Source organism: Brachybacterium fresconis (genome assembly GCF_017876515.1).
GTDB lineage: Bacteria > Actinomycetota > Actinomycetes > Actinomycetales > Dermabacteraceae > Brachybacterium > Brachybacterium fresconis.
Window position 1 is genome coordinate 3,248,164 of the sequence record NZ_JAGIOC010000001.1, and the last position, 56,554, is coordinate 3,304,717.

The 56,554-nt window shown below is 70.2% G+C and carries 50 protein-coding genes, 1 tRNA gene, 3 rRNA genes and 1 riboswitch (2 of these 55 running past the window's edge); of the genes, 32 read left to right on the forward strand and 22 right to left on the reverse strand.

Annotation, left to right across the window (positions count from 1 at the left end):
* The 6 genes from JOF44_RS14455 to JOF44_RS14480 form a co-directional block, all read left to right on the forward strand.
* Window positions 1–532, forward strand: the 3' portion of a protein-coding gene (locus JOF44_RS14455) for a helix-turn-helix domain-containing protein (protein ID WP_209892830.1). The gene continues 407 nt to the left of window position 1, outside the view; 532 of the gene's 939 nt are visible here — the last part of the coding sequence; its start codon lies beyond the left edge, outside the window; it ends in the stop codon at window positions 530–532.
* Window positions 529–1,071, forward strand: coding sequence for a dihydrofolate reductase family protein (locus tag JOF44_RS14460; protein ID WP_209892834.1), 543 nt, complete (start codon window positions 529–531; stop codon window positions 1,069–1,071). The genes JOF44_RS14455 and JOF44_RS14460 overlap by 4 nt, the downstream gene beginning before the upstream one ends.
* Before the next feature lie 33 nt (window positions 1,072–1,104).
* Window positions 1,105–1,596: a nucleoside deaminase gene (locus JOF44_RS14465; protein WP_209892836.1), complete on the forward strand. Its 492-nt coding sequence runs from the start codon at window positions 1,105–1,107 to the stop codon at window positions 1,594–1,596.
* A gap of 116 nt (window positions 1,597–1,712) precedes the next feature.
* Window positions 1,713–1,997, forward strand: a complete 285-nt coding sequence (locus tag JOF44_RS14470) for a type II toxin-antitoxin system Phd/YefM family antitoxin (protein ID WP_209892839.1) — start codon at window positions 1,713–1,715, stop codon at window positions 1,995–1,997.
* Window positions 1,994–2,386, forward strand: coding sequence for a type II toxin-antitoxin system VapC family toxin (locus tag JOF44_RS14475; RefSeq protein ID WP_209892842.1), 393 nt, complete (start codon window positions 1,994–1,996; stop codon window positions 2,384–2,386). Before JOF44_RS14470 ends, JOF44_RS14475 begins: the two co-directional genes overlap by 4 nt.
* Window positions 2,387–2,469: 83 nt before the next feature.
* A complete protein-coding gene (locus JOF44_RS14480; RefSeq protein WP_209892845.1) occupies window positions 2,470–2,820 on the forward strand; it encodes a hypothetical protein in 351 nt (116 codons plus the stop codon).
* Window positions 2,821–2,857: 37 nt separating this feature from the next.
* On the opposite strand, the gene JOF44_RS14485 is transcribed toward JOF44_RS14480, so the two are convergent.
* The 3 genes from JOF44_RS14485 to JOF44_RS14495 are packed head-to-tail and all read right to left on the reverse strand — an operon-like array spanning window position 2,858 to window position 5,260.
* Window positions 2,858–3,493, reverse strand: coding sequence for a response regulator transcription factor (locus JOF44_RS14485; RefSeq protein WP_209892848.1), 636 nt, complete (start codon window positions 3,491–3,493; stop codon window positions 2,858–2,860).
* Window positions 3,490–4,674, reverse strand: coding sequence for a sensor histidine kinase (locus JOF44_RS14490; protein ID WP_342591795.1), 1,185 nt, complete (start codon window positions 4,672–4,674; stop codon window positions 3,490–3,492). The genes JOF44_RS14485 and JOF44_RS14490 overlap by 4 nt, the downstream gene beginning before the upstream one ends.
* A 58-nt stretch (window positions 4,675–4,732) precedes the next feature.
* Complete coding sequence (locus JOF44_RS14495; RefSeq protein ID WP_209892851.1) at window positions 4,733–5,260, reverse strand: hypothetical protein; 528 nt, start codon at window positions 5,258–5,260, stop codon at window positions 4,733–4,735.
* Window positions 5,261–5,485: 225 nt separating this feature from the next.
* Here JOF44_RS14495 and JOF44_RS14500 point away from each other — a divergent pair, with 225 nt between their 5' ends.
* The 5 genes from JOF44_RS14500 (at window position 5,486) to JOF44_RS14520 (ending at window position 10,665) form a co-directional block, all read left to right on the forward strand.
* Complete coding sequence (locus JOF44_RS14500; protein ID WP_209892854.1) at window positions 5,486–7,159, forward strand: ABC-F family ATP-binding cassette domain-containing protein; 1,674 nt, start codon at window positions 5,486–5,488, stop codon at window positions 7,157–7,159.
* Window positions 7,160–7,254: 95 nt separating this feature from the next.
* Window positions 7,255–8,271 carry a methionine ABC transporter ATP-binding protein gene (locus JOF44_RS14505; protein WP_209892855.1) on the forward strand — a complete coding sequence of 339 codons (1,017 nt, stop codon included), beginning with the start codon at window positions 7,255–7,257 and terminating at the stop codon, window positions 8,269–8,271.
* Window positions 8,271–8,963, forward strand: a complete 693-nt coding sequence (locus JOF44_RS14510) for a methionine ABC transporter permease (RefSeq protein ID WP_209892858.1) — start codon at window positions 8,271–8,273, stop codon at window positions 8,961–8,963. The genes JOF44_RS14505 and JOF44_RS14510 overlap by 1 nt, the downstream gene beginning before the upstream one ends.
* A gap of 54 nt (window positions 8,964–9,017) precedes the next feature.
* On the forward strand, window positions 9,018–9,863 hold the full coding sequence (locus JOF44_RS14515; protein WP_209892861.1) for a MetQ/NlpA family ABC transporter substrate-binding protein: 846 nt from the start codon (window positions 9,018–9,020) through the stop codon (window positions 9,861–9,863).
* 13 nt (window positions 9,864–9,876) lie between these two features.
* Window positions 9,877–10,665 carry an SDR family NAD(P)-dependent oxidoreductase gene (locus JOF44_RS14520; RefSeq protein WP_209892864.1) on the forward strand — a complete coding sequence of 263 codons (789 nt, stop codon included), beginning with the start codon at window positions 9,877–9,879 and terminating at the stop codon, window positions 10,663–10,665.
* 21 nt (window positions 10,666–10,686) lie between these two features.
* Here the strand turns inward: JOF44_RS14520 and JOF44_RS14525 are convergent, their stop codons facing one another.
* The 3 genes from JOF44_RS14525 to JOF44_RS14535 all read right to left on the reverse strand — a co-directional run bounded on the left by JOF44_RS14525 (window position 10,687) and on the right by JOF44_RS14535 (window position 16,351).
* Entirely contained in the window at window positions 10,687–11,880 is a 1,194-nt protein-coding gene (locus JOF44_RS14525; RefSeq protein WP_209892867.1) for an endo-1,4-beta-xylanase, read from the reverse strand.
* 153 nt (window positions 11,881–12,033) lie between these two features.
* On the reverse strand, window positions 12,034–14,145 hold the full coding sequence (locus JOF44_RS14530; protein WP_209892870.1) for a S9 family peptidase: 2,112 nt from the start codon (window positions 14,143–14,145) through the stop codon (window positions 12,034–12,036).
* 85 nt (window positions 14,146–14,230) lie between these two features.
* The gene (locus tag JOF44_RS14535; protein WP_209892873.1) at window positions 14,231–16,351 is read right to left on the reverse strand and encodes a prolyl oligopeptidase family serine peptidase; all 2,121 of its coding nucleotides are present in this window, start codon (window positions 16,349–16,351) and stop codon (window positions 14,231–14,233) included.
* A gap of 760 nt (window positions 16,352–17,111) precedes the next feature.
* Between JOF44_RS14535 and JOF44_RS14540 the strand changes: the two genes are divergently transcribed.
* A complete protein-coding gene (locus JOF44_RS14540; protein WP_209896061.1) occupies window positions 17,112–18,074 on the forward strand; it encodes a helix-turn-helix domain-containing protein in 963 nt (320 codons plus the stop codon).
* Here the strand turns inward: JOF44_RS14540 and JOF44_RS14545 are convergent.
* A complete protein-coding gene (locus JOF44_RS14545; RefSeq protein ID WP_209892876.1) occupies window positions 18,067–18,960 on the reverse strand; it encodes a dihydrodipicolinate synthase family protein in 894 nt (297 codons plus the stop codon). The genes JOF44_RS14540 and JOF44_RS14545 overlap by 8 nt on opposite strands.
* 142 nt (window positions 18,961–19,102) lie before the next feature.
* Window positions 19,103–20,164, reverse strand: a complete 1,062-nt coding sequence (locus JOF44_RS14550; protein ID WP_209892879.1) for an ROK family transcriptional regulator — start codon at window positions 20,162–20,164, stop codon at window positions 19,103–19,105.
* 193 nt (window positions 20,165–20,357) lie between these two features.
* Here JOF44_RS14550 and JOF44_RS14555 point away from each other — a divergent pair, with 193 nt between their 5' ends.
* The 13 genes from JOF44_RS14555 (at window position 20,358) to JOF44_RS14615 (ending at window position 37,789) form a co-directional block, all read left to right on the forward strand.
* On the forward strand, window positions 20,358–22,055 hold the full coding sequence (locus JOF44_RS14555; RefSeq protein ID WP_209892883.1) for an ABC transporter substrate-binding protein: 1,698 nt from the start codon (window positions 20,358–20,360) through the stop codon (window positions 22,053–22,055).
* A gap of 34 nt (window positions 22,056–22,089) precedes the next feature.
* Window positions 22,090–23,076, forward strand: coding sequence for an ABC transporter permease (locus JOF44_RS14560; RefSeq protein ID WP_209892886.1), 987 nt, complete (start codon window positions 22,090–22,092; stop codon window positions 23,074–23,076).
* 9 nt (window positions 23,077–23,085) lie between these two features.
* Window positions 23,086–23,991, forward strand: a complete 906-nt coding sequence (locus JOF44_RS14565) for an ABC transporter permease (protein WP_209892889.1) — start codon at window positions 23,086–23,088, stop codon at window positions 23,989–23,991.
* A 152-nt stretch (window positions 23,992–24,143) separates the two neighbouring features.
* Window positions 24,144–24,998 carry an ABC transporter ATP-binding protein gene (locus tag JOF44_RS14570; protein WP_342591889.1) on the forward strand — a complete coding sequence of 285 codons (855 nt, stop codon included), beginning with the start codon at window positions 24,144–24,146 and terminating at the stop codon, window positions 24,996–24,998.
* Window positions 24,995–25,855 (forward strand): ABC transporter ATP-binding protein, encoded by an 861-nt coding sequence (locus JOF44_RS14575; RefSeq protein WP_209892895.1) that lies wholly within the window; start codon window positions 24,995–24,997, stop codon window positions 25,853–25,855. Before JOF44_RS14570 ends, JOF44_RS14575 begins: the two co-directional genes overlap by 4 nt.
* On the forward strand, window positions 25,852–28,431 hold the full coding sequence (locus tag JOF44_RS14580) for a glycoside hydrolase family 2 protein (protein WP_209892898.1): 2,580 nt from the start codon (window positions 25,852–25,854) through the stop codon (window positions 28,429–28,431). Before JOF44_RS14575 ends, JOF44_RS14580 begins: the two co-directional genes overlap by 4 nt.
* A 24-nt stretch (window positions 28,432–28,455) precedes the next feature.
* Window positions 28,456–29,298 (forward strand): LacI family DNA-binding transcriptional regulator, encoded by an 843-nt coding sequence (locus JOF44_RS14585; RefSeq protein ID WP_209892901.1) that lies wholly within the window; start codon window positions 28,456–28,458, stop codon window positions 29,296–29,298.
* A 148-nt stretch (window positions 29,299–29,446) separates the two neighbouring features.
* Window positions 29,447–30,304: a universal stress protein gene (locus JOF44_RS14590; protein ID WP_209892905.1), complete on the forward strand. Its 858-nt coding sequence runs from the start codon at window positions 29,447–29,449 to the stop codon at window positions 30,302–30,304.
* A 64-nt stretch (window positions 30,305–30,368) separates the two neighbouring features.
* Window positions 30,369–30,456: transfer RNA gene (locus JOF44_RS14595), tRNA-Ser, on the forward strand.
* 583 nt (window positions 30,457–31,039) lie between these two features.
* A 16S ribosomal RNA gene (locus JOF44_RS14600) occupies window positions 31,040–32,558 on the forward strand.
* Between the two features lie 356 nt (window positions 32,559–32,914).
* Window positions 32,915–35,983 (forward strand): 23S ribosomal RNA (locus JOF44_RS14605).
* 113 nt (window positions 35,984–36,096) lie between these two features.
* Window positions 36,097–36,213 (forward strand): 5S ribosomal RNA (rrf, locus tag JOF44_RS14610).
* Together the 16S, 23S and 5S rRNA genes form the textbook arrangement of a ribosomal RNA operon.
* Window positions 36,214–36,586: 373 nt before the next feature.
* Complete coding sequence (locus JOF44_RS14615; RefSeq protein WP_209892908.1) at window positions 36,587–37,789, forward strand: MFS transporter; 1,203 nt, start codon at window positions 36,587–36,589, stop codon at window positions 37,787–37,789.
* 7 nt (window positions 37,790–37,796) lie between these two features.
* On the opposite strand, the gene JOF44_RS14620 is transcribed toward JOF44_RS14615, so the two are convergent.
* Both JOF44_RS14620 and JOF44_RS14625 read right to left on the reverse strand, forming a co-directional pair.
* A complete protein-coding gene (locus JOF44_RS14620; RefSeq protein ID WP_209892911.1) occupies window positions 37,797–38,069 on the reverse strand; it encodes an HPr family phosphocarrier protein in 273 nt (90 codons plus the stop codon).
* A 230-nt stretch (window positions 38,070–38,299) separates the two neighbouring features.
* A complete protein-coding gene (locus JOF44_RS14625) occupies window positions 38,300–38,509 on the reverse strand; it encodes a hypothetical protein (RefSeq protein ID WP_209896286.1) in 210 nt (69 codons plus the stop codon).
* A 49-nt stretch (window positions 38,510–38,558) separates the two neighbouring features.
* On the opposite strand from JOF44_RS14625, the gene JOF44_RS14630 reads away from it, so the two are divergent.
* On the forward strand, window positions 38,559–39,242 hold the full coding sequence (locus JOF44_RS14630) for a TetR/AcrR family transcriptional regulator (RefSeq protein ID WP_209892915.1): 684 nt from the start codon (window positions 38,559–38,561) through the stop codon (window positions 39,240–39,242).
* 19 nt (window positions 39,243–39,261) lie between these two features.
* Here JOF44_RS14630 and JOF44_RS14635 read toward each other — a convergent pair whose 3' ends face one another.
* Complete coding sequence (locus JOF44_RS14635) at window positions 39,262–40,623, reverse strand: M20/M25/M40 family metallo-hydrolase (RefSeq protein WP_209892918.1); 1,362 nt, start codon at window positions 40,621–40,623, stop codon at window positions 39,262–39,264.
* A 65-nt stretch (window positions 40,624–40,688) separates the two neighbouring features.
* A complete protein-coding gene (dps, locus tag JOF44_RS14640) occupies window positions 40,689–41,180 on the reverse strand; it encodes a DNA starvation/stationary phase protection protein Dps (RefSeq protein ID WP_209892921.1) in 492 nt (163 codons plus the stop codon).
* Between the two features lie 166 nt (window positions 41,181–41,346).
* Here dps and JOF44_RS14645 point away from each other — a divergent pair, with 166 nt between their 5' ends.
* Entirely contained in the window at window positions 41,347–42,222 is an 876-nt protein-coding gene (locus JOF44_RS14645) for a hypothetical protein (RefSeq protein WP_209892923.1), read from the forward strand.
* Between the two features lie 63 nt (window positions 42,223–42,285).
* Here the strand turns inward: JOF44_RS14645 and JOF44_RS14650 are convergent, their stop codons facing one another.
* Both JOF44_RS14650 and JOF44_RS14655 read right to left on the reverse strand, forming a co-directional pair.
* A complete protein-coding gene (locus tag JOF44_RS14650) occupies window positions 42,286–42,738 on the reverse strand; it encodes a SufE family protein (RefSeq protein ID WP_209892934.1) in 453 nt (150 codons plus the stop codon).
* A complete protein-coding gene (locus JOF44_RS14655; protein ID WP_209892937.1) occupies window positions 42,735–43,640 on the reverse strand; it encodes a sulfurtransferase in 906 nt (301 codons plus the stop codon). The genes JOF44_RS14650 and JOF44_RS14655 overlap by 4 nt, the downstream gene beginning before the upstream one ends.
* 212 nt (window positions 43,641–43,852) lie before the next feature.
* Here JOF44_RS14655 and JOF44_RS14660 point away from each other — a divergent pair, with 212 nt between their 5' ends.
* Window positions 43,853–44,275, forward strand: coding sequence for a VOC family protein (locus JOF44_RS14660; protein WP_209896063.1), 423 nt, complete (start codon window positions 43,853–43,855; stop codon window positions 44,273–44,275).
* A gap of 166 nt (window positions 44,276–44,441) precedes the next feature.
* Here JOF44_RS14660 and JOF44_RS14665 read toward each other — a convergent pair whose 3' ends face one another.
* The 3 genes from JOF44_RS14665 to JOF44_RS14675 form a co-directional block, all read right to left on the reverse strand.
* Window positions 44,442–45,449 (reverse strand): asparaginase, encoded by a 1,008-nt coding sequence (locus tag JOF44_RS14665; protein WP_342591796.1) that lies wholly within the window; start codon window positions 45,447–45,449, stop codon window positions 44,442–44,444.
* The gene (locus JOF44_RS14670) at window positions 45,446–46,108 is read right to left on the reverse strand and encodes an SRPBCC domain-containing protein (protein WP_209892939.1); all 663 of its coding nucleotides are present in this window, start codon (window positions 46,106–46,108) and stop codon (window positions 45,446–45,448) included. Before JOF44_RS14670 ends, JOF44_RS14665 begins: the two co-directional genes overlap by 4 nt.
* An 83-nt stretch (window positions 46,109–46,191) precedes the next feature.
* Window positions 46,192–47,439 (reverse strand): methyltransferase domain-containing protein, encoded by a 1,248-nt coding sequence (locus tag JOF44_RS14675; protein WP_209892943.1) that lies wholly within the window; start codon window positions 47,437–47,439, stop codon window positions 46,192–46,194.
* 146 nt (window positions 47,440–47,585) lie between these two features.
* Window positions 47,586–47,703: riboswitch (SAM riboswitch) on the forward strand.
* A gap of 28 nt (window positions 47,704–47,731) precedes the next feature.
* On the opposite strand from JOF44_RS14675, the gene JOF44_RS14680 reads away from it, so the two are divergent.
* Window positions 47,732–48,859 (forward strand): hypothetical protein, encoded by a 1,128-nt coding sequence (locus JOF44_RS14680; protein ID WP_209892946.1) that lies wholly within the window; start codon window positions 47,732–47,734, stop codon window positions 48,857–48,859.
* Between the two features lie 318 nt (window positions 48,860–49,177).
* On the opposite strand, the gene JOF44_RS14685 is transcribed toward JOF44_RS14680, so the two are convergent.
* Complete coding sequence (locus tag JOF44_RS14685; RefSeq protein ID WP_209892949.1) at window positions 49,178–49,645, reverse strand: DUF3817 domain-containing protein; 468 nt, start codon at window positions 49,643–49,645, stop codon at window positions 49,178–49,180.
* Between the two features lie 102 nt (window positions 49,646–49,747).
* Here JOF44_RS14685 and JOF44_RS14690 point away from each other — a divergent pair, with 102 nt between their 5' ends.
* Complete coding sequence (locus JOF44_RS14690) at window positions 49,748–50,404, forward strand: GOLPH3/VPS74 family protein (protein ID WP_209892952.1); 657 nt, start codon at window positions 49,748–49,750, stop codon at window positions 50,402–50,404.
* An 84-nt stretch (window positions 50,405–50,488) separates the two neighbouring features.
* On the opposite strand, the gene hrpB is transcribed toward JOF44_RS14690, so the two are convergent.
* The gene (hrpB, locus tag JOF44_RS14695) at window positions 50,489–53,065 is read right to left on the reverse strand and encodes an ATP-dependent helicase HrpB (RefSeq protein WP_209892954.1); all 2,577 of its coding nucleotides are present in this window, start codon (window positions 53,063–53,065) and stop codon (window positions 50,489–50,491) included.
* A 10-nt stretch (window positions 53,066–53,075) separates the two neighbouring features.
* Entirely contained in the window at window positions 53,076–53,615 is a 540-nt protein-coding gene (locus JOF44_RS14700) for a hypothetical protein (protein ID WP_209892957.1), read from the reverse strand.
* Between the two features lie 107 nt (window positions 53,616–53,722).
* On the opposite strand from JOF44_RS14700, the gene JOF44_RS14705 reads away from it, so the two are divergent.
* Window positions 53,723–54,565, forward strand: coding sequence for a hypothetical protein (locus JOF44_RS14705; RefSeq protein WP_209892960.1), 843 nt, complete (start codon window positions 53,723–53,725; stop codon window positions 54,563–54,565).
* A 247-nt stretch (window positions 54,566–54,812) separates the two neighbouring features.
* Here JOF44_RS14705 and JOF44_RS14710 read toward each other — a convergent pair whose 3' ends face one another.
* The gene (locus JOF44_RS14710) at window positions 54,813–55,466 is read right to left on the reverse strand and encodes a MerR family transcriptional regulator (protein WP_209892963.1); all 654 of its coding nucleotides are present in this window, start codon (window positions 55,464–55,466) and stop codon (window positions 54,813–54,815) included.
* A 101-nt stretch (window positions 55,467–55,567) separates the two neighbouring features.
* Between JOF44_RS14710 and JOF44_RS14715 the strand changes: the two genes are divergently transcribed.
* Entirely contained in the window at window positions 55,568–56,056 is a 489-nt protein-coding gene (locus JOF44_RS14715) for a DUF2306 domain-containing protein (protein WP_209892965.1), read from the forward strand.
* Here the strand turns inward: JOF44_RS14715 and JOF44_RS14720 are convergent.
* A protein-coding gene (locus JOF44_RS14720; protein WP_209892969.1) for a DUF4352 domain-containing protein crosses the window boundary here: on the reverse strand, window positions 56,037–56,554 show its 3' portion. It continues 139 nt past the right edge of the window; the window shows 518 of its 657 coding nt (coding positions 140–657); its start codon lies off the right edge, out of view; its stop codon occupies window positions 56,037–56,039. The two genes, JOF44_RS14715 and JOF44_RS14720, sit on opposite strands and share 20 nt — an antisense overlap.

The following is a 56,554-nucleotide window of genomic DNA, read 5'->3' on the forward strand; positions in this document are numbered from 1 at the left end:
CGGGGACGTGACGCTGCTGATGGTCGAGCACGATCTCGAGGACATCGAGGCCCTGCTGGCCGTGACGCAGGAGCTGTCCGCCGAGGAGCTCGACCGGGTGCGGCTGCCCGGTCACCGCCCCCGGTTCTTCGACGGGTCCGAGGAGACCATCGCCCAGACCCTCCGCCACCTCGTGCTCAGCAGAGAGCCGTGGCTGGCGGCCGTCGCGGGGGAGGAGGAGCCGGACCTCGGCGGGCCCTCCGATCCTGCTGCCCTGCGCGAGCGCCACGCCCGCACCGGCGCCCGCTGGCTCGCCCTGATGCGAGAGATCCGGAGCCGCGGCGCCTGGCAGGACCGGGTCATCGATGCGCTGTGCGATCCGCCCGAGAGCTTCCTGATCGGCCAGATCGTGGCCCACGAGCTCACCTTCTCCGCCCACCGCCGCCAGAGCCTGCGGTGGATGCTGGCCGATGCCGGCGCGGACCTCGCCCACCCGGCCCTCGACCCCGACCCGATCCTCTGGCACCGACGACGTACAGGAGACCAGCCATGACCGCCTACCGCTACTTCACCGCGACCACCCTCGACGGGTTCCTCGCCGACGAGCACGACAGCCTGGACTGGCTGCTGTCCCAGCCCACCGGGACCGACGGCATCCTTCCCTACGACGACTTCATCTCCGACATCGGTGCCGTCGTCGTGGGGCGCACCACCTACCAGTGGGTCCTCGACCACTCCGAGACCGTCGACGGCGCCTGGGTCTTCACCCAGCCCTCGTTCGTGTTCACCCACCGCTCCCTCGCGTCCACGGCCGAGGACATCACCTCGCTCTCGGGATCTCCTGCGCAGCACCGCGCCTCCCTCGAGGCCGCGGCCGACGGGATGGACATCTGGATCGTCGGCGGCGGCGACCTGGCTGCGGAGTTCGCCCGGGCGGGCATGCTCGATGAGATCTTCGTGTCGATCGCACCGGTGACGCTCGGGGCCGGCAAGCCCCTGCTCGGCGGGCGCTTTGACCTCGAGCTGCAGGATCACGGGACCAACGGGGCGCTGCTCGAGGCGCGCTACCGCGTGGTGGGGGAGCGGGACTGAACGCCTCCGCCGTGGACACGCCACAATGACCCCATGACCGATGACGAGCTGATGGGCCTGGCGATCGACGAGGCCCGCGCGGCCGCCGCCCGCGAACCGGCCGATGTGCCGATCGGCGCGGTCGTCGTCGGTCCTGACGGGACTGTGCTCGCCGCCGCCGGGAACCGACGCGAGGCCGACGAGGACCCCACCGCCCACGCCGAGATCCTCGCCCTGCGTGAGGCCGCGAGGGCAACGGGACGCTGGAACCTCACCGGGTGCACGCTCGTGGTCACCCTCGAGCCGTGCACCATGTGCGCCGGCGCGATCGTCCTGGCCCGCACCCGGCGCGTGGTCGTCGGCGCCCCCGATCCGAAGGCCGGGGCCGCCGGTTCCCTCTACGACCTGGTGCGCGAACCTCGGCTGAACCACCGCGCGGAACTGATCACCGGGGTGCGCGAGCAGGAGTGCGGCGATCTGCTGCGGGACTTCTTCCGGTCCCGGCGGAACAGGGGCGGGGGTGTGGACGGGGCGCGGACCTCGTGAATCCTCGAAGAAGAGCGAGTGGTGCCCACGAATGGCCGGGCACAGGTTGACCAGATGTCGAGATCTGGTCGACCAGCACTCTTCCGTGGTGGTCATCTGGGGCGTACCATCGAGCCATGAGCGCATCCGTCGAGGCAGGAAGCGGAGCTGAGCGCCCGCAGCAGGTGGTGAAGGTCCAGGAGGCCAAGACCCGCCTGTCTTCCCTGTTGCGCGAGGTCGAAGCGGGGGGCGAGATCACCATTGCGCGGGGCGGCACCGCAGTCGCCCGTCTTGTCCCGGTCGGACCGGTCACGAGGGCGGACCGCCGTCGTCCGATGGGGTTCTTGCAGTACAGCCTTCCCGACACGTTCTTCGACGATCTGCCGGACGAGGAGCTGCAGGCGTGGGAGGGCGGCGCGTGACTGAGCTGCTCGTCGACACGCATGTGCTCATCTGGGCGATGGCCGATCCGCAGAAGCTCACGTCTGCTGCGGACGCCGCGCTCGCCGATCCGGACACGGTGGTCTGGGTGTCGGCGGCGTCCGCGTGGGAGATCGCCACCAAGGTGCGGATCGGCAAGCTGGCGGGGGCGGAGTCGCTCGTTCTCGACTACGCGCAGCATCTCGAGCGGTGGTACGCCACGCCGTTGCCCCTGGACTCCGCCGACTCGCTCCTGGCCGGTTCCATCGCGTGGGACCACCGGGATCCCTTCGACAGGATGATCGTCGCGCAGGCGATCCGTCGTGGTCTCCCGCTGGTCAGCGCGGACAAGGTCTTCGACGGGCTGCGGGGGGTCGAGCGCATCTGGTGATCGTGACATCGGCTGCCACCGTGGTCGATACGAGCTTCGCCGAGGGCGCCGCGGGCTGATCCCGACCAGGGCACACTGGGGGCATGGCGACTCCTGCCCGACGACGATCCGCGGTCATCACCGCCCTGGTGGTGGTGCTCGTCGGGATGCTCCTGTATGCCGGGGCGATCTGGGTGGCGCCGACGGAGCGCTCCGACGGCGTGTGCGAGGGCATCGGATTCGGCTGCTCGCCCGCGCCCCAGGACGCCCTCATTCTCCTCGCGGTGATCGCCGTGCTCCCGATGATGGTGTGCATGGTCGCCACCTGCACCGTGGGCATCCTGGCGCTGCTGCGCTGGACCCGCCTTCCGGGGGTCGTCGTCGGTCTGATCGGCACGATCGGCGGCGCGCTCGTCTCCGCGGTGGTGACCCTGGGGTTCGTGATACTGATCTGAAGCCGGAGGCAGTGCTGGGCGCAGGGTCGTGCGGCGGTCAGATCCAGCCCTGCCGGCGAGCGATCGCCACCGCCTCGTGCCGGTTCGCGGCCTGCAGCTTCGCCTGTGCGCTGGAGAGATAGTTGCGCACGGTGCCCTCGGCCAGGTGCGCACGTCGGGCGATCTGTTCGATGGCGGCGCCGTCGGCCGCGTACTCGAGCACATCGGCCTCCCGCGGCGTGAGCGGCGAGTCCCCCGAGGAGATCGTCTCCGCAGCCAGCTCCGGATCGATCACCCGGCGCCCGGCGGCCACCGAGCGCACTGCGCGGGCCAGCTGATCGGCCGAGGTGGTCTTGGGGAGAAACCCCAGCACGCCCTGGGCGAGGGCCCTCTTGAGGTAGCCGGGCCGGGCGTGCGAGGTGAGGATCAGGCAGCGGGTGTCGGGGGAGAGCTCGGCGATCCGGGTGGCGAGCTCGAGCCCGTCGCCGTCGGGCAGCTGCAGGTCGAGCACCGCGACGTCCGGCTGCTCGGCCCGGGCCAGGCGCTCGCCGTCGGCGACCGTGGCGGCCTCCCCGCGCACGTCGAGGTCGGCCTCGAGGGACAGCATCGTGGCCAGTGCAGAGCGGATCAGGTTCTCGTCGTCGACGAGGATCACGCGCAGCGGGACGGGGCCAGCAGGGGATTCAGCGGTCATCGTGTGCCTCCCGGGGCATCGAAGCGGACATCGAGGGTGAAGGTGCCGTCCTCGCGATGGGTGCTCAGGGTGGCGCGCGGGCCCAGGCGCTCGCGCATCCCGGTCAGCCCGCTGCCCTCGTGCACCTCGCGGGGGCCAGGGGCGCCGTCGTTGACCAGGGTGACTCCGGACGGGTGCAGGCTGATCATCACGGTCGACGGATCCCCGTGGCGCAGGATGTTGGTGCCTCCCTCGCGCAGCACCCACGCGGCGGTGCCCGCGTGCCGGGCCGGGACGTCCTCGGCGTCGCCCTCGATCGTGACCGTCGCGTGCGCCGAGCGCAGCAGGGATGCGGTGCCGCGCAGCTCGGTGGCCAGGTCCGCCTCCCGGTAGCCGCGCACCAGAGCCCGGATCTCCGCCAGGGAGGTGCGGGCGATCTGCGCCGCTTCGCGGCCGTGCTCGACGGCGCGGGGATCCTGCCGCTCGGCCAGCTGCGCCACCAGTTCGGCCTTCACCGCGATCACCGAGAGGTCGCGCCCGGTCACGTCGTGCAGGTCCCGGGCGAAGCGCAGCCGCTCCTCCGCGACGGCGAGCTGGGCCTGCGCCTGGCGGGCGGTGTCGAGCTCGCGCACCATCGCGGCCAGCCACAGCGACAGCCGGGTCATGATCACCGCGGCGACCACGAGCGTGGCGGGAGAGATCGCCTCGGTGAGAGATCCCGACAGCGCGGCCGCCACCGCCCCGAAGATCAGCGTGCACGCCATCCCGATCTCCCAGCGCCACCGGATGGCTGCGGTGGTGACCAGCAGGGACAGCGAGATGAGCAGCAGGCGGGGATCTGCGCCGCCGAGCAGGACCGTCCCCGTGATCAGCACCGAGGGCGCGCCCGTGGCCGCGAGGGTGAGATCGGTGGGGAGGCGACCCACCTGGGGCAGGTCCCACCGGTCCCGGGCGGTGGAGGGCTCGGCCGCGGCCCAGACGGCGAGGGCGCGCCACCCCGACCAGGCGCCCAGGCCGATCTGAAGGGTCACGGCCGCTGAGGAGATCGGGTCGGCGGCGAAGGCCTGCGGGACGCTGAGGCCGGCGAACAGCGCGACGCCCAGCGGGAGCATCACCAGCACCCCGACGACGGACCATGCCGTATAGGCGAAGAAGACGCTCCACTGGCGGCCCAGGGTGCTGTCGCCGAGGGTGGTGTCCACGTCTGTCCTCCTGGGGTGGTCGCAGGGAGCCTATCGGAGCCGGGGCGAGCAGGAGACCTCAGACGATGGCGCCGAGGAACAGGCTGCCGAAGACGCCGAAGACGGCACCCCAGAGGATGATCGAGATGCCCATCCACAGGTAGACCTTCCCGCGAGCGGCGCCGAGGGCGACCAGGGCGGGGCCGGAGAGCTGCGAGGCGACGACGATCGGGCCCAGCAGGCACACGCCGGGCACGCCGTACTTGTCCAGTGCTGCAGCGACCTTCGCGCGGAACCGGGACGGCCGGCGCTCCGCCGGCGCCTTCTCCGCTGCTGCGAGCTCGCCCCGGCGCCGGCCCAGGCCCGAGGCGACGGCGTCCCGCGCCCGAGAGCTCAGGGCGATCGCGGCGAAGGTGGCGATCAGATTCCCGATCACGGCCGCGGGGATCGCCAGCGCCGGGTGGATGCCGAGGCTGGTGCCCAGGAAGCTGCCGAGGTAGGACTCGATGAAGGGGATCGCGCCGACGGGCACGAGGACGAGGGTCTGCAGCCACGGGTCGAGGCCGGAGACGAGGGTGTGGAGCTGGGCGAGGAGGTCCTGGAACATGGCGGGAATCCTTTCGGTGGATGATGTCTCCAGTGTTCCGAGGACCGGGGCCGGCCAGTAGGGCGAGGGGTCACCGGCGCCGATGGGTCGTGCATGCATCACCCATGAGAAATGTCAGGGCGCGTGTCGTCCCGGAGCCGCGGGCGGGCCGCACCGGATCTGCCGCGGGTCCCGGAATCAGAAATTGAGCTGACGTGCTGGCCAGGACGCGATACACCTGGGGTCATGGCATACCTCGACATCGCGGGCATCGACTACACGCTGGCCGACGGCAGACCCTTGCTGCGCGACGTCTCCTTCCGGGTGGGAGAAGCCGCACGAGTCGCCCTCATCGGTGCCAACGGCGCCGGCAAGACCACCCTGCTGCGCCTCATCACCGGCGATCTGGCCCCGGATTCCGGGGCCATCACCCAGGACGGGACCCTGGGAGTCATGCGCCAGTTCCTCGCCGGCGGCACGGTGCGCGAGCTGCTGCTGTCGGTGGCTCCGCCGGCCCTGCGGCGGGCGGGAGAGGCCGTGGACCGGGCGGAGCGGGCGATGGAGCGGACGGCCTCGACGACGTCGCAGATGGAGTACGCGAATGCCCTCACCGCCTGGGGCGAGGTCGGCGGATACGAGGCCGAGGTCCTCTGGGACGTCTGCACGGTCGCAGCCCTCGGCGCGACGTTCGAGGGCTGTCGGGACCGTCCCGTCCCGTCGCTGTCCGGCGGGGAGCAGAAGCGGCTCGCCCTGGAGGCCCTGCTGCGCGGGCCCGACGAGATGCTGCTGCTGGACGAGCCGGACAACTTCCTGGACGTGCCCGGCAAGCGCTGGCTCGAGGAGCGCCTGGTCGAGTCCGGCAAGAGCGTGCTGTACGTCAGCCACGACCGCGAACTGCTCGCCCGGACCGCGACCGCGATCGTCACGCTCGAGCTGGGCGGGGCCGGGAACACCGCCTGGACGCATGCGGGCGGCTTCGCGACCTACCAGGAGGCGCGCGAGAAGCGATTCGAGCGGCTCGAGGAGCTGCGTCGACGCTGGGACGAGGAGCAGACGAAGCTGCGCGACCTGGTGCAGATGTACAAGCAGAAGGCCGCCTACAACTCCGACATGACCTCCCGGTATCGCGCGGCGCAGACCCGGCTGGCCCGTTTCGAGGAGGCCGGGCCGCCGCAGGCCGTCCCGCGCGAGCAGAAGCTCGGCATGCGCCTGCGCGGTGGTCGCACGGGCAAGCGCGCGATCGTGTGCGAGGACCTCGAGCTGACGGATCTCATGCTCCCCTTCGACCTCGAGGTCCGCTTCGGCGACCGGGTCGCCGTGCTGGGCTCCAACGGATCGGGCAAGTCCCACTTCCTGCGGCTGCTCGCCGCCGGGGGCAGCGATCCCGAGCCCGAGCACCTCCCGGTCTCCGACGTGCCGATCGACCCCGTGGAGCACACGGGCACGGCCCGGCTCGGGGCCCGGGTGCGCCCCGGCTGGTTCGCGCAGACCCACGGTCGGGCCGACCTCGCCGGACGGACCCTGCTGTCGATCCTGCACCGCGGGGACGAGCACCGCGCGGGCAGGCCCCGGGAGGAGGCCGCCCGGGTGCTGGCGCGCTACGAGCTCGCACGCGCCGCCGAGCAGACCTTCGACTCGCTCTCCGGCGGCCAGCAGGCGCGCTTCCAGATCCTCCTGCTCGAACTGGGCGGCGCGACCCTGCTGCTGCTCGATGAGCCCACCGACAACCTCGATCTCGAATCCGCCGAGGCGCTCCAGCAGGCCCTCGCCACCTTCGAGGGGACCGTCGTCTCGGTCACCCACGATCGCTGGTTCGTCCGGGACGTCGACCGGTTCCTGATCTTCGGCGGGGACGGGGAGGTCTACGAGTCCGACGTGCCCGTCTGGGACGAGGGCCGGGTGGCACGCCCTCGTGCGTGATCCCGTCCACACCCTCGGCCGCAGGTCTGTGAGGTTTGTTGCGGCAGATGAACCCATGCTTCGGCTCGAGCGGCCCGCGATGCTTGAATCCTGAGGTGATCACTCTCGATGGCCTCACGAAGGTCTTTCCCGCACCCGGCGGGGGAGACCCCGTCGTCGCGCTCGACGGGATCGACCTCCAGCTCGACGCCGGCCGCGTCCACGGCATCGTCGGCCGCTCCGGCGCCGGCAAGTCCACCCTCATCCGCTGCCTGACCGGACTGGAGAAGCCCACCTCCGGTCGGGTCGAGGTCGACGGCACCGATGTGGCCGCGCTCGAGGGCGGCGCCCTGCGCGCCGCCCGCCGCAACATCGGCATGGTCTTCCAGCACGCGAACCTGCTGGACTCCCGCACCGCCGCCCAGAACATCTCCCACCCGCTCGAGATCGCCGGGGTGCCCCGTGCCGAGCGGCAGCGCCGCGTCGCCGAGCTGGTCGAGATCGTCGGTCTCAGCGGACGCGAGCACAACTACCCCGCTCAGCTCTCCGGCGGCCAGATCCAGCGCGTCGGCATCGCCCGCGGCCTGGCCGCAGAACCGAAGGTGCTGCTGTGCGACGAGCCCACCAGCGCGCTCGACGGCTCCACCACCCACCAGATCCTGACGCTGATCAGCGACCTGCGCGAGCGGCTCGGGATCACCGTCGTGGTCATCACCCATGAGATGGCCGTGGTGCGCGAGGTCTGCGACACCGTGACGCTGCTGCAGGACGGCCGGGTCACCCAGACCGGGGACCTGCTGGACGTGGCCGCGGATCCGCACGGCGCGCTCTCGGCCGAGCTGATCCCGCTGCCGCCCGCCCCCACCGGCATCGAAGCCCTCGTCGTCAACTGCGACTACGGCGATTCCCCGACCATCCGCACCAGCGACGACCTCGTGCGTCGGGCCGAGACCTACGAGGCCGCCGCGACCATCGTCGCCGGGACCATCGAGACCATCAGCGGCCGCCAGGTCGGCCGCGTCCAGCTGGCGCTGCGCAACTATTCCGGCGCGCCCATCAGCCGGGAGGGCCTGGACGCCTTCCTGCGCGAGCTCGAGGGCGAAGGCGTCGTGACCAAGGAGGTGACGGCCTGATGGAGTGGCTCCAGAACCCGGTGTTCACCACCTGGGACTCCAACACGAGCTTGTGGTCGAACGCCCTGATCACGCTCTACATGACCGCCGGCACGATGGTCTTCGCGACCCTGGTGGGCCTGCCGCTGGGGATCCTTCTGTTCGAGACCGAGAAGGCCCGAGGTTCCCTGGCCCTCTGGGCGAATCGCATCGTGGGATTCGTGGTGAACGTCGGGCGCTCCTTCCCGTTCATCATCCTGATCATCGCGCTGATCCCCGTGACGCGCTTCGTGGTCGGTCGCGTGACCGGACCGAACGCGGCGATGTTCGCCCTGACGATCTCGGCGATCCCGTTCCTGGCCCGGTTGATCGAGATCAACCTCCGCGAGATCTCCGCCGGGAAGATCGAGGCGACCCAGATGATGGGTGCCTCGCGCTGGCAGGTGATCCGTCAGGTCCTGCTGCCCGAGGCGCTCCCGGGCATCATCGGCACCCTCACCACCACCACGATCACCGTGATCGGCTACACCGCCATGGCGGGGGTGATCGGCGGCAAGGGGCTCGGGGACCTCGCCACCCGGATGGGGTACCAGAGCTACGACAACGTCGTGATGGTCGCGACCGTGCTGCTGCTGATCGTCATGGTCATCGCCGTCCAATCGCTCGGCTCGTCGCTGGCGAAGGCGGTCGACCACCGCGCCCGACAGTCCTGACCGCCGGCCCTCGGTGCCCCGCCCCTCGATCCCTCTGCATCCCAGGAGATACCCATGAACGCATTCCCCCGCCGCACCCTGTTCGCCGCCGGCGCCGGCCTCGGCACCCTCGCCCTGGCCGCCTGCGGCGCCGGTGAACCCGAGGCCCCCGAGGAAGTGGACGGCGTCACGAAGCTCGACGTCGGGGCCACGCCCGCGCCCCATGGGGAGATCCTCCAGTTCATCCAGGACAACCTCGCCGCGGACGCCGGCCTCGAGCTGACGATCACCACCTACACGGATTACCAGATCCCCAACCAGGCGCTGAACGACGGCGACCTCGACGCCAACTACTACCAGACGCCCAACTTCCTGCAGTCCCAGGAGGAGGAGAAGGGCTACGACTTCCACGGCTTCGACGGCGTGCACATCGAGCCGATGGGCCTGTACTCCGCGACCATCACCAGCCTGGACGAGCTGGCCGACGGCGATGAGATCGCCATCGCGAGCGACCCCGCCAATCGCGGCCGCGGCCTCAGCCTGCTGGCCGACAACGGCGTGATCACCCTCGCCGAGGGCGTCGAGTCGGTCGAAGCGACCACGGCCGACATCGAGGACAACCCCAAGAACCTGGAGTTCACGGAGATCGAGGCCGCGCAGATCCCCCGCACGCTCTCCGACTTCGCCGCGGGCGTCGTCAACGGCAACTACGCCCTCGACGCGGGGCTGAAGCCCTCCGAGGAGGCCATCGTGCTCGAGAGCAGTGGTGAGGAGAGCCCGTACTCGAACATGCTGGTATGCCGCGAGGCCGACAAGGACAACGCCGGCATCGTGGCCCTCGACGAGCTGCTGCACAGCGACGAGGTCAAGGCGTTCATCGAGGAGACCTACACCGACGGATCCGTCCTGCCCGCCTTCTGAGTAACCTGGGGCCATGTCGCGCCTGAAGGATCCCGCCCGCCTGCTCGCCGGACGCCGTGCCCTGATCACCGGAGCCAGCCGCGGGATCGGGGCCGACATCGCCCGGGCCTGCGCCGCAGCCGGCGCCGATCTGGTGCTGACCGCTCGCGATGCCACCGCGCTCGAGGAGACCGCCGGCCGGCTCGGCGCGGAGCACGACGTGCGCACCGCGGTGCTGGCGGCGGACCTCGCCGACCCCGCGGTGCCCGAGACCCTCTGGCAGGAGGCCTCGGCGGCTCTCGACGGCCCCGAGGGGCTGGACGTGCTGGTCAACAACGCCGGCCTCTCCCATCCGGAGACGGTCGACCAGCTCGAGGCCGCGCACTTCGACGAGACCCTCCAGGTGAACCTGAGGGCCCCGGCGCTGCTCGCCGCCCGCGCCGGCACGGCCATGGCGCGTGCCGGCGGCGGCGCCGTCGTCACCATCGCCTCCGCCGCGGCGCTGCGTCCCCTCGCGGAGCACTACTCCTACTCGGTCGCCAAGGCCGGCCTGGTGATGGCCACCCGCACCCTCGCCCTCGAGCTCGGGGACCGCGGGGTGCGGGCCAACTCGATCTGCCCCACCATCGTGCTCACGGACATGGGCCAGCAGGTCTGGGGCGATCACCCCGACAAGGCCGCGCCGATGCTCGCCCGGATCCCGCAGGACCGCTTCGCCCAGCCGCACGAGGTCTCCGACGTCGCCGTCTGGCTCGCCTCCGACGCCGCCTCCATGGTCAACGGCGCGGAGATCCCGGTCGACGGCGGGTACCTGGTCAGCTGAGAATCTGCTGGGTCGCGGAGGTCAGCGGCGCAGCGCCGGATGCCCGGCCCGGCCACTGGCCTGCGCGAGCGCGTCCTGGACCGCGTAGTAGGCACTCTTGCGGGTGTAGTCCTCCCACATCACGGTCGCCGCGCCCTGGCCCTCGAAGGTCACCGGCACCCACGAGTAGGTGTCCACGAAACCCCAGAGCGTCAGGGAGGTGCAGCCGACGGCCGCCAGCGCCCCCTCGGTCATGCGCCAGTAGTAGTCGGCCTGCTTCGCCAGCTGCTCCTCGGTGGGCTCGGCGCCGTCGGGCAGGTCCATGCGCACGTCGAGCTCGGTGATGGCGGTCTCCAGCCCCAGGTCGGCGAAGCGCTCCAGGTTCTCGACGAGCCCTCCGGGGAAGCCGTAGCGGATCGACAGGTGCCCCTGGGTGGAGAAGCCGTGCACGGGGACGCCGTCGGCCAGCAGGTCCTGGACCAGGGCGTAGTAGGCGTCGGACTTCGCATTGACGCCCTCGACGTTGTAGTCGTTGACGTACAGCCTCGCCTGCGGATCGGCCGCATGGGCCCAGCGGAAGGCGTCGGCGATGATGCCGGGCCCCAGCTCGCGGATCCAGATGTTCTCGCTCTCGCGCAGGGCGCCGTCCTCGGTGAAGATCTCGTTGGCCACGTCCCACTGCTGGATGTGGCCTGCATAGCGGCCGACGACGGTGTCGATGTGGTCCTTGAGGATCGTGCGCAGCTCCTCCGGGCCGAACTCGCCCTCCTCGAGCCAGGCGGGGTTCTGGCTGTGCCACAGCAGCGTGTGGCCGCGCACCACCTGCCCGTGGCGGCGGGCGAAGTCCATGATCGCGTCCGCGGCGGCGAAGGCGTAGGTGTCGCGCTCCGGGCGCAGGAAGCTCCACTTCATCTGGTTCTCCGCCGACAGCGAGGTGAACTCCTGGCCCAGCAGCTCGCGATAGGTCTCGTCGTCCGTGAACGGCGGGGGATAGGGCTGGCTGGCGTGGTGCCCGCCGCCCGCCACGGCGGAGCCGATCTCGATCTCGCCCCCGGCCGCCCACGCCAGGTCGTCCTTCTTCGCGAGGCCCGGAGGGGTCCGCTCCCCGTTCCCGGGTGGGCCTGCGTTCCCGGGCGGGCCCGCGTTCCCGGGCGGGGCCGCGGACGCGGCGCCCCCGGCGGCGAGGGAGGTGGCGGCGGTGACTGCTCCGACGGTGAGGATCTGGCGGCGCTTCATGACGTCTCCTTCGACTTCGAAACATTTCGTTTCGTTTCGACGTGCGGTGAGCGTATGGTACGCATCACAGCACCGTCAAGGATGACGTCGCCGCCAGATCCTCACGGCAGGGACAGAAAACTTTCGGTCGAGCGCTGCCGTCGCCCCCGGATCTCAGACCAGCTCGCGCGCCCCGATCTGGTCCAGCAGCCAGGCGAGCTCGTCGGCCCGCTGCTCCCACGCGTGATAGCGGCCGGAGCGCCCGCCGTGGCCGGCGACCATCTCGCAGCGGAACAGGATCGGCCGCTGCTCCTGGTCGCTGGTCACGGTCCCGCGCAGGCGGGCGATCCACTTGGTCGGCTCGACGAAGAACACGCGGGTGTCGTTCAGGGAGGTGGCGGCGAAGATCGCCGGGTAGTCCGCCGCCCGCACGTTCTCGTAGGGGGTGTACTCCTTCATGTACTCGTACACCTCGGGGTCGTGCAGCGGGTCGCCCCACTCCTCCCACTCGCCGACGGTCAGCGGCAGGGAGGGGTTGAGGATCGTGGTCAGCGTGTCGACGAAGGGGACCCCGGCGATGATCGCCCGGAAGCGCTCCGGCGCCAGGTTCGCGACGGCGCCCATCAGCAGCCCGCCCGCGCTGCGACCCTCCGCGGCCAGCCGGTCCGGGTCCACCAGGTGCGAGTCCGTCAGGTGCTTCGCGGCGGCCACGAAGTCGGTGAAGGAGTTCTTCTTCTCGAGCAGCTTCCCGTGCTCGTACCAGCCGCGGCCCATCTCGCCCCCGCCGCGCACGTGCGCGATCGCGATCACCACGCCGCGGTCCAGCAGCGACAGCCGCGTGGGCCCGAACGCGGGGTCGATCGACATCTCGTAGGAGCCGTAGCCGTACAGGTAGCCCGGGGCGGTGCCGTCGGCCGCGACCTCTCTCCGTGCCACCACGGACAGCGGGATCGCGGTGCCGTCCTCTGCCGTGGCCCAGTCGCGCCGCTCGACGTACAGCTCGGGGTCGTAGCCCGGCACCGGGGTGACGCGCAGGATCGCGGTCCCGCCGCTCTCCACGTCCCGCTCGGCGATGGTGGGCGGGGTGAGCAGGCTGGTCAGCTGGTAGCGCACGGTGGTGCGGTCCCAGCCGGGATTCGCATCCAGCTCCACGGTGTCCAGCTCCCCGCCGTGGTCGAGGTCGGCGGCCCGTTCGACCAGCAGGGACCCGTCGGCCGCGCGGGGGATGATCCGCACGCTCGCCAGTCCGGCGCTGCGCAGCTCGAGCGCCACGAAGGAGGCGAAGGCCTCGACGGCCAGTAGACGCTCTCCCTCGCCGGCGACCACCAGGTCCGTCCAGGCCGACGGGTCCTCGATGCTCGCCTGGGCCAGGGCGAAGCCCTGCGCGGACTCGTTGTGGACGATCAGCAGGCGGTCCCCGGCGTGCTCGAGCGTGTAGTCCACGCCGTCGCGCCGGCCGCCGGCCGGCACCGGGGCCGACGTCGGCTCCGCCAGATCCAGCATCCAGGCCTCGGTGGTCGAGGTGGAGCCGGCCTGGATCACCAGCGTGGAGCCGTCCCGGGAGCGGTCGAAGCCGATCATGAAGCGTTCGTCGGGCTCCTCGAGAACCAGTTCGTCGCGCTCGGTGGGCGTGCCGAGGCGATGGCGCCAGATCTGGTGCTGGCGCCAGGCGTCGTCGACCCGCGCGTAGAACAGCCACTGCTGATCGGTGGAGAAGGCGAGTCCGTAGCCGGCGCCGGTCACGGACTCGTCGAGGATCTGCCCGGAGGCGAGGTCCTTGATCTGGATCCGGAAGCGCTCGTCGCCCGTGGTGTCGACCGCAAAGGCCAGCAGGTCGTGGTCGGGGGAGGGCGCCAGAGCGCCCAGGGAGTAGAACTCCGATCCAGCGGCTTCCGCCTGCGCGTCCAACAGCACCTGCTCGCCCTCGAGCAGCTCGCCGGGGACGACCTCGGGCAGGGCTCCGCCATCGCGCACCCGGGTGAAGGCGGGGTAGTCGTTCCCGGCGGTGGTGCGGGTGATGTACCACCAGTCGTCCCGGCGCACCGGGACGCTGAGGTCGGTCTCCTGGGTATGGCCGATGAACTCCGCGACCAGCCGGGCGCGGAGATCCGCGAGGTGGGCGGTGCGGGCGTCGGCGTAGGCGTTCTCCGCCTCCAGGTGCGCGATGACCTCGGGGTCCGTTCCGTCCCGCATCCACTCGTAGGGGTCGACGACGGTGTCGCCGTGGAAGGTCCGCTCGCGGGGGCGGCGGGGCGGGGCGGGGGCGGCGGTGATCTGCTCGGTCATGCTCCGAGCGTAGCGGCGCGCGAGAGGCCGTGCGGGGGCCCGACGGGTGGCGACGGCGTCGTCGACGTCGCCACCCGTGGGCCGGTCAGGCCCGGATCCCGGGCACGTCGAGCTGGTCGAGCAGCCACGCCATCGATTCGGCGTGGGCCTCGACGGCCGCGTCGTGCACGGCCGGCAGGCACCGCAGCAGGACGGGGCGCTGCGTGGGATCCGAGGTGATCCGGGCGCGCAGCTGGGCGACCCAGACGGCCGCCTCGGTGGGCGGGATGTCCGTCCCCTCCAGCGCGGTCCAGGCGAACACGGCGGGGAACTCGGTCTCCGGGACGTTCTCCGCCGGGCTGTACCCGCGCAGGTGGTGGTAGATCGCCTCGTCCTCGACGGGATCGCCCCACTCCATCCATTCCTCGAGCGTGAGCATCACCTCCGGATCCAGGAGGGTGGCCAGCGGGTCCACCAACGGTGCCCCGGCGATGATCGCGCGGAAGGCGGAGGGCGCCCGGTTGGCGCTCGCGGCGACCAGCAGCCCGCCGGCGCCCATGCCGACGGCCCCGAGCCGTCCTTCGGCCACCCAGCCGGTGGCGGTCAGATGCTCGGCGCAGGAGATGAAGTCGTCGAAGGAGGCGTCCTTGGTGAGCTGGCGGCCGGCCAGGTGCCAGTCGCCGCCCATCTCGCCGCCGCCGCGGACGTGCGCGATCGCGACCACGAGTCCGCGATCCGCCAGGGCCAGGGCTCCCTGGCCCAGTGCCGGGTCGAGGGAGGTCCCGTAGGCGCCGTCCCCGTACAGCAGGCCGGGGGCCGGGCCGTCGGCGAGCACGTCCCGCCGGGCGAGAACGGAGATCGGCACCGCGGTCCCGTCGCGCGCGGTGGCCCAGAGCCGGCGTTCGAGGTACTGGGCCGCGTCGAACCCGGGGAAGGGCACCTGGTGCAGCACGGTGACCTCGTCGGTGGCCACGTCGGCCTCCGCGAGGGAGGTCGGCGTCAGCAGGGAGTCCAACCGATAGCGGACCGTGCTCTGGGTCCACGAGGGGTTGGCGTCCAGCCGTACGGCGTCGAGCTGCCCGCCGTGGCCGAGGGCGCGCACGGAGAGGGCATCGAAGCTGCCGTCGGCCCGTCGGCGGATGATCCGCACGCCGGGCAGGCCGGCGGCGCGGACCTGGAGGGCGGCGAAGTCGGCGAAGGCCTCGACGGATTCGAACTCCTCGCCGTCGCCGGCGGTGAGCAGGGTCTGCGCCGCGGGGGAGCCGTCCCGTCCCGGCAGGGAGGTCTCCCCGAGCACGTCGCGGCCGTCGTCGTCCTGGTCGATCACGAGGAGGCGGTCGCCGGCGTGCTCGAGGGCCGGGCGCGCCCCCGCACGGCGGCCGGTGATGCTGCTCAGGGGGCCGGTGGGGTCGGCCAGGTCCAGCAGCCAGGTCTCGGTGGTCTCGATGGACTGCGAGCGGATCAGCAGGCTCGACCCGTCCCGGGACCGAGTGATCTGGAGCTCGCCCCAGGGTTCGGTCTCCTCCAGCAGCACCTCGTCCGAGTCCGCGGCGGTGCCGATCCGGTGACGGCGGACCTGGTGGCTGCGCCCGAGGTCGTCGAGGTGGGTGTACAGCAACCACTGCCCGTCGTGGGAGAAGCCGAGATCCGCTCCGGCGTCGCGGACGGACTGATCGATCACCTCGCCACTGGTCAGGTCCGTGATGCTGATGGCGCAGCCGCTGGTGGAGATCTCGGCACGGGCCAGGAGATCCTGGTCGTTGCTGAGCGCGAAGCCGGGGGTGCGGCGACGACCGGCGATCAGGAGCTGCTCGTGCTCGCCCGGCTCCCCGGCGGGGAGGATCGGGACGCCGCCGGATCCGATCCGGACGTCCTGATCAGCGATCCGGGACAGCGCGAGGTCCCTGCCGTGCTCGTCCTGGCGCGGCCGGTCGATGTACCACCAGGAGCCGGAGCGCACGGGCACCCCGAGCTCTTCGGCGGCGCGCGGAGCCGCGAGGTCCTGGGACAGCGCAGAGACCACAGGAGCGAGGTGGGCGGTGCGGGCGTCGGTGTAGGCGTTCTCGGCCACCAGATGGGCTGCCACGTCCGGGGAGCGGCGATCGCGCAACCAGGCATGCTCGGTGACGACGGTGTCGCCGTGCACGGTGCGGGACTGTGGATCTCGGGCGGGATGCGGGGCACGATGCTGGGTCGCGTCGATGCTCGCGAGGGCTTCCTGAGTCATGGTTCCGGCTTTCGCGTCGAAGACGGGACGACGCTGCGCGGTGCGCGAGGAGGTCGAGGTCCGTCAGGGGCAGGGCAGTGGAGAGCTGTGCTGCGGGTGCGGGAAATCGTCCCGGGCCGGGCGACGTCGTCGTCGCCGGCCACAAGAGGGGATCACGAGGTGCGTGAAGGATGCGGAGCGAACTCTGTGGGTCAGGTGGTCGCTCGGGCGCCGCTGCCGGGCGGTGCGGTGATATCCGGGCCCGGAGGGGCGTGGATCCCTCCGCTGTGACGACCTGCCCATCCGCTGACGGGCGGGTGCGCAGTGCTCACGGGCGGGCGTGGGGGTCGGCGCGGGCAGGCCCTGCGTTCGGTGTGGAGCATCGCGACACCTCCGTGTGGCGATTCGATCGTCCGACATGTCCGATATCGTGTGACCTGTCGAGGGTGATCCCTCGTGGTCCTGTGCTCGATGGCGCGGGACGCCCGAGCGGCCGAGGGGAGAACGTCGTGCGCGGGTCGACCGGAGCGGACTGCGGTGCTTCTCTGCATCGCCATGCGGATCGGCCCTCCTTGTCCCGTGCGACGTCTTCGATATCGAGGGGGTGCGAGCGATCCTCCGATCCGAGGGACTCGCACGCACCCGATGAATGTCGAGGACGTTACCCTGGGCTTTTTACAGGTTTGTCGAAATAAGTGAACGCTGCGGGGCATCACACCCTCCGGAACCACCGAGAACTCGTGATGAGCGGGCGTGATGTGATGCACATGGTTGAGAGGTGATGCAGGTGGATGGTGGCGAGTCCTTCGCGCGCAGCCTGCGGTCCTCGATCGAGCGCAGCGGCCTGTCCCTGACGCAGATCTCCCAGCGGCTGCGGGCCCGCAGCCGTCCGGTGAGCGTGGCGACCCTCAGCAATTGGCAGTCGGGGCGCAGCCTCCCCGGCAGCGGGCCCTCGATCGGTGTGGTGGCTGCCCTGGAGGACCTCCTGGGAAGATCGCCGGACTCGCTCGTGGATCTCGTCGGAGCGCCTCGCCTCCAGGGCCGAGGGGTCCCGGACACCCGGTTCATCGGGCACCGGTCGAGCAAGAACGTCTTTCGCGATGCGCTGCTGGAGCTGGGCTTCGAATCGCCCGAGCGGTACGCCCACGAGCGGGTCTTCCAGCAGCTCGCGACCATCGACTCCGGCCGCGATGTCCAGCAGTTCACCTCGCGGGTCACCGTGCGGGCGCTGGAGTCGGGCACCTGTCGACTGCCGGCGGTGCATGTCCTGGAGCCGTCGGAGCCGAACTTCGCCCCGCAGTACATCCCCCTGGAGGGGTGCACGGTGGGCCGGACGGTGAACTGGCCCGAGCGTCGTGCCTACGGCGTCGAGCTGAAGATCGATGGGCACCTGAATGCCGGCCAGGTGGCGACGTTCGCCTACCGGGTGGAGATGCATGCGGCGGCGACCGACGTGACCGGGACCTTCTACTCGCTGGCTCGGCGAGCGCACGACGTGCTGCTCGAGGCCGAGTTCCGCGGCCCGCACCGACCGCTGCGCTGTGAACGGTATCGACGCAGTGAAACGGCCGAATCGGTCACCCCGGTGCGGCTGGACCGGCGTGATCGGATCCAGCTGGCGGAGTCCCGCTTCGGACCGGGCTCCTTCGGGCTGCGCTGGGTCTGGGAGGAGAACGACGAGACCGACGATCTCGACGACGCCGACGACCTCGACGATGCCGACGAGATCGACGGGCTCAGCTGATGAGGAAGTCGCCGAGCCCGTCGATGCGCCCGAGCGCCTCGGCCACGCGGGCGTCGGCCGCCGCATCGTGCTGGGCCATCGGGAAGCGGGCCTGGCCGACGTCGAGCCCGCGGGAGCGCATCGCGGACTTCAGGACCGGATACACCTCGCCGTCCGCCAGGGCATCGAGCAGACGCACGGCGATCTGCTGCAGGCGACGGGCCTCGGCCAGGTCCCCGGCCCGGACAGCGCGGTGCAGGGCGACGTACAGGGCCGGTGCCAGGTTGAAGGTGGCGCCGATGCCTCCGTTCGCCCCCTGGGCCATGGCGGCGAGCAGGAGGTCGTCGGAGCCGAGCAGGATGGTGAAGTCCTCGCCCAGCCGAGCGCGGAGCCGGGCCAGTATCGCCAGATCGCTCGAGGTGTACTTCAGGCCCTGGATCACCCCTTCCTCGGCGAGGCCGGTGAGAAGCTCGGCGCCCAAGGGGCGCCCCGTGAAGCCGGGGATCGTATAGGCCAGCAGCGGGAGGTCGCTGTGCTCACGGACGTCCCGGAAATAGTGCGCAAGGGAGTCGTCGCCGTATCCGTAGTAGAGGGGGATCGATGCCGACAGGGCGGTCGCCCCGTGATCGACGGCCCGCAGCGCCAGCTCCCGGACGGCTCGCTGATCGGACGCGGCGACCTGGAAGACGACCTCGCGTCCGGACGCCTCCTCGGCGACGGTCTCGAGGACGAGGAGCCGCTCCTCGGTGCTGAGCAGGTAGTACTCGCCCGAGGTTCCCGAGACGAAGTAGCCGTCGACGCCCGCATCGTTGAGCCGGTTGACGAGCGTGCGCGTGCGCTGGGGAGAGACCCTCCCGTCCTCCTCATAGGCGGTGAGCAGGGCGGGCAGGATGCCGTCGATCGTCACAGGGTCCCTCCGGAGGCGTCGGGGTCAGGAGCGGCAGGAAGGCCGTGCGCGAGGGGTGGGCGCGGCTCAGTGCTCGGCTTCTGCCGGATCCTATAGGACGCGGTCGACAGGCCGGTCCGCCGGCGATGATCACGCCCCGGGATCACCGACCGCCGGTGTCCAGGAAGGCCTGCAGCGCCAGGACGGCGGCCCCGACCGCACAGGGGTGGGGCTGGACCTGGGAGACGACCACCTGCGTCGTGGTCTCGTCCTCGAAGTGCTCCCGGGCGGCTCGCAGGTAGATCGCCGGGGCGGCCTGGACCGGGGTGCCGGCCAGCACCATGGATTCCAGGCCCAGCGCGATCGCGAGGTTCGCCGCGATGCGGGTCAGCGGCAGGGCGGCGGCGAGGACATCGGCCTGGGCCGTCGCAGAGCCCTGAGTGGCCTCCAGTGCGGTGCGGGAGAGTTCGTCCACCCCGTCGGGAGCGACATAGAGGTGTAGGCAGCCACGCCGTCCGCAGGCGCAGACCGGGCCCTCGGGGTCCACCCGGAGGTGGTCCAGGCTCTGCCCGCTGTCGGGGCGGAACGGGACGCCGTCCAGCAGGAGGGAGAGCGTCGTCGTCGACCCCAGGTGCACGGTCCCCGACAGTCCCGCTCCCGACTGCTCGCCGCTCCAGAAGCTGCCCAGGGCGGCGCAGGTCCCTTCCCGGCCGCGGGTGGCGCGCACGTCGAGCTCGGCGGTCAGCGCCCGGAGCGCCTGGTCGACCTCCTCGGGCAGCTGCGCCGGCACGGCGAATCCGATCCCGGTCATCGCGCCCAGCTCGTCGTCGGGGATCAGGGCGGCGAGGCCCTCGCGGACTGACTCGGAGACCTCACGGGGGTCGGTCGCATCGACCAGCGGCAGCACCACCCGCGACTGCAGTGCGCCGGTGGTGTCCACGGCCACCATCGAGAGGCGGTCGTGGTCGATCGTGCACCCCAGCGCCCGTCGGGCCGCATCGTTGACGCGCAGCAGCGTCGCCCGCTTGCCGCCGGTGGAGCGGGCGTGCCCGCTCTCCCACAGCAGCCCGGCGGCCAGCAGACGCTTGACCGAATTGGTGACGGTGGCGGCGGTGACCCCCAGTTCCCGGGCGATCTCGACGCGGGTGCTCTCGGTGCGGCGGCGGACGACCTCGAGCACGGCGGTGTCCATGGCCGGGGGTCGACCGTCGCCGCTGCGGATCATCTCTCGCCCTTCCGCCGATCGTGACCATTCCGGGACCTGCCTCGGAGGGCGTTCCCTCTTGACGGACCCTGACGTCCTTTGCAGAATGAGGCTACTTCATTAACTGAATGAAGAAAGATCCGTGGAGGGGCGCGTTCGACCGATCCAGCGCCGACCACCGGCACGCGATGACGCGTGGACAAGGAGAGCAAGGATGCACCTGAAGCGCCGTGACCTGTACAAACTAGCTGCCGTCGGAGCGGCGCCGCTGGCGCTGGCCTCGTGCGGGCAGGCGTCCAACCTCGAGACCGGCGGCGGAGGTGGCGGGGATCAGGAGAAGCCGATCCTCACCGTCAATGCGACAGAAGCCACGCTCACCCGGAACCTCAACCCGCACTCGCCGTCCGTGATCCCGATGGTGCAGGGGATGATCTACGAGACCCTGTTCTACTTCAACCCGCTCCAGGCCATCGATCAGGAGCCGCAGCCGCAGCTGGGGGACACCTACGCGTGGAACGAGGACGGCACCGCCCTCACGGTCGCCGTGCGCCAGGGCGTGACCTGGACCGACGGTGAGCCCTTCACCGCCCGTGACGTCGCCTTCACCTTCACGAGGATCAGCGAGACCGAGGCGCTGAACGACGGCGGCACCGCCCCGACGGCCGAGGCGAGCGACGACACCACCGTCGTCATCACCTACGCCGAGCCCTCGTTCACCGAGGGCCCCAACGCCCTGGGTCGCACCTGGATCCTCCCCGAGCACCTCTTCACGGACGTCGAGGACCTCGCGACCTACCCCAACGAGGACCCCGTCGGCACGGGGCCCTTCCGTCTGGACGACTTCTCCCCGGAGTCCTACCTGCTGGTGGCGAACGAGGACTACTGGGAGCAGGGCAAGCCCGCCATCGGCGGCGTCCGGGCCATCACCACCTCCGGCAACCAGTCCGCGACCGACCAGTGGCTGGCGGGGAACATCGACTACATGTCCGCGGCGATCCCGAGCCTGGAGGAGCACGTCGAGTCCAGCCCCGATCTGGCCTTCACCAACACCGGGATCTCGCAGATGGCCCTGATGGCCGCTTCGAACCCCGAGCTGGGATGCGAGGGCCCGCAGACCGACGTCGCCGTGCGCAAGGCGCTCTACTACGGGATGGACCGTGAGCAGCTGTCGAAGCTGGCGTTCTTCGACCTCGGGGCCGACATCTCCCCGTCGTTCGCCCTGCCCGAGCGGGATGCCGATTTCATCGACCCCTCGATCGAGGTCGCACCGTGGAACGCGCGTCCCGACGAGGCGACCGCGGTGCTCGAGGACGCCGGCTACGAGCTCGGCGAGGACGGCGTGTACGCCAAGGACGGCGTGCGCGTCTCGATGACCGTCTCCTGCCCCACCGGCTGGTCCGACTACGCCACCGCCCTGGACACCCTCGCCCAGCAGTACCGGGAGCTCGGCATCGAGCTGATCCCGCAGCAGGTCAGCGTCAACGAGTGGAACGACTCCAAGGCCAAGGGGACGTACCAGCTGGTGATCGATTCCGTCGGTCAGGGCCCCGCCCCGGATCCGTACTACCCCTACCGCAACCACTTCTCGACCGAGAGCACGGTGCCCGTGGGCGAGAACGGCAACCCGTACCAGAACATCACCCGGTTCTCCGACCCCGACGTCGACGCGGCCCTGGACGCCGCCTCGGCGACCGACGACCCGGAGGCCAAGAAGGAGCAGTACTTCCTGATCCAGCAGAAGCTGGTCGACGTGATGCCGGCGATCCCGGTGCTGATCGGGTCGAGCCTGACGGAGTACAACACCTCCCGCGCCACCGGATGGCCGACCGAGGAGGACATGTACGCCTACCCGATGTCCTGGTCCGCGCCCGACAACGCCATCGTCCTCAAGACCGTCACGCCCGTCCAGTGACCGGGGCGGGGGACGACGAAAGGAACCGCTGACCGTGCATCTGCTGCGCAAACTCGGGTTCTACCTGGTGGCCCTGTGGGCCGCCGTGACCCTGAACTTCTTCATCCCCCGTCTGCTGCCGGGCAGCCCGGTGGACGCCGTGCTGGCCAAGCTCGCGCTGCGGGGCCCGGTCGACCCGGGTACCCGCAGGTCGATCGAGATCATGCTCGGGGCCGACGACGACCAGCCCGTGATCCAGGAGTACGTCGCCTACCTGGGCGGATTGTTCTCGGGCGACCTCGGGGTCTCGGTGACCTACTTCCCGACCCCGGTCACCGACATCATCGCCCAGGCCCTGCCGTGGACGCTGATGCTGGTCGGGATGGCCACCGTCTTCACCTTCATCCTGGGGATGGCGCTGGGCACCATCGCCGGGTGGAAGCGCGGCACCTGGTTGGACTCCCTGATCCCCGCGACCACGATCCTGCAGGCCGTGCCCTACTTCTGGCTCGCGCTGCTGTTCATCTACGTGCTGTCGGTCAACCTCGACATCTTCCCGATCGCCGGCGGCTACGACGCCTCCCTGGTGAAGCCCGCCTTCGACTACCCGTTCCTGTCCAACGCCGTCTACTACGGCTTCCTGCCGGCGCTGACGATCGTGCTGTCCTCGCTCGGCGGCTGGCTGCTGGGGATGCGCAACATGATGGTCTCCACCCTCAGCGAGGACTACATCCTCACCGCCGAGGCGAAGGGCCTCAGCCCCCGTCGGGTCATGATCATGTACGCGGCGCGCAACGCGATGCTCCCCAGCGTCTCCGGGTTCGCGATCTCCCTGGGATTCGTGGTCTCCGGCTCCATCGTCGTCGAGACGGTGTTCTCCTACCCCGGCATCGGCTTCACGATGCTCCAGGCGGTCAACAACAACGACTACTCGCTCATGCAGGGCCTGTTCCTGATCATCACCGTCGCCGTGCTGGCCGCGAACCTCGTGGTGGACCTGCTGTACGGCATCATCGACCCCCGCACCCGGGCACGGGGCTGAGGAGCAGACATGACGTCCACACCCGCGCGACTCGGCGGCGCCGTGCGCCGCAATCTCACCCCGTCCCTGGTCATCGGCGTCGGCCTGGTGGTGGTGATCGTCCTGTTCGGACTCATCGCCCCCTTCTTCACCGACGACCCGCTGACCGTGCACAACTACGGCATGCAGGGGCCGTCGGCCGATCATCTGCTGGGCACCACCCAGACCGGCCAGGACGTGCTGGCCCAGCTGGCCTGGGCCACCCGCGGATCCCTCCTGGTGGGGGTGATCGTCGCCGTGCTGGCCCTGTTCCTCTCCGGGTTCTTCGGGATCCTCGGGGGATACCTGGGTGGGTGGCTCGACGAGGTGTTCTCCCTGTTCACCAACGTGGTGCTGATCCTGCCCGGTCTGCCGCTGATGATCGTGATCGGCTCCTACGTCCAGCAGCGCGGCCTGCTGCTGATCGCGTTCATCCTGGCGATCACCTCCTGGGCCGCCGCGGCGCGGGTGCTGCGCTCGCAGACCCTGTCGATCCGTACGCGCGACTACGTCCAGGCCGCGAAGATCGCCGGCGAGAAGCCGCACCGGATCATCGCCGTGGAGATCCTGCCGAACCTGCTGCCGGTGATGTCCAGCGGCTTCGTGTTCGCGCTGATCACCGCGATCCTCGGCGAGGCCGGGCTGAGCTTCATCGGGCTCGGTGTGGTGGGCACGCAGACCTGGGGCTCGATGCTCTTCTATGCCCAGAACGGGCAGGCCCTCACCCTCGGTGCCTGGTGGTGGTTCGTGCCGCCGGGGCTGCTGATCGCGACGCTCGGCTGCGGGCTGTCGCTGATCAACTTCTCGATCGACGGCATCATCAACCCGCGTCTGCGCAGCGCGCCGAAGCAGGTCAAGCAGGTCTCGACGGCACAGAAGACGGAGGCGATGGCATGAGTTCCCCCGACACCACGACCACGGGAGGTACGACGGGGGCGTCCCCGCGGAACGCCGGAACCGCCGGAACCGCCGGGGGCGCCGTGGACGCCGGGACCGCCCGCGACCCCCTGACCAGCCTGGAGGACACCCGATCCGGTGCCGGCTCGCCCGTGCTCGAGGAGCCCGTTCTGACCGTTCAGGAGCTGTCGGTGGTCTACGAGGTGGATCCCCCCGTCCACGCCGTCCACGCCGCGTCGTTCACGCTGCGCCGCGGGGAGGTTCTTGGCCTGGCCGGGGAGTCCGGCTGCGGCAAGACCACCTTGGCCTACGGCCTGAACCAGCTGCACCGCCCGCCGGCGCGGGTCACGGCCGGGGCGGTCACCTTCCATGACCGCGACGGGGGCGATGTCGACGTGCTCGCCCTGTCCGGTCAGGGGCTGCGGGCCTTCCGCTGGTCGAAGATCGCGATGGTCTTCCAGGGGGCGATGAACTCCCTGAATCCGGTGCTGAGCGTCCGTGCCCAGCTGGCGGACGTGTTCACCACGCATCGCCCCCACCTGGAGGCCGCCGAGCGCCTGAGCCGCTCGCGCGAGCTCCTCGAGCTGGTCGGCGTGGACCCCGCACGTCTCGGCGCCTTCCCCCATGAGCTCTCCGGCGGGATGCGTCAGCGCGTCATGATCGCCATGGCCCTCGCGCTGGATCCGCAGCTGATGATCATGGACGAGCCGACGACGGCGCTGGACGTCGTGGTCCAGCGGGAGATCCTCCAGGAGATCCTGCGACTGCGCCACGAGCTCGGCTTCGCGGTCGTCTTCATCACCCACGACCTGCCGATGCTGCTGGAGATCTCCGACCGGATCGCGATCATGCGCGGCGGACGGATCGTCGAGCTGGACACCGCGGAGAACCTCTACTTCGAGCCCCGCGACCCCTACACCCGCCGGCTGCTGGGCTCCTTCCCCTCGCTCACCGGGGACGCGGGCGATTTCGTGCGGGCCGGATTCGACGCGGAGGAGACGCGATGAGCACCCTGACGGTCGCCGACCTGTCCAAGACGTACCTGCTGCGCGACGGGCTGCGCTTCAGCCGCCTCGAAGCGGTCCGGTCCGTGAGCTTCGAGCTGACCCCGGGGCGCACCGTCGCCCTGGTGGGGCAGTCGGGCTCCGGGAAGTCCACCATCGCCAAGCTGATCGCCCAGCTGGAGACGCCGACCTCGGGCACCCTCTCGCTGGACGGCAGACCCGTCGGCCGGCGGGGCCGGGCGCTGGCGGCCTACCGGGACCAGGTGCAGATGGTGTTCCAGGACCCCTTCGCCTCCCTGAACCCCTTCCACAGCGTCGGTCACCACCTCGAGCGGCCCCTGCTGCTGCACGGCAAGGCCACGAAGCAGACCGCCCGCGAGAAGGCCCTGGCCCTCCTGGAGCGGGTGAACCTGTCCCCGGCCACCGTGTTCATCGACCGCAAGCCGCATGAGCTCTCCGGGGGCCAGCGTCAACGGGTGTCGATCGCCCGCGCCCTCGCCCCGGAGCCCAGCATCCTGGTGGCCGACGAGCCCGTCTCGATGCTCGATGTGTCGATCCGACTCGGCGTGCTGAACCTCCTGGCCCGCCTGCAGCGCGAGGAGAACCTCGCCCTGCTGTACATCACGCACGATCTCGCGACCGCACGCCACTTCTCCGATGAGATCCTGGTGATGTACCACGGTGATGTGGTCGAGCAGGGGGCGGCCGACGACGTGATCCTCGATCCGCAGGCAGAGTTCACCAAGCAGCTGCTGGTGGCCGCCCCCGAACCCGGCGCCAACCCGCGCTTCCTCGCCGAGGCGAGACGTCGCGGGGTGCCCATGCCCGATCATCTCGCCGCCCTGGAAGAGAGCCCGTGACCGCTGTGACCTCCTCGATGCACCCCATCTCCCGTCGCGACCTGCACGAGGGATGGACCCTCACCGTGACCGACGGGCCGGTGCCCTTCCCGATCGCGGACGTCCCCGCCACGGTCCCCGGCACCTTCCTCACCGACCTGCTGGCGGCCGGACTGATCCCGGACCCCTACCTCGACCGGAACGAGCACGAGCTGGCCTGGTCCGGGGAGGTGGACCTCTCCTATACCGCCCGCTTCGAGTGGTCGCCGAGCGGTGCCGACCGGGTGGACCTGGTGGCGGCCGAGCTCGACACCGCCGCGACCGTGGTGCTGAACGGCCAGGAGATCGCGACCGTGCAGAACCAGCACCGCTCCTGGCGCTTCGACGTCACCTCCGCGCTGCGCGAGGGCGAGAACGTGCTGGAGATCCGCTTCGCCTCCCCGCTGCGCACTGCCCGGGAGAACATCGAGCGGCTCGGGGACCTGCCGGCCGTCGGCAACGACCTGCCGTACAACGCGATCCGGAAGATGGCCTGCAACTTCGGATGGGACTGGGGTCCGGTGCTGGTCACCAGCGGGATCTCCGGACCGATCGGGCTCGAGGAATGGTCCGGCGCACGCCTGGCGCCGATCCGCCCGCAGGTCACCGTCGAGCAGGGGCACGGCGTGGTGGAGCTGCAGGTCCCGATCGAGCGCTCCGGAGGCGCGGGGGACGAGACCGTGAGCGTCTCCGCCCGCCTGCTGGACCCCTCGGGCCGCCAGATCGACGAGACCACCCAGAGCTCGCAGACCGATGAGCTCGCCGTGCGGCTGTCGGCCGAGGACCCGCAGCTGTGGTGGCCGCGGGGATACGGCGATCAGCCCCTGTACGGCGTGGCCGTGGAGCTGCGGGACGCCGCCGGCGTGCTGCGCGGGACCCGGACCCACCGGATCGGCTTCCGCACCGCCGGAGCCATCGAGGAGGCCGACGAGATCGGCACCTCCTTCACCCTCACCGTGAACGGGACGGCGATCCTCGCCAAGGGAGCCAACTGGATCCCCGAGGACTGCTTCCCCTCGCGGCTGACCGCCCAGGACTACCGCCGGGCGGTCACCGACGCGGTCGAGGCGGGCATGAACGTGCTGCGCATCTGGGGCGGGGGGCTGTACGCGCCCGAGGAGCTGTACTCCCTGTGCGACGAGCTGGGGATCATGGTGTGGCAGGACGTCGCGATGGCCTGCGCCGCCTACTCCGAGAGCGAGCCGCTGCGCTCCGAGGTGATCGCCGAGGCCCGCGAGCACATCGTGCGCCTGGCCTGGCATCCGGCGCTGGTGCACTGGAACGGCAGCAACGAGAACGTCGAGGGGTACTACCACTGGGGATGGAAGGAGACCCTGCCCGAGGGCGCCACCTGGGGAAACGGCTACTACACGGAGATCTTCCCGGCCCTGCTGGCGGAGCTGGACCCCACCCGCAGCTACACCCCCTCCAGCCCCTTCTCCCGACCGCTGATCGACCAGCCCCGCCACCCCGACCACGGCACCATCCACAACTGGGTGGCGTGGGCCTCCGAGGAGGACAACGACTACCTCCGCTACCGCGACACGATCCCACGGTTCTCCGCCGAGTTCGGATACCAGGGCCCGGCCAACTGGGCGACGATCGCCCGCGCCGTCAGCGAGCGCCCGCTGGACGCCGACTCGGCGGCGATGCTCTCCCACCAGAAGGCCGTCGGCGGACAGGACAAATTGCGCCGCGGCATGGCCGCCCACCTGCCCGAGGTCGAGGGGTTCGACGATTTCCACTTCGCGACCCAGCTCAACCAGGCCCGCGCCCTGATCTGCGGGATCGGGCACTATCTGTCGTACTGGCCGCGCTGCGCCGGCACCATCGTGTGGCAGCTGAACGACTGCTGGCCCGTCACCTCCTGGGCGGCGGTGGACGGGGACGGCCGGCGCAAGCTGCTCTGGTACGCCCTGCGGGACCTGTACGCACCGCTGCTGATCACCGTGCAGCCGCGTGAGGACGAGGAGGTGGTCAGCGTGGTCAACGACAGCGCCACCTCCCTCGACGGGCCGCTGGTCCTGCGTCGGCAGACGCTCGACGGCGAGGTGCTCGCCGCGGTGACCTCGCAGCTCCAGGTCGCGCCGCGCTCCGCGACGACCGTGCCGGTTCCCGCCGAGCTGCGGGGGACGACGGGGGCCGGGGACCAGGTCCTCGTCGCCGAGCTGCGGACCGGCAGGGGAGGGGAGAGGCGCGGACGGACGGTCCACTTCCCCGTCGAGGACCGTGCGTCCGAGCTGCGCGGCGGCGCCTACGAGGCCACCGCCGCCGCCGTCGAGGGCGGGGTCGAGATCAGCGTGCACGCCACCGGCACGGTCCGCGACCTCTGCGTCCTCGCCGACAAGGTCGACCCCGACGCCGTCGCCGAGCAACAGCTGCTGACCCTGCTGCCGGGCGAGAGAGCCACCGTCCGGGTGCGCACAGCCGGGACCGCCGCCCCGCAGGAGTACCTGGCCCCGACCGTGCTGATCAGCGCGAACGATCTGGTGGCCCGGGCGCCGGAGCGGGCAACGGGGCAGAGCGATGAGGATCGAGCGATGAGGGCAGGACGATGAGGGCTGGGCGATGAAGGGCACGTGATGAAGACGGGACGGATCGGCATGCCGGCGCCGCGGTCGATGTGGGAGGCGAGCTCCGAGCAGTTCCACACGCTGGTGCTGCGCGGACTCGAGGAGACCGCGATCGCCGCCGGCCATGGCGTGCTCAGCGAGGTGGTCGACACCCCGCAGGCGGAGCTCGCGGTGATCCGCAGCTGGGCCGAGGAGCGCCGCGTCGACGTGGTGGTGCTCAAGGACCTACGGCGCGACGACCCGCGCCCCTCGGTCCTGCGGGCGGCGGGCGTGCCCTTCGTGCTCGCCGGCGACGTCCGCCAGAGCGGGGCCGACGCGGCGGTGCTGACCGACAACTCCGGGGCGACCCGGAAGCTGCTGACCGATCTGGTCGCGCTCGGCCACCGCCGCATCGGGCATGTCGGGGGCCCGGGGAGCCTGCTGCACACCCAATGGCGTCAGGAGGCCTACGACGACTTCGTCGCCGAGCGCGACCTGCCCGCGCTGCACCTCGAGGGCGACTACAGCGCGGACAGCGGGTCCCGAGCCGCTGCCACCCTGCTGGCCCGGGACGAGCCCCCGACGGTGCTGGTCTTCGACAACGACGCCATGGCCATCGGTGGAGCCGCCAGAGCGCGGCAGCTGGGCCTGGACGTCCCGGGGGACGTCTCCCTGGTGTCCTGGGACGATTCGCTGGCCTGTCAGGTCTGCGATCCGCCGCTGGCCGTCCTCGGGCACCGCGCCCACCAGCTCGGCATGGACCTGGGCAGGGCGGCCACGGCCGTGCTCGCGGGAACGGCCGACGGGATGCGCCTGGTCCAGGAGCTGCCCGACATCACCCCCCGGGGTTCGCTGGCGCGCGCCCCCGCCTGAGCGCCATCGCTCCCGGCCCCTCCCTGCTCATGATCGCCAGGGCACGGCCCCCTCTCGCGGCCCGTGGCCAGTCCCGGGCCCGAGGCTCCTCGCCATGCGGGGTGCTGCGGCGTATCCTGGGGAAACGCCGCACGGGAAGGTGTGGACCATGAACGTCTCGCGGAGCATCGTGGTGGGCTACGACGACACCACGGCATCGACGGCCGCCGTGCGCTGGGCGGCGGATCTCGCTCGCGGCTCCGACATCGGGCTGCGGATCGTGCACGCCTGGACGTGGCCTCTGCTGGGCAGCGGCATGGCCGGCGTCCCGGTGATCGATTCGGCCGGGCCCCGCAACCAGGCGCTGCGCCTGCTGGACGACGTCGCCGAGGACGTCGCGGCGAAGACTCCCGACGTCATCGTGCATACAGAACTGATCCCGGGCAGCCCTCGGGACGTCCTCGACGAGGTCTCGCAGAACACTGATCTGCTGGTGGTCGGAACCCGAGGCCTCGGCGCCGTCCTGGGCACTCTGCTGGGATCCGTCAGCCGGGGACTGCTGCATGATGCGGGCTGCCCGGTCGCCGTGATCCGCTCCGAGCACCATCGCGCGGGCCCGGTGCTGGTCGCCTATGACGGGTCGGATGCCGGGTGGGAGGCCGTCGACGTCTCCGCAGATCTCGCCGCCACCTGGGGGAGCATCCTCCGGGTCGTCCACGTCCAGGACGATGGACATGCTCCCTATGCCAACAACCTCGAGGCCTGGAGCGGGGGGACCCGTTCGCGGACCCTGCTCGACCGGGCGGCGGAGCGTGCCCGGTCCCGGCACCCGGAGCTCACCGTGGAGACACGGATGCTCGAAGGTCGTTCTGCCGCAGAGGGCCTGCTCTCCGCCGCAGCCGGTGCCCGCATCCTGGTGATGGGCCATCGTGGGCTGAGCCGAGGACCTTTCGGCTCGACCGCCCATGCCACGGTCCTGCACGCGACGGGGAACATCCTCGTCGTCCGCCGCCCCGCTGCGGAGTGACCTGACTCGCGTCCGCGCCCCCACGGTTTGAACGTCGGCCCGCGACCCCGTTAAGCTGTCCGACGGTAGCGTGTCCGAGCGGCCGAAGGTGCTTCACTCGAAATGAAGTGTGCGGTGACCCCGCACCGCGGGTTCAAATCCCGCCGCTACCGCTCCTGACCAGGGAGTTACCCGGTCACCGAAGGCCCCCGTCATCAGCTGGCGGGGGCCTTCGTCGTCCCCGGGTCGCGTCAGGCAGAGCATTGGCGTGCCCGGGGATGCTCCGTGGAGCGCGGGGCGGCATGCGCTCCCTCAGCCGTCACTAACACAAGAAGCCCGGATCGCCTTCATCGGCAGGATGTCGGAACGGTCACCTGCCGAGGGCCCCGTTCTGGCTTGACGGGTGCTGGCGATCTGCGTAATGTTCTTTCTCGTGCCCAGCAGGTCGGGACAGCGGAAAGGCCGGAAGGCCGGCCCGGGAATCTCGGTCTGACGAGGCACGGCAGGTCTCTCCGGAAGGAGTTGGCGCGGCGGGGATCACATCCCACCGAGTTGACATGGAGGACCGGAACCCGTAAGTTGTAAGGGTTGCCCCGGAGCTGAAGAGCCGAAAGGTTCGGATCTCTGAGTGCGCGTGTTGCTTGATATCTCAATAGCGTGTCTGTTTATTGATGCCATTATTTTGAATGGCAAATTTTAACGGATGATTAGCAGTTTATGCTAGTTGTTTGTTGTTTGCTGGGATTTTTCTATGTTTTCATGGAGAGTTTGATCCTGGCTCAGGACGAACGCTGGCGGCGTGCTTAACACATGCAAGTCGAACGATGATGGTGGTGCTTGCACCGCCTGATTAGTGGCGAACGGGTGAGTAACACGTGAGTAACCTGCCCCCCTCTTCGGGATAACCTCGAGAAATCGAGGCTAATACCGGATATGAGTTTCCACCGCATGGTGGTTGCTGGAAAGTTTTTCGGTGGGGGATGGACTCGCGGCCTATCAGTTTGTTGGTGAGGTAATGGCTCACCAAGGCGATGACGGGTAGCCGGCCTGAGAGGGCGACCGGCCACACTGGGACTGAGACACGGCCCAGACTCCTACGGGAGGCAGCAGTGGGGAATATTGCACAATGGGCGAAAGCCTGATGCAGCGACGCCGCGTGAGGGATGACGGCCTTCGGGTTGTAAACCTCTTTCAGTAGGGAAGAAGCGAAAGTGACGGTACCTGCAGAAGAAGCGCCGGCTAACTACGTGCCAGCAGCCGCGGTAATACGTAGGGCGCAAGCGTTGTCCGGAATTATTGGGCGTAAAGAGCTTGTAGGTGGCTTGTCGCGTCTGCCGTGAAAACCCGAGGCTCAACCTCGGGCGTGCGGTGGGTACGGGCAGGCTAGAGTGTGGTAGGGGAGACTGGAATTCCTGGTGTAGCGGTGAAATGCGCAGATATCAGGAAGAACACCGATGGCGAAGGCAGGTCTCTGGGCCATTACTGACACTGAGAAGCGAAAGCATGGGTAGCGAACAGGATTAGATACCCTGGTAGTCCATGCCGTAAACGTTGGGCACTAGGTGTGGGGGACATTCCACGTTCTCCGCGCCGTAGCTAACGCATTAAGTGCCCCGCCTGGGGAGTACGGCCGCAAGGCTAAAACTCAAAGGAATTGACGGGGGCCCGCACAAGCGGCGGAGCATGCTGATTAATTCGATGCAACGCGAAGAACCTTACCAAGGCTTGACATGGACCGGACGGCTGCAGAGATGTGGCTTTCTTCGGACTGGTTCACAGGTGGTGCATGGTTGTCGTCAGCTCGTGTCGTGAGATGTTGGGTTAAGTCCCGCAACGAGCGCAACCCTCGTTCCATGTTGCCAGCGCGTAGTGGCGGGGACTCATGGGAGACTGCCGGGGTCAACTCGGAGGAAGGTGGGGACGACGTCAAATCATCATGCCCCTTATGTCTTGGGCTTCAAGCATGCTACAATGGTCGGTACAATGGGTTGCGAAGCTGTGAGGTGGAGCGAATCCCAAAAAGCCGGCCTCAGTTCGGATTGGGGTCTGCAACTCGACCCCATGAAGTCGGAGTCGCTAGTAATCGCAGATCAGCAACGCTGCGGTGAATACGTTCCCGGGCCTTGTACACACCGCCCGTCAAGTCACGAAAGTCGGTAACACCCGAAGCCAGTGGCCCATCCTTGTGAGGGAGCTGTCGAAGGTGGGATCGGTGATTGGGACTAAGTCGTAACAAGGTAGCCGTACCGGAAGGTGCGGCTGGATCACCTCCTTTCTAAGGAGCATCACCATTATGGTGGCCATTTTCCTGCCCGAGTGTGGTGGGGATGGTTGCTCACGGGTGGAACATCAATGAATGGGCACTTCACCAGTCGGTGTGGTTTCTTCAGTACGGCCTCTTTTTGAGGGGTCTGGAACGAGTGCTGCCGGGTGGTTCGAGGTGGAGACACGCTATTGGGTTGTGAGGCTGCACGCGTCCCTGGTGCTTTTGGGTGCTGGGGTGTGTGGCTGGTCCTCCCTCGTCATGGTCCGCTGGTTTGCGGGTGTGGTGGGTGTGGGGTTGTTTCTTGAGAACTACATAGTGGACGCGAGCATCTTGTAAGCAATTTTTATGATTTTGTGTCTTTGTGTTGCTAAGTTTTTTAGAGCGCACGGTGGATGCCTTGGCAAGAAGAGCCGACGAAGGACGTGTGAGTCTGCGTTAAGCCTCGGGGAGTTGACAACAGAGCTGTGATCCGAGGATGTCCGAATGGGGAAACCCACCGCGAGTCATGTCGCGGTACCCGCCACTGAATGTATAGGTGGTGTGGAGGGAACGCGGGGAAGTGAAACATCTCAGTACCCGCAGGAAGAGAAAACAAAGAGTGATTCCGTGAGTAGTGGCGAGCGAAAGCGGAGGTGGCTAAACCTGGTCTGTGTGATACCCGGCAGGGGTTGCAGGTCGGGGGTTGTGGGACGTGTCTGGTCCGTCTGCCGGCGGATCGACGTGGACGCATAGCAGTAGTCGAAGTCGTGGTGAGTGCGACGGCGTAGAGGGTGTGACCCCCGTAGACGAAACTGATGTGCGGCGTGATGCTGTTCCCGAGTAGCACCGGACCCGTGAAATCCGGTGTGAATCTGCCAGGACCACCTGGTAAGCCTGAATACTACTTCTTGACCGATAGCGGACAAGTACCGTGAGGGAAAGGTGAAAAGCACCCCGGGAGGGGAGTGAAATAGTACCTGAAACCGTGTGCTTACAATCCGTCGGAGCCTTTTGGGGTGACGGCGTGCCTTTTGAAGAATGAGCCTGCGAGTTAGTGGTCGGTGGCGAGGTTAACCCGTGTGGGGTAGCCGTAGCGAAAGCGAGTCTGAACGGGGCGTTCAGTCGCCGGCTCTAGACCCGAAGCGAAGTGATCTATCCATGGGCAGTGTGAAGCGCGGGTAAGACCGCGTGGAGGCGCGAACCCACTTCAGTTGAAAATGGAGGGGATGACCTGTGGATAGGGGTGAAAGGCCAATCAAACTTCGTGATAGCTGGTTCTCCCCGAAATGCATTTAGGTGCAGCGTTGCGTGTTTCGTGTCGGAGGTAGAGCACTGGATAGGCGATGGGCCCCACCGGGTTACTGACCTTAGCCAAACTCCGAATGCCGATACGTGAGAGCGCAGCAGTGAGACTGTGGGGGATAAGCTTCATGGTCGAGAGGGAAACAGCCCAGAACATCAGCTAAGGCCCCTAAGCGTGTGCTAAGTGGAAAAGGATGTGGAGTTGCTGAGACAACCAGGAGGTTGGCTTAGAAGCAGCCACCCTTGAAAGAGTGCGTAATAGCTCACTGGTCAAGTGATTCTGCGCCGACAATTTAGCGGGGCTCAAGCACACCGCCGAAGCTGTGTCACTCCAGCCTTGTGCTGGGGTGGGTAGGGGAGCGTCGTGCAGCCGGTGAAGCCGCGGGGGAACCCAGTGGTGGAGGCTGTACGAGTGAGAATGCAGGCATGAGTAGCGATAGACGGGTGAGAAACCCGTCCGCCGATTGATCAAGGGTTCCAGGGCCAGGTTTATCCGCCCTGGGTTAGTCGGGACCTAAGGCGAGGCCGACAGGCGTAGTCGATGGACATCGGGTTGATATTCCCGAACCGATCGTAGGAGGACCCATACCGAGGCAGCTGATGCTAACCACCCGAGCTGGCCCCATACCCTTCGGGGTGTGGAGGTTGGTGAGGCTGGGAACCAAGGTTGTAGTAGGTCAGCGCGTGGGATGACGCAGTGAGGTAGCTTCCGCGGACTTAATGGAATAGTCCGTCTAAGCGTGCAGCCCGGCCCCGGGTAATGCTGGGGCCATGAGGGTCAGACGTGATGGGGATCCCGTAGGGGCGAAGGTGAGTGATCCTGTACTGCCTAGAAAAGTTCCGGCGTGACGAATACGGTCGCCCGTACCCGAAACCGACTCAGGTGATCAGGTAGAGAATACCGAGGCGTTCGAGAGAATCGTGGTTAAGGAACTCGGCAAAATGCCCCCGTAACTTCGGGAGAAGGGGGGCCCGAACCGTGAGAGCGGTGAGGGCCGCAGAGACCAGGGAGAAGCGACTGTTTACTAAAAACACAGGTCCGTGCGAAGTCGTAAGACGCTGTATACGGACTGACGCCTGCCCGGTGCTGGAAGGTTAAGAGGACCGGTTAGATCCCTTCGGGGGTCGACGCTGAGAATTTAAGCCCCAGTAAACGGCGGTGGTAACTATAACCATCCTAAGGTAGCGAAATTCCTTGTCGGGTAAGTTCCGACCTGCACGAATGGCGTAACGACTTCTCCACTGTCTCAACCGCGAACTCGGCGAAATTGCATTACGAGTAAAGATGCTCGTTACGCGCAGCAGGACGGAAAGACCCCGGGACCTTTACTATAGTTTGATATTGGTGTTCGGGACGGCTTGTGTAGGATAGGTGGGAGACTGGGAAGCATTCACGCCAGTGAGTGTGGAGTCATTGTTGAAATACCACTCTGGTCGTTCTGGATTCCTAACCTCGGTCCGTGATCCGGATCAGGGACAGTGTCTGATGGGTAGTTTAACTGGGGCGGTTGCCTCCTAAAGAGTAACGGAGGCGCTCAAAGGTTCCCTCAGCCTGGTTGGCAATCAGGTGTTGAGTGTAAGTGCACAAGGGAGCTTGACTGCGAGACAGACATGTCGGGCAGGTGCGAAAGCAGGAACTAGTGATCCGGCACTCCATTGTGGAATGGGTGTCGCTCAACGGATAAAAGGTACCCCGGGGATAACAGGCTGATCTTGCCCAAGAGCTCATATCGACGGCATGGTTTGGCACCTCGATGTCGGCTCGTCGCATCCTGGGGCTGGAGTTGGTCCCAAGGGTTAGGCTGTTCGCCTATTAAAGCGGTACGCGAGCTGGGTTTAGAACGTCGTGAGACAGTTCGGTCCCTATCCGCTGCGCGCGTTGGATATTTGAGAAGTCCTGTCCCTAGTACGAGAGGACCGGGATGGACTGACCTCTGGTGTGCCAGTTGTTCTGCCAAGAGCATGGCTGGTTGGCTACGTCGGGAAGGGATAACCGCTGAAAGCATCTAAGCGGGAAGCCTGCTTCAAGATGAGATATCCATGCACCCTTGTGGTGTGAGAGGCCCCCAGTAGATGACTGGGTTGATAGGCCAGATGTGGAAGCACAGCAATGTGTGGAGCTGACTGGTACTAATGGCTGATGACTTAATAACACATTTTTGTTTACTGTTGTGTGTTCGCGTCCACTGTGTGGTTCTGGAGAAACAATCCCAGGACACTGTTCCCGGCTGGGGTTGGTGTTTGTGGGCTGGTTGTCTCGTCGTGTTACGGCGGTCATAGCATCGAGGAAACGCCCGGTTCCATTCCGAACCCGGAAGCTAAGCTCGATTGCGCCGATGGTACTGCACTCGGGAGGGTGTGGGAGAGTAGGACGCCGCCGGACATCTTCCACGGGAGTGGGAGGCTGCTGGAAACCCCTCGTCTCGAGGCTGGTTTCGCGCCTCCCACTCCCTTTTTTTCATGCCCCGGGTCCGCCTCGTCCCGTCCCGTGCCGTGCCGTGCCGTGCCGTGCCGTGCCGTGCCGTGCCGTGCACGTCCCGTGCCCTGCGGTGCCGTGCGGGTGCCGAGCCGTGACCGCGGCTCCCCGACGCGGTGCCGGCGTCCTTGACGCGGTGCCGTCACCGGGCTCTGGACGCGGTGCTGAAGGCTACCGCGGCCGCCCGTGAGCGGGGGATCGCGTCGTCACGGCCCCTGAGTGTGTGTGCGCCATGTGGGCAGGACTGTGCAGTTGACCCGATCAACGAGATGCTGGAACCATGTCGAGCTGCACCCCCGAGACCGCCACGATCGACGAGCACGGCACCTCAGTCCCGACCCCCTCGGGCCCCGGCCGGCATCCCGTCGTCACCGCGCTGGCGCTCTCGGCGGGCACCGCAGCGCTCGTCGGAGCCGAGTTCATCCCGGCCGGAGTCCTGCCCGGCATGGCCGAGGATCTCGCGGTCTCCGAAGGCCGAGCCGGCCTCACCGTCGCCGCCACCGCGCTGGCAGGAGCGCTGACCGCACCGACGATCGCCTCCATCCTGCCGCGCGCGGATCGTCGCGTCGTGCTGCTGTCCCTGCTCGGCCTCGCGATCGTCTCGAACCTGGTGGTCGCCGTCGCTCCCACTCTCGCGGTCGTCCTCGCCGCCCGGGTACTGCTGGGAGTGGCCATCGCGGGCTTCTGGTCCTTCGCGCTGTCGGTCGGGGTCCACGTCACGGGGCGTGCCGCCCTGGTCTCCACCACGGTCGCCCTGGGCACCAGTACGGCGACCATCATCGGAGTGCCGGTCTCCTCGGTGCTCGGGGACGTCATTGGGTGGCGGGCCGTGTTCCTGGTCATCTCGGCGCTGACGCTGGTGGCGGGAGGGGTCCTGTGGCGCCTGCTGCCCCCGGTCCCCGCCCAGCCCGGGGCCGGGATCGCCATGATGCGGGTGGTCCTGGGGAATCGTCGCCTGGTCGTCGGTGTGGTGGTGATCTTCGCGGCCGCCTTCGCGAACTTCACCGCCTATCCGTACATCCGCGTCGCGATCGAGGCGATCGACGCCTCTGTGGTCTCGGTCCTGCTCCTGGCTTGGGGCCTGGGCGGCCTCCTCGGGAACCTGGCCGGCGGCGCGCTGTCGCGGTGGCTGCGCTGGGCTGCGACGGCCGGGCCGGTGATCATGGCGTGCGCACTCGTCCTTCTGGGCACCACCGAGCAGACGGCCGTCCTCGCCATCGCGGTCGTGCTGTGGGGGGTCGGCTTCAACATGGTCCCCGTGACGACGCAGCTGTGGGTCTCCGCGATCGAACCACGTCGTGTCGAATCAGCGGTGGCGCTCCAGGTGACCGCGTTCCAGGTGGCGATCATGAGCGGTGCCGTCGTCGGCGGCCTGCTGGTGGACCATCAGGGCCCGTCAGCGGCGATGCTGCTCGGGGCGGGCGTCGGAAGTGCGGCCGCGATCGGTTTCGCGTCGATCGCGGTGCGGCCACGGGCCGCGTGAGGTTCTCTCAGAGATCCTCGTCGAGGTTCTTCTCCAACAGGGCGGTGAGAGCATCGAGTGCTTCGTCGGCACCCTCGCCCTCCGACCGCAGCGTCACCACGTCGCCGTGGTCCGCGTTCAACGTCAGCAGCTTGAGGATGCTGGACGCCCTGACCGGGGCGGCCCCGGCCTTCTCGATGGTGACCTCGACCATCTGCTCACTGGCCGCCTGGGAGAAGATCGCCGCAGGGCGGGCATGGAGCCCGCTGGTGCTGGCGATCTTCACGGTACGTTCTGGCATCTCCACGGCCTTTCTCGATAAGTCGATCCCCAGCGTAACGGGGGATCAGCTCTCCCCGGGACGCCGGATGCGACGCGTCATCGAATCGGGGTCGGAGAGAGTTCACCGTTTCGTCATGTGACCGGAGAGTTACCATACATCTGCACAGAAGAGCGCGGCGGCGGGCGCCCCCGGCATGTACGGTGCGGGAGTGATCCGTCAGGGGTGGCGGTACGCGCTCGGGGGAGCGTTCAGCGAAAGCCGCCGACGACCCCTGGACTGTGGTATCCCGACATTCCCGGGGGCATGGGTTGCAGGCTCGTCGGCCCGAGGGCCTCCCGCCCGACGTCGGTGAGCTCGAACCAGGCGATCATCCCCGGCTCGGGCCGGCGCCCGCCGATCGCCTCCAGGTCGTCCCGACGTGCGGTCGGGGAGCCCGCCCCGTGCCCCTCGTGCCGCATGGCGGGACGATGTGGGCGTTCGCCAGAAGGCGGGGCTTACTATGGGCCAATGCCCAGTACAGCAGGCCGTGCGCCGGATCCCAGGCCGGCGCGGACGAAGGCGGCGATCTTCGCCGCGGCACGGGACCTCAGCGCCCGCGACGGGGAGGTCACGGTCAATGCGCTCGCACAGCGGGCCGGGGTCAGCCGAGCCGCGTTCTACAGCCACTTCTCGGGTCTGGACGATCTGATGAGCGCGATGCTCGCGACGATGTTCGACCGCCAGCAGGAACGCAGCGTCGAACTGGCGGCGGAGGGCCGCAGCATCCAGGAGATGGTGCGGGTCTCGGCGGCGACGATGGTCGCCTACGTCGCCCACCACCAGGCCTTCCTGCGGGGTGCGCTGGACTGGAAGTTCTCCCATCGCACGTACCTCATCCTGGTCGCCACCCTGGCCGATCTCCACGCCATGGCGTTGGACCGACTCGGTGACCAGGTGCCGCTGTCCCCACCGATCCCGCAGATGGCTCGCTATTTCGCGGGCGGCTCGCTGGATCTGCTCATCCAGTGGCTGATCGAGACGGAGCAGGACGCGCGCGAGGGCCGGGAGCTCGACCGGGAGCCGTTGCTCGCCGCGGTGCTGCGCATGCTGCCGAGCTGGTACACGGGCCTGGAGCCGCAGGACCCGATCCCCGAGGATCTGGTCCTGGAGTGGCTGGTCACCGACCCCGACGACAGCGCCGGCGCCGCCTGATCGCTCGCGGGCGTCGGCCTCAGCAGTCGCGGGCCAGGCGCAGCAGCACGCGCGCCCCGAACCGCACCGCATCGACCGGCACCCGCTCGTCGACCCCGTGGAACAGAGGGGCGAAGTCCAGGTCGGCGGGCAGCTGCAGCGGCGCGAAGCCGTACCCGATGATGCCCAGCTCGCGCGAGAGCGGCTTGTTGTCGGTCCCCCCGCTGAGGCAGTAGGGCAGCACCCGGGACCCGGGGTCCTCCGCCTGGATCGACCGGGTCATCACGTCCACCAGGGCGCCCTCGCGCGGTGAGTCCACCGAGTTGCCGATGTCGTCGATGATCACCTCGACGTGCTCACCGGTCAGCTCGTCCAGCAGCGTCAGCAGCTCCTCCTGATGCCCGGGCAGGAAGCGGGCGTCGAAGGTCGCCTCGGCGGTCTGCGGGATGACATTGCCCTTGTAGCCGGCGCTGAGCATGGTCAGGTTCGTCGAGTCGCTGAGCGTTCCGGAGACGAACTGACGGGCCCCGCCCAGCAGCGGCAGGAACGCGGTGACGTCGTCCTCGTCCCAGCCGATGCCCGTGATCTCGGTGACCCCGTCGAACAGCGCGCGGACGTCGGCGATGAACTCGGTGGGGAAGACGTGCTCGTCGATCGCGGCGATCGCGCGGGACAGGCGCACGATGGCGTTCTCGTGGTTGGGGACCGAGCCGTGCCCGGCGCGGCCCGTCGCCCGCAGCCGTCCCCACACCAGGCCCTTCTCCGCCGTCTGCAGCAGGTAGGCGCGCACGTCGTCGCCGGAGTCCTTCTCGGGGAGGGTGATCGAGTACCCGCCGACCTCGCTGATCGCCTCGGACATGCCGTCGAACAGCTGCGGACGGTGCTGGACGATCCACTCCGAGCCCCAGATGCCGCGGTTCTCCTCATCCGCGAAGAACGCGAACAGCAGGTCTCGCGGCGGCGTCTGCCCGGTGCGGGCGAGGTGCCGGGCCAGAGCCAGGAGCATCCCGACCATGTCCTTCATGTCCACGGCGCCGCGGCCGTAGATCAGCCCGTCGCGGATCTCGGCACCGAAGGGATCGGCCGACCAGTCCTCGGCGCGGGCCGGCACCACGTCCAGGTGGCCGTGCAGGATCAGGCCGCCGCGCTCCCGGTCCTCGCCGGGCATCCGGACGAAGACATTGGGCCGCCCCGGCGCGGACTCGTGCACCTCGGGCTCCAGGCCCACCTCGCGCAGCTTCGCGATCACGTGGTCCGCCGCTTCCGCCTCGCCCGGGCCCCAGGTGGCGGGGTCGTTCCCGCCGAAGTTGGTGGTGTCGATCCGGATCAGGTCACGGGTGAACTCCACCGCCTCGTCCTGCAGCAGGGCGAGCTCGTCGGTGGTCGGATCGGCGATCGGCATGCGGGGTCCTCCTCGGGGTCGGAGCCCTCACCGTACTCGGCGGCGAGGAGGACCCGGCGCAGGTCTCAGCCCTCAGATCCCTCCAGGTGGGCCCGCATGAACCACTGGAACTTCTCCATGCCGCGGGTCTGCTCGATCAGGAGGTCCTCCGTCATCGGGTCGAGCTCGCCGGCCAGGGTGATGGACTTGCGGTTCGAGGCGATGATCCCGTCGTAGACCGCATCGAGGGCGCGCAGGTGCTCCTGGGTGTCGGCCTTGCCGAGCGTGTAGTCGTTCCAGCTGCGCTCGGAGACCAGGCGACCGGGGGTGCCGACGGGGGAGGCGCCCAGCTGGGCGATGCGCTCGGCGAGGTCGTCGGCGTAGCCGCGGACGTCCGCGACCTGGGGATCGATCATCTCGTGGACCGCGATGAAGCGGGGGCCGGTGACGTTCCAGTGCGCGTGCTTGAGCGTGAGCTGCAGGTCGTTCATCGCGTGCAGCCGGTCCTGGAGCGTCTCGACCAGGCGCACGGAGTCGTCCGTGCCGAGTCCGGGAACCGTGTACGAGAGGTCAGCCATGTCATCTCCTGTCAGAGGGTGTGCGGTGATTCGATCGTCGCCCGGATCAACGCGTGGGGGAAGGGCCTTTGTTCCCGGCGGCCCTCCGCCCCGGACCGCTCGGTATGACGGCGCGACCGTACGATGGACCTCTACGCCATCATGCCGTCCCCAGGAGGAGCCCCTCGTGAAGCCGATCAGCGCCCTGACAGGACGGCTCTCCGCCGTCCCGACCGCCGTGCGCCGCCGGTCCCAGGACGCCGCGTCGCGCGCGAGGATCCGCGCCGACGCCCGGGCGATCGCCCCGACCATCCCGCGCGACGCCGATCCCGGCCATCTGATCCGCGCCGCCCGCCGCCTCGTGCGCCGCGCCGCGCAGGACGAGTTCGCCCGCGAAGGCATCACCCAGGTGCGGCTGCCCGAGGAGATCGATCGCGCCGAGCTGCGGCGGGTCGACGTGCCCGGGGACGCGAGCTTCCACGCCGTCGTCGAGGACGTCGTGTCCGCGCTCGACATCGCCCCCAGCACGCTGGAGCGCGATGACGCGATCGACCTGCGCCGGGCCCCCAGCTCGGCAGACCGCTACGGGCTCTCTCCGGAAGTCGCCGCCGATCTCGCGTCCTATCTGCTGCAGCGGGCCGTCGAGCTCGACGGCGAGGTCGAGGACGTCGAGGCGTTCTTCACGGCGCAGGCAGCACAGATCCGCGAGGACGTGCGCGCGGTGCTGGTGCGCCAGGTCAAGGTGCCGCTCGAGCTGAAGGTCGCCCTCGAGCGGCACGAGCGGATCGAGAACGGCGATGCGTCGGCCGACGGACCCGGGGACCCCTTCGTCGAGGACTTCGCCTCCCCGACGGGAGCGCCCGGGGACGAGGACGCCACCGAGGAGGAGCGCCGCAGCTTCTCGCAGCGGGCCCGGGCGGCCTATGACTTCGCGCAGTCCGAGGCAGGCAGGACGGCATTCAGCATGCTGCGAAGCGGGGCCGAGAAGGCCTACGAGATGTATGGCAAGGGCGAGGGGAGGACCCCGGGTCCGGGGCCCTCCCCGAAGCAGCCCAAGCGCTGAGGCTCGTCAGCAGATCAGGGGCCCGTGGTCGGGCGGTCCGAGGACGGGCAGCAGATCAGCGGCTCAGAGCCCGGCCTTCTCGTGCAGCTGGCGCTTGATGCGGGCGAGCATCCCGGACATGCCGTTCAGCCGCAGAGGGCTGACCACCTCCGCGAGGCCCAGCTGTCCGGTCACCGCGTCGGGGGTGTCCAGCACATCGCCCACGGAGCGGCCGTCGAGCGCCTCGGCGAGGATCGAGGCGAAGCCGCGGGTCGTCGGCGCCTCCGGCGGGGCGGAGAAGAACAGGTGCGCCGTCGCCTCCCGACCGGTGCCGTCCACCTCGGTGGCCAGGAAGATCGGCGACTGGCATTCCGGGACCGGTTCGAGCAGCTCGGGGTGCTCCGCATAGCGATCCGGCAGCGGCGGCAGCCCGTTCGAGAACTCCAGCAGCAGCTGCAGGCGGTCCTTCCCGCCGAGGGCGTGGAAGTCGTCGGCGATCTCGGCGAACGACTCCGGCAGAGCGGCGTTCTCGCTCATCGGGTGGGGACCTCGCCCGGCTCGGGGCCGACGGCGATGGGCAGGCGCACGGCATTGCCCCACTCGGTCCAGGAGCCGTCGTAGTTGCGCACGTCGTCGAAGCCGAGCAGGTAGCGCAGCGCGAACCAGGTGTGGGCGGAGCGCTCGCCGATGCGGCAGTACGCGATCACCGGCGCGGAGGCGTCGAAGCCCAGCTCGCCGAGGTAGATGGCCTCGAGATCCGCCCGGGACCTGAAGCGTCCGTCCTCGGCGGCGGCGCGGGCCCACGGCACCGAACGGGCCGAGGGGATGTGGCCGCCGCGCACGGTGCCCTCCTGCGGGTAGTCGGGCATGTGGGTGCGCTCGCCGGAGAACTCCTGCGGGGAGCGCACGTCGACCAGCTGGCCGCCCAGGAAGTCCAGCACGTCCTCGCGGTAGGCGCGGATCGGGGCGTCCTCACGGGCGATGACGGGGTAGCCCGAGGTGGCCGCGGGCGCGGCGGCGACCGAGGTCGTCATCTCGCGGCCCTCGGCCTCCCAGGCGGCGCGGCCGCCGTCCAGCAGACGCACGTCGGGATGGCCGAACAGCTCGAAGACCCACAGGGCGTAGGCCGCCCACCAGTTGGACTTGTCGCCGTAGACCACCACGGTGGTCTCCCGGGTGATGCCGGAGGCGTCCATGAGCTTCGCGAAGCCCTCGCCGTCGACGTAGTCGCGGGTGACCGGGTCGTTGAGGTCCAGGTGCCAGTCGACCTTCACCGCACCGGGGATGTGCCCGGTCTCGTACAGCAGCACGTCCTCGTCGGACTCGACGACGACCAGGTCGTCGGTGCCGAGGTGGTCGGCCAGCCACTGGGTGGTCACGAGCTTCTCGGGGTGGGCGTACTCCTGGAGGGCAGGAGTCGGGTCAGAAGCAACGGTCATGGGGGCCCCTTTCGAACGCTGGGTGGACTGGGTCCAGTCTGTCACCACAGCCCGGGCCGTGGGCAAGCGGGTCCTGCGCCGCGAGCGGACACGGATCCCCGGCGCCCGGCCAGCCCCTACCGGCCCCTCGGCGTCCACCTCGACCCGTGCGGGACCGGAGCGTCGGGGCCGTGGTCCTTCCCCTGGCCGCCTCCGACTTCTACGGTGGGCACATGGAGAACCTGGAGCAGGAACCCATCACCCCCCGACTCGATCTGATCATCCTCGACTGCCCCGACGCGATGGAGCTGGCGACCTTCTACTCGGGCCTGATGAGGTGGCCGCTCGAGGACGGCTCGGACCGGGACTGGGCGACCCTCGATCCGCCGCGCGGCGGCATCACCCCGGAGAACCCCGACGGGGAGGCGACCCTCGCCTTCCAGCGCATCGACGACTACCAGCGCCCCACCTGGCCGGGCGGCTCCCACCCCCAGCAGTTCCACCTGGATCTGTCCGTGCCGGACATCGACGCGGCCGAACCCCAGGTGCTCGCGCTCGGCGCCACGGTGCACGAGCACCAGCCCTCGGCCTCCGGCAGCTTCCGGGTCTACCTCGACCCGGCCGGGCACCCGTTCTGCCTGATCCGCGGGAGCTGACCGCCGGACAGTGACCGCCGGGGATCGACCGCCGGCGCGCCCCGACCGGACCTCACGGTGTTGTGCGCCTGGCTTCCACGCGTGGAAGCCAGGCGCACAACACCGTGCCTCCCATGGAGTGCGAAGATCGATTCTGGAGGGCGCAGACCGACCCCGGGAGCGTGCGTCAGGAGGCGTGCGCCGCGAAGGCCTCGCGGATCTCCTCGCGCGTCGCCCCGTCGGTCAGCAGCACCTGCAGCAGCAGACGGGCCTTCGCGGGCGGCAGGAAGCCGGCCATGGTCGCGCCGGCGTCCAGCAGATCCACCTCGCTGCCGGGATAGGCGTAGTGGTGGGTGGAGGTGCCACCGGAGCCGATCCGCGTCGCGACCACGACGGGGACTCCCGCACGCAGCAGGCGGCGGAGGCGAGGCATCGCGGCGGGGGAGACGTGTCCCATCCCGACCCCGGCGATCACCAGGCCCGCGATCGCGTCGGCCGGCAGGTGGTCGAGCAGATCCAGGTCGTCATCGAGACCGGCCATCAGCGTCGGGACCCGGGGGAGGTGGTCCGGCAGCGTGCCGGGCCGGGGCGCGTCGCGACCGGGACCTCGGTGCAGCACGCGCACATCGGCCCCGTCGACCATCCCCACCGGGCTCGACGGCTCCGAGGCGAAGGCCGAGATCGCGCGGGAGGAGGTCTTGGTGACCTGGTCCGCGAGGTGCACCTGGCCGTCGACGACCGCCAGCACGCCGAGCCCTCGGGCCGTGGGGGAGGCCGCGACGGCCACCGCATCGCGCAGGTTCGCCGGCCCGTCGGCCCCCGGGGCGCTCGCCGGGCGCATCGCCCCGGTGACCACCAGCGGCGCCTCGCGGTCCCAGAACCGCTGGAGCAGGAACGCGGACTCCTCGAGGGTGTCCGTGCCGTGGGTGAGCACCACTCCGTCGGCCCCTTCGTCGACCGCGCGTCGCGCCCGCTCGAGCACCGCCCGCAGATGATGCTGTCGCACGTCGGAGGAGGAGACGTTGGCGATCTCGTGCGGCGTGAGCACGACCCCGTCGACCAGGGTGCCCATCAGGCGCGCCGCGGCGTCGTCGTCCGGGGCGGCGTGCCCGCCGGGGGCGTCCTGGGTCATGAAGATGGTGCCGCCGAGGGTCAGCAGGGTGACGGCGGCCGACGGGGCGGACGAGCTGGTCACGAGAGCTCGGGCTCCTCACCGAGGTAGAAGGCGGCGGTACGGACCGAGGCCTTGCGGGCGGGTTTGCGGTCCGCGCCGGAGGCGACGTGCGCCGCGTACCAGGCATCGGCCGTGGCGCGGGTGAACGCGGCTCCTTCGGGGGAGGAGGCGAAGGTGCCCAGCCGGGGCAGCAGGGCGGCCGACGGATCCTCCAGGTGCAGGGCCAGACCGTACAGCGCCCCGTCCCAGCCGCAGCCGGTCGCAGCCGGCCCGAAGGTCGCCCAGTGCGCGTCGGCCGGGACGGTGTGGCGCAGTTCGAAGCGGGTGCGCTGCTCGGAGCCGTCGTCGTCGGCCTCCTCGGGGGTCACCAGCAGCTCCATCTCGCTGACACTCTTGGCGAACTCCCAGGTCAGCAGGAGACGGTGCGGGACCTCGACGGCGAGGACGCGCCCGCTGGTCTCCATGTCCGGCAGCTCGAAGCGCCCGCCGGCGACGATCTCGCCGCTCGCACGGCCGAACCAGGCGGCGAGACGGTCCCCGCTGGTGAGCGCCGACCACAGCTCCTCGGGGGCGACGGCGAAGCTCTGAGCGAGGGAGACGGTGCTGCCGTTCTTCGCAGGGGCGACGGTGCGGGTGACGTTCTCGAGCTGGGAATCGGGGGTCACGGTGGAGGGTGTCATGGGGCTCCTCGGTCGGTGGTCAGCGGTGCGTCGATGGGGTCGTCGGGGGGTCAGCGGGGCGGTCGGATGCGGGTCCCACTGTGTCAGGCCCCCGCGGTGCGGCGCAGACGCACGATGACCTCCGCGTGCGCCGTGTGGGGGAACATGTCCACGAAGCGCCCGGCGACGATGCGCAGCGAGGGCATCATCGCGAGATCGGTGGCCAGGGTCTCGGGGTTGCAGCTGGAGTAGACGACGTCGCGCACGCCGGAGGTTTCGAGCCACTCGGCCAGCTCGCCGTCGATGCCCCGACGGGGTGGGTTCACGATCACCACGTCCGGCGGGCCCTCGGGCCCGGCGGCCTCACGGATCGCCCAGCCGGTCGCGTCCGCCGCCAGGAAGGTGGCCTCGATCCGCTGGTCCGCGGCGGCTTCGCGAGCCCCGTCGATCGCGTCGGTGGACACCTCGACGCCGGTGACGCGTGCGGTGGGCAGCGCACGGGCGGCATGCAGCGCGAAGCCGCCGAGGCCGCAGTAGAGGTCCCACAGCCGCGGGGCGGGGGCGGCGCGCGCGCCGCCACCGACGGTCGCGCCCGGGGTGGCCACGCGGGTGACCGCAGCACTGGGGCTCGCGCCGGAGGTGACATGCTCCGCGGCGATCTCGCCGATCCAGCTCGCCGCCTGGCGATACAGGGAACCGGCGACCTCGGTGTTGGTCTGCAGGAAGGAGCGGGGGCGGGCGAACAGGGTCACGTCCCCGGTGCGCACCGCGATCGAGGAGGCCCCGGCCAGGGGGATCTCCTGCTCGCCCTCGACGCGCGTGGTGTGCTCGGGATGAATGTTCGCGCTGACCCCGATCACCGACGGGTGCGCCGCCAGCAGCGCGGGAAGATGCTCACGGATCCGCCCCAGCGCGCGCTCGCTGCGCAGCACCAGGCGCAGCAGATGCTCTCCGTCAGGGGAGGTGGTGACCAGGACGTTCTTCAGCTCGCCCCGGCGCCGCGCCACGTCGTACGGGGGCACCTGCGCCCGACGGATCAGCGCTTTGGCTCCCTCGAGGACCTCTTCGACGCCGTCGGGATACAGCGGGCAGTCGCACAGATCGGCGCCGAGCTTCTGACCGGGCAGCCCCAGGATCGGCTCCTGCGCGGTGCCGCCGACGGCCATCTTGCCGCGGGCGCGGAAGCCGCCGTCAGGCCCGAGGATCGGCTCGCCCCAGGGGACCCCGGCGGCGAGGTACGGGTCCAGCAGCTCCTCGACGCGGTCGCGGGCCTCGGAGATCTGGCGCGGCCGGGGGAGGTCCAGCAGGGTGCATGACCTGCACTCACCGGACTCGAAATGATGGCACCGCACCCGGGCAGTCTACGAGGCCGGCGAGAGGTCGGCGGTGGGCGGGTGCGATCGTGCGTCGGCGTGCCGACGACGCGGTCCGGAGGGCTCTGCGAGGACACCGGAGGCCGCGCGTCATCCGTCGGGCCCCTCCGGTACCGTCCGGAACGGGTCACGAGACGCGGCTGCACTCCTTCGACAGAGGCCGCGCGGCAACCGGAACCGAGCCCGGTGCCTGTCGAGGAAGACCCGGCCGGAGGGCGACCGCCCGTCCGGTCAGCGAGCCCGGGAGGGCCCACGTCGGAAGGCCGCCGTCATGCAGCACGAGCACGAGGACCAGCACGAGGACGATCCCTACGCCGTCACCTGGCAGGACCAGCTGATCGAGCTGGATCTGCCGGGCGTCGGCCCGATCACCGCCTGCGGCGACCCCGCGCTGTTCGCCGCGCCGGGGACCGGTGGAGGTCCCTGGGATGCGAACCCTGAGACCGGGGGCCCCGCGGACGAGGCCCCCGCAGTCGAGGCTCCCGCGGACGAGGCCCCCGAGGAAACGGCCTTCCGACGCCGCAGGCCGACCACCCCGCCCCCGCGCCGGACCGTGCGCACGACGCTGAGCGGCCGGGAGCCCCTCGAGCTCGAGCGCACCTGGCTGGTGGTGCCCGCGCTCGGGCCGGTGCTGTCCTCGGCCGACGCCCTGGGCACCGTCGTGGCCGATCTCAGCGGCCGGGAGGCGCCGCTCGAAGTGCGTCCCATCCGTGGTGAGCCGCCGGCGGCTCCACCGAGTCGGGAGGGTGCTCGGGCCGGTGCTCCGCTCGACGGGCCGGCCGGCGGCGGAGCGCGACCCGTGCGCTCGCGCGATGTCGGCTGGTTCCGTCGGCCTGCCATCGCCGCCGCACTGCGCAGACGGGGAGGGATGGTCGCCACCGGGGCACTGGTGGGGCCCCGGCGCGAATGGTTCGAACCCGCCGTCGCGGCGCGAGAGGACCTCCTGGCCGCTCACCCGGACCAGGCGCTCGAGCGGGTGCTGCGGGTCGCGGTCGACCACGGGCAGGTCGCGGTGCTTCGCATCGGTCCCGGCGGACTCGACGTGGTCCCCACCGGTGCAGACCCGCGCGTTCCGATGCTGTCGGGACTCGAGCTGCTGGTCACCGCGCGTCCCTCGCCCTGCCCTCTGCAGGGGAAGGACGACTGCGCGCCGTGTCGCCCCCACGGCGGGCCCTGGGTCCGCTCAGCACAGGCGGCGCAGCTGGACTGGGAGGCCCGACGGGCGCAGGCGCTCGCCGTCCAGTCCTGTGGGGTGTGCTTCGGGGAGGCCCTGCCGCCGGAGGCGGATCAGCCGCAGGTGCCCCGGCTGGGACGGCGGGCAGCGGTGACGGAGATCAACCGGCTCCACCTGCGCGGTGGCGAGGTGGTGCGGATCGATCCGATCGCCCCGCCGCGGTGAGGGTGAGCGGGTGCGGTCGGGCGGGTGGGCCAGGGCGGGGCCTCGGATCCGGTGGCGCTATACGAGCATCCGAGGCCCCAGGGGCGGTTCCTTGCTCGCAGAGCGCCACTGGCTGAGATGAGCGGTGCCGGAGCAGGCGGCTGGGTATCGGGGCTGCGTCGAGCGGTGCCGGAGCAGGCGGCTGGGCATCGGGCTGCGTCGAGCGGTGCCGGAGCAGGCGGCTGGGCATCGGGCTGCGTCGAGCGGTGCCGGGACGGGCAGCTGGGCATCGGGCCAGGACCGACGACGGCGGGCGGGTCAGCTCACGGGCGGGTCAGCTCAGGAGAACCACTGCGTGGGCGGGCCCAGGGACAGCAGCACCGAGAACACCACCGCCACCACGACGATCGCGATCACGGCCGCCGGGAGGGGATGGCGCAGCGCGAGGGCGGCGACCTTCTCCGGAGCGCTCCGGCCCGGCTCCGTGCGCAGCCTCCAGCTCTCCTCGAGCATTCCGCGGCGTCGTGCCCGGTGCTCGAAGGGCACCGTCATGTACGGGATGATCGCTGAGCCGAGGCCCAGCAGGAGATCGCGGATCCTCCAGTGCTGGTCGACCGCGACCAGCACCGTCACCACGATGTAGGCGAGGAAGGTGAAGCCGTGCAGGCCGCCACCGATGCGCACCAGGAGCTCGGTGGACTGCAGCACGTACTTCACGAACATGCCGGCCAGCAGCAGGGTCCAGGTGACCATCTCGGCGAGGGCGAGGACTCGGTACAGGCGCGACGGCGTCGAGATCAGATGCATACGACCATCGTGCCAGGAGCACCTGAGCCTCGACCGAGGACCGACCACCCTCCGACGATCGGCGGATGCCGACGGGGCGATGCCGCGGACCACACTGGAGGCATGACGACCACGACGACGATCCCCGCAGAGCTGTTCCTGCTGCTGACCAACGACGCCGGCCGCCAGGAAGCCACCCAGTACCGTCGCCAGGCCCTGGCCGGAGCAGCCGTCGCGGAGCTGGTGCTGCGCGAGAAGGTCGAGGTGTCCGAGGAGCGCAGCCCCCGGGTACAGGTCACCGACCCCACCTCGCTGGGGATCCCCGTCCTGGACCAGGCTCTCGGCGCCCTCACCGAGCTGGACGGTCGGCGCCTGCGCTCCGTCATCTCCCATCGCAGCCTGGACCTCACGGAGGTCATCGGCGAATCGATGGGCGCCGCCGGCGCCGTGACCCGCAAGGACGGCTGGTTCGTGACCTCCTGGCCCGCGCAGGACGCCTCCCTCGAATCCGCGCTGCGTGCGCGTCTCGCCACGGCGATCCGGGAGCCGGGCCGGGCCAGCCTGCAGGACGGCATCCTCCTGGAGATGCTGCGCTCCCTGCGCATCGCCCACCGGATCCTGCGCGAGGACCTCGAGGGGATGTCGCGCCGCGAGATCGATGCCGCCATCGCCGCTCTCGAGATCGACGCCCCCGCCGCGACGGCGGTCCGGAGAGTCATGGACGACATGAGCGCCGCGATGATCGCGGTCACCGCGGGCGCCGGCGCGTCCGCGGGCTGAGCAGCGGCCTCCATGCCTCATCGACTGCTTCATGCGGGCTGAGCAACGCTCCCGGAGAATCCAGGCCCTCGTCGTGCGGGCTGATCAGGGGCCCCTGCGGCTCTGGCCCTGCTTCGTGCGCGCGGTCGCCGGAGCCGTCCACGGGTCCTCCGGCCAGGGGTGCTTGGGATAGCGGCCGCGCATCTCCTTGCGCACCTGCCGGTACGGCCCGTCCCAGAAGGAGCGCAGGTCGTCGGTGACCGCGAGCGGCCGACGGGCGGGGGAGAGCAGATGGAACAGCACCGGGACCCGGCCCCGCACCAGGTACGGGGTCTCGGCCAGACCGAAGACCTCCTGCAGCTTCACCGCGACGACGGGACGGCCGTCCTCGGCGTCGGGCTCGGGGTAGTCGACGCGGGCGCTGGAGCCGGAGGGGACCGCGAGCCGCTCGGGCACCAGCGCGGCCAGCTCGGAGGCCTCCGGCCAGGGCAGCAGGGACCGCAGCGCGCTGGTCACGTCGACCGAGGCCAGCCGTGTGGTGCGGCCCGACAGCTGCGGGGCGAGCCAGGTCTCCAGGTGCTCGAGCAGGTGGTCCTCGTCCATCGCGGGCCAGGGCGCGCCGAGCTCCCGGTGCAGCAGGGCCAGTCGGGCGCGCAGCGAACGCGCCGCCCCGTTCATCTCCAGCGCCGCGAGCCCGCGGGAGCGCACCTGCGCCAGCACGGCCGGAACGGTGTCCGCGGCGGTCGCGGCCACCGGGGTGGAGGCCAGCTCGATCGCCCCGAGCGCCCGACGCTCCCGCGCCCGCACCGCTCCGCCCTCCAGATGCGCGGTGCGCCGGGAGACCAGCAGATCCGCTCCGGCGAGATGGGCGTCCTGCTCGCTCAGCGGCGCGGCGGCGCGGATCACGGCGCCGGTGCCGTCCGCCGCGCGGCCCTCGGCCCGCTGCACCTCCCAGACGGCCAGCCACTCGCGGCCCAGCAGGCCGCTGCCTTCGGGCAGCGCGGCCCGGGTGCCGGAGGCGAGCAGGTAGGAGCGGGAGCCGTCGGCCGTGCGGCGGGCGATCCGCTCGGGCCGGGCCAGGGCGAGGACCGCCCCGGCCTGCTCGGCGACGTCGGCCGCGGTGAGCGACGCGGCGGGAGCGCCGCGGCGTCCGTCGCGGTCGGCGTCGGCCGCGATCCGCGCGAGGCGGTCCCGCTCGCGTCGCCATCTCTCGGCGCCCGCGGCGCGGCCGGCGCGCAGGTCCGTGAGGAGCCGGGACAGGTCCGCGCCCGTCGGCCGGTGGTCGTCGGAGACGGCGGCGACCACTTCGGCAGCGGTGCGGGCGGCGTCCTTCCCGGGCAGGCGCTGCGCCCCGTCGACCAGGGCACGGGCCTCGCGCACCCCGACGGGCAGGCGGGCCACGCGGGTCCCGGACGCGGTGGGGCGGCCGTCGGCGTCCACCAGGCCGAGGGCCTGCAAGGTCTGCTCGGCGGCGGCGATCTCCCGGGGCGGGGGCGGGGTGAGCAGCGGCAGCCCCTCGCCACGGGGCGTGCCCCAGCAGGCCATCGCCAGGGCCGCATCGGTGAGATCAGTGGCCGTGATCTCCGGCGGGGACTGCGCCGGCATCCCGGCCAGATCGGACTGCGCGAAGACCCGCACCGCGGCGCCCGGTCCCTGACGGGCGGCACGGCCGGCCCGCTGCTCGGCCGCTGCCCGCGAGGCGCTGACCGTGACCAGCCCGGACATGTCCCGGCCGCGGTCCCGCCGCACCTGGCGGGAGAGCCCCGCATCGACCACCAGATGCACACCCGGCACGGTCAGGGAGCTCTCCGCGAGCGCGGTCGAGACCACGATCCGCGGCGGCTCCCCGGGGCGGCGGCCGCCGGTGGCGCGGTCCTGCTGGGCGGCCGGGAGGCGGCCGTGGAGGGCGAGCACCTCGACCTCGTCGCCGACCAGGCTCTGCACGCGGGAGACCACCTCGTCGACCTCCCGCGCACCGGGGACGAAGACCAGCGCATCGGTGCCCTGCTCCCGCTGGGCCCGGGCCGTCGTGCGGGCGAGGTGATCGAGGTACTCACGGGTGACGCCGCGGGCATCGAGCCGCAGGGCGGGGGAGGGGGCGTAGGAGACGGCCAGCGGATGCAGGGCGCTGGGCACCTCGACGATCGCGGCGCCGTCCAGCACGCCGGCCACCGCCGCCGCATCGAGCGTCGCCGACATCGCTCCGACCAGCAGGTCCTCCCGCAGCTGCCGGGCCTCGGCGAGCATCCCCAGCAGCAGATCCGTCTCCAGCGACCGCTCGTGGACCTCGTCGAGCACCACCGCGGCCACGCCCGGCAGCTCCGGATCCGCGAGCAGACGCCGCAGCAGCACCCCCGGGGTGAGCATCTCGACCTGTGTGCCCGCACCGACCTGCCGCTGACCGCGCACGGTGAAGCCGACGGGACCGCCGAGAGACGAGCCGTCCAGCTGGGCCAGCCGCCGGGCTGCGGCCCGCACGGCTACTCGACGGGGCTGGGTGACCAGTGTGAGACCGGCGGAGACGTTCGCGACCAGGGGCGGAACCAGTGTCGTCTTGCCGGTGCCGGGTGGAGCGGTGACGACCATCGCGCCGGCGTCGGCGGCGGTCCCGAGCTCGGCGCGCGCCGCGGCGACCGGCAGCCCCGCGCCGATGGCGTCGAGGTCGAAGCGGTGCGGCTCCACGGTCCCGGGCTCAGTTGATGAGATCGAACTCGACCTGCTCGGTCTCCTCGCAGACGCTGGTCACCGAGAGGGTCCACAGGTCGATGGTGACCGTCTCTCCGAGGGTGATGCCCTCGATCTCCCGGGGATCGCCGTCGCCGAGGGTGGCCGTGAGCCGGGCATCCGCCCCGTCGATGCCGGCCGCCTCGATGGTCAGCGATTCCCCGGCGCGCTCGGGCAGGTCCGGGGTGCCGGTCCCGCCCACCTCCGCGTAGTAGGCGCCCTCCCCGGAGCAGGGCTCGGGCGGTTCGAAGCCGTCCGGTGCCGGGGTCACGGGGTACGGGTCCTGGGGGAGCGCGGCAGCGGTCTGCCCGCCGCCGTCGGACGCGCCGGACCCGTCGGAGGCGCCCCCGCCGCCGTCGGAGGCCCCACCGCCGTCGGAGGCCGCCGGGGCACCCTCCGGAGCCGGCTCGTCCCCACCGGTGCATCCGGCGGCGAGCACGGTGAGGGCGAACAGGGCACCGACGAGTCGGGCGCGGGCGGAGCAGAGGGGTGGGGCGCTGGGGGACACGCGGTACCTCACAGGTCGGGCGACGTGGACGGACCCACGGTACGTCAGGCATCCCGGCATGCCACCATCGAAGCGCACCGGCACGATGCAGCGAGGAAGGGGAGGCCATGAGTGCGGAAGGACGCTCGTCGCCGCGGCCCACCCCGATGGCTCTGGGCGGGCGCACGGACCCCGCGCGCCGGGTCCGCCCCGTGGATTACTCCGCGACCGGCCGGACCGCGGCGACCCCGGTCTCCGAACCGGCGACCGGGTCGACCACGGGACGATCGACCACGGCGGGGACCGCGATGACGGGCCGGGCAGCGGCGGGATCGGCGGATCCGACCGATCAGCCCTCCGATGTACTTCCGCGCCGCCGGGCCCGGACCCTGGAGCCGTCGCAGGCGCTGTCGACGCCGCCGACCGACGCCGTGCACACCCTCGCCCCCGAGGACCCGCGGCCGCTGCCCCGCCCCCTGCGGGTGGACGAGGCGGAGATCCGGACCGTCGGCGTGAGCGTGCTGACCACCGCTCGGATCGTGGAGGCGGTCGCCGATCCGCAGGACGCCTGGACGGCCGACGCCGGGGCCAGCGACCACTTCCTGCGCGGGGACCTCGTGGTGCAGGTGCGGCGGGCGGACAACGTCGTGATCGGGGCGTTCTCGGCCCGATATGCGCTCTCGGTCCGGCCCGAGGAGTACGAGAGCGCGCTCGATGTCGCCGACGACGCCGCCGGGCCGAGCGCCCGCGGCGGGGGGGGCACCCGCCATCCCACCAGCCGACGGGAGCTGCTGGCACGCCTGGAGGATGCCGGGTTCGTGATCACGCCGGGCTCGACCCACGGGCGCGTCACCCATCCGGAGCATCCGGGACTGGTGGTGCCGTTCGCCTCCACCCCGTCGGACCGGCGCTTCACCCGCCATGCCGTGGCCCAGATCCGGCGTGTGTTCGGGATCGATCTGCGGCGCTGAGGACCCTCGGGCACGTCCTGTGATGACCCCCGGACGAGAAAGCGCCCCCGGACGAGAATGCGCCCCCGGACGAGAAAGTGCCCCGGACGAGAAAGTGCCCCGGCCCGTCCCCACGGGCCGGGGCCATCCCTTTCCCCCGCGTCCCCGGATGAGCGGAATCCGCCTCCTCCTCAGTCAGCGGTTCCTCCGGTGACGCGTTGAGACGAGTACACACCCCGTCCCCCAAAAAGCTCTGCGACAGCGCTGTTCATTCCCTGGGAATGGATCTGGCCTGCACACTCAGGGAGAGATATCCCAGGGCTCGCAGCACCTGGACCAGTCGGTCGAAAGCGATCGCCCCGGCCACCGCACGCAGGATCACCAGGTCATCGCCGGGCTCCTCCGTGCCGCTCGGCGCACCCTGCAGGGAGCCCACATCTCCGCGGGCGATCTCGGTCACCGGCCTCGCGTAGCGCATCACCGTGGCGAGATCGTCGGGCATCTCCCAGCCGGCGAGCGTGTGCAGCACCTCGTCGAGGGCCCGACGGGGCACGGAATCGATGTCGGGCCAGTCCATCTGCGACAGCAGTGCGGTGACGGTCGGGTGCTCAGGACGCCGCGCAGCGGACTCACCATCGACGGCATCCGAGCCCAGCGCAATGGCCTGCGCCTCCTCGAGGCAGCGCAGCAGCGGGACGCGGGGATCATCGAGCAGCCCGGTCAGGAGGCGGATCCGGGCGATCGGGGCGTCGGCGATCTCGCGCAGCACCTGGATCAGCTCCAGGCGCTCCAGGTGGCGCGGGCCGTACTCCTGGCGCGTGGCGGTGAGGCGCTCGCCGGCGGGCAGCAGCCCCTCACGCCGGTAGTACTTGATCGACGCGGCGGAGCAGCCGCTCGCAGCCGACAGCTCGTGCAGCAGCATCCGGGCCCCTCTCCCGTCCCTGGCACCGAGGGTGTGGATAGTGTGACGACCTGCGACTATCTTGATGGCGCCAGTGTGGATAGCCACACTATCGTCCGTCTATGGAATCCATCACCCCGGTCATCGCCGTGCACGCCGTCGCAGCGCTGTACGTGCTGCTGCTGGGCCCGCTGCAGATCCTGCGGCGGCGGCGCGACACGGGCCACCGCCTGCTCGGGGCGAGCTGGGTGGCGGCGATGCTGGTGGTGTGCACCTCGAGCTTCGGGATCATGCCCGACGGCTTCTCCTGGCTGCACGGCCTGTCGATCTGGACCCTCCTGTGCCTGGTGATCGCGATCGTCTCGATCCGCCGGGGACGCGTCGAGATGCACCGCGGGTTCATGGTCGGCTCCTACCTCGGCACCCTCACCGCCTTCGCCTTCGCGGCGCTGGTGCCCACGCGGCTGATCCCCCAGCTGCTGCGCAGCGAACCGCTGGTGGCGGTGGTGACCCTCCTGGCGGTGGCCGCGACGGTCGCCGCTTTCGCGATGTTCTCGATCCGCGTGCAGCGGTCCCCGCAACCAGCGGCGGTCAGCCGACCGGGAACGTGACCTCCTGCCCACCGGCCACGGAGGAATCGCTGTAGCTGATCTGGGCGATCTCGACGTCCGCCGGGACGTCGGCATAGAGGTTCGCGGTCGCGGACTCCCCGGCGGGCAGCTCCGGGCCGTCGGTGGTGAACGTGGCGTAGCGCAGGTCGTAGCCGTTCCCGTCCGTGTCGTAGAAGCGGAAGCTGTCGGTGCCCAGGCCGATGGCCCCGCTGGCGTCGTTGTCGATCGCGACGGAGACGCCGACGAACTTGCCGTTCTCCGTCTCCAGCTCCTCGCCGTCGGCCTTCGTCAGGGTCGAGCCGGTGCTCGCGCTCGAGGCCTTCATGGAGATCGAGTCATTGCTGGTCGGCTCGTCCGACGGGTCCTCTGTCGGGTCCTCTGTCGGGTCCTCGGTGGGTTCGTCGGTGGGTTCGTCGGTGGGATCTTCCGTCGGGTCCTCGCTGGGGTCCTCGGTCGCGGTCGTCGAGGGGTCCTCGGTCGGCTCCTCGGTGGGTTCCT

Coding starts and splice junctions, on each gene's coding strand:
- JOF44_RS14460 (WP_209892834.1), top strand. CDS start 529: ATGACCGCCTACCGCTACTTCACCGCGACCACCCTCGACGGGTTCCTC.
- JOF44_RS14465 (WP_209892836.1), top strand. CDS start 1,105: ATGACCGATGACGAGCTGATGGGCCTGGCGATCGACGAGGCCCGCGCG.
- JOF44_RS14470 (WP_209892839.1), top strand. CDS start 1,713: ATGAGCGCATCCGTCGAGGCAGGAAGCGGAGCTGAGCGCCCGCAGCAG.
- JOF44_RS14480 (WP_209892845.1), top strand. CDS start 2,470: ATGGCGACTCCTGCCCGACGACGATCCGCGGTCATCACCGCCCTGGTG.
- JOF44_RS14485 (WP_209892848.1), bottom strand. CDS start 3,493: ATGACCGCTGAATCCCCTGCTGGCCCCGTCCCGCTGCGCGTGATCCTC.
- JOF44_RS14495 (WP_209892851.1), bottom strand. CDS start 5,260: ATGTTCCAGGACCTCCTCGCCCAGCTCCACACCCTCGTCTCCGGCCTC.
- JOF44_RS14500 (WP_209892854.1), top strand. CDS start 5,486: ATGGCATACCTCGACATCGCGGGCATCGACTACACGCTGGCCGACGGC.
- JOF44_RS14510 (WP_209892858.1), top strand. CDS start 8,271: ATGGAGTGGCTCCAGAACCCGGTGTTCACCACCTGGGACTCCAACACG.
- JOF44_RS14515 (WP_209892861.1), top strand. CDS start 9,018: ATGAACGCATTCCCCCGCCGCACCCTGTTCGCCGCCGGCGCCGGCCTC.
- JOF44_RS14520 (WP_209892864.1), top strand. CDS start 9,877: ATGTCGCGCCTGAAGGATCCCGCCCGCCTGCTCGCCGGACGCCGTGCC.
- JOF44_RS14525 (WP_209892867.1), bottom strand. CDS start 11,880: ATGAAGCGCCGCCAGATCCTCACCGTCGGAGCAGTCACCGCCGCCACC.
- JOF44_RS14530 (WP_209892870.1), bottom strand. CDS start 14,145: ATGACCGAGCAGATCACCGCCGCCCCCGCCCCGCCCCGCCGCCCCCGC.
- JOF44_RS14535 (WP_209892873.1), bottom strand. CDS start 16,351: ATGACTCAGGAAGCCCTCGCGAGCATCGACGCGACCCAGCATCGTGCC.
- JOF44_RS14540 (WP_209896061.1), top strand. CDS start 17,112: ATGCAGGTGGATGGTGGCGAGTCCTTCGCGCGCAGCCTGCGGTCCTCG.
- JOF44_RS14550 (WP_209892879.1), bottom strand. CDS start 20,164: ATGATCCGCAGCGGCGACGGTCGACCCCCGGCCATGGACACCGCCGTG.
- JOF44_RS14555 (WP_209892883.1), top strand. CDS start 20,358: ATGCACCTGAAGCGCCGTGACCTGTACAAACTAGCTGCCGTCGGAGCG.
- JOF44_RS14565 (WP_209892889.1), top strand. CDS start 23,086: ATGACGTCCACACCCGCGCGACTCGGCGGCGCCGTGCGCCGCAATCTC.
- JOF44_RS14575 (WP_209892895.1), top strand. CDS start 24,995: ATGAGCACCCTGACGGTCGCCGACCTGTCCAAGACGTACCTGCTGCGC.
- JOF44_RS14585 (WP_209892901.1), top strand. CDS start 28,456: ATGAAGACGGGACGGATCGGCATGCCGGCGCCGCGGTCGATGTGGGAG.
- JOF44_RS14590 (WP_209892905.1), top strand. CDS start 29,447: ATGAACGTCTCGCGGAGCATCGTGGTGGGCTACGACGACACCACGGCA.
- JOF44_RS14615 (WP_209892908.1), top strand. CDS start 36,587: ATGTCGAGCTGCACCCCCGAGACCGCCACGATCGACGAGCACGGCACC.
- JOF44_RS14620 (WP_209892911.1), bottom strand. CDS start 38,069: ATGCCAGAACGTACCGTGAAGATCGCCAGCACCAGCGGGCTCCATGCC.
- JOF44_RS14625 (WP_209896286.1), bottom strand. CDS start 38,509: ATGCGGCACGAGGGGCACGGGGCGGGCTCCCCGACCGCACGTCGGGAC.
- JOF44_RS14630 (WP_209892915.1), top strand. CDS start 38,559: ATGCCCAGTACAGCAGGCCGTGCGCCGGATCCCAGGCCGGCGCGGACG.
- JOF44_RS14635 (WP_209892918.1), bottom strand. CDS start 40,623: ATGCCGATCGCCGATCCGACCACCGACGAGCTCGCCCTGCTGCAGGAC.
- dps (WP_209892921.1), bottom strand. CDS start 41,180: ATGGCTGACCTCTCGTACACGGTTCCCGGACTCGGCACGGACGACTCC.
- JOF44_RS14650 (WP_209892934.1), bottom strand. CDS start 42,738: ATGAGCGAGAACGCCGCTCTGCCGGAGTCGTTCGCCGAGATCGCCGAC.
- JOF44_RS14655 (WP_209892937.1), bottom strand. CDS start 43,640: ATGACCGTTGCTTCTGACCCGACTCCTGCCCTCCAGGAGTACGCCCAC.
- JOF44_RS14660 (WP_209896063.1), top strand. CDS start 43,853: ATGGAGAACCTGGAGCAGGAACCCATCACCCCCCGACTCGATCTGATC.
- JOF44_RS14670 (WP_209892939.1), bottom strand. CDS start 46,108: ATGACACCCTCCACCGTGACCCCCGATTCCCAGCTCGAGAACGTCACC.
- JOF44_RS14680 (WP_209892946.1), top strand. CDS start 47,732: ATGCAGCACGAGCACGAGGACCAGCACGAGGACGATCCCTACGCCGTC.
- JOF44_RS14685 (WP_209892949.1), bottom strand. CDS start 49,645: ATGCATCTGATCTCGACGCCGTCGCGCCTGTACCGAGTCCTCGCCCTC.
- JOF44_RS14690 (WP_209892952.1), top strand. CDS start 49,748: ATGACGACCACGACGACGATCCCCGCAGAGCTGTTCCTGCTGCTGACC.
- JOF44_RS14705 (WP_209892960.1), top strand. CDS start 53,723: ATGAGTGCGGAAGGACGCTCGTCGCCGCGGCCCACCCCGATGGCTCTG.
- JOF44_RS14710 (WP_209892963.1), bottom strand. CDS start 55,466: ATGCTGCTGCACGAGCTGTCGGCTGCGAGCGGCTGCTCCGCCGCGTCG.
- JOF44_RS14715 (WP_209892965.1), top strand. CDS start 55,568: ATGGAATCCATCACCCCGGTCATCGCCGTGCACGCCGTCGCAGCGCTG.